The sequence below is a fragment of the Pseudomonas sp. BLCC-B112 genome (assembly GCF_028550695.1).
Taxonomy (GTDB): Bacteria; Pseudomonadota; Gammaproteobacteria; order Pseudomonadales; family Pseudomonadaceae; genus Aquipseudomonas; species Aquipseudomonas danubii.
The window spans coordinates 1-57671 of the sequence record NZ_JAQQGK010000016.1 but is presented as its reverse complement, the minus strand read 5'-3'; the positions used below and the strand labels follow the sequence as shown (position 1 = coordinate 57671).

Below are 57671 nucleotides of genomic sequence, written 5' to 3'. Positions count from 1 at the left end.
CACTCGGTGCGCCACCAGTTCCACCGCGCCAAGCGCCTGCTGTCCCGGGAAACCAGCCTGCTGGAAGACCGCCACCACCTGCGTATCCAGACCATGCTGGAACACAGCCAGGCGTTGAAGGTGATCTACGAAAAGCGCCTGGCCCTGCAGCAGATCTGGGTCAAGACCAGCGCCAACGGCCACGACATGCTGGCGGCGATCAAGGACTGGGTGCACGAGGCCGAGGCCAGCGGTATCCAGTCCCTGCGGGACTTCGCCAATCAGCTGAAAACCTACTCCCTGCGTCCTACCGCAGCCTGAGCCAAAGCCCCTCGCCACAAGCCGGCGAGGGGCGACTGCGACCGTCCGGCGGGAGCGCCAGGTATCGCCGCAACGGCTGGGAACTTAGCGTCCGATCCCCTATCTCACTGAACACTTCGCCACCCAGGCGGGCTTGGTTGTGGCCGCTGTCGAACTTGGCGCGGCACGCCCTTTGAGATCTGTGCCGATGGTCAATAAGAATTCACACACTCCATCTTCGCTTCCCCAGTGGCCCGAAGCCGCGCAAACCCTGATGGCCCTGATGCATGCACAGGGCGAAGTCGCCCGCCTGACCGAGCGCGAGCAGCTGTTCAGCGCCCTGCTGGTCAGCGTCAATGCAGTGCTCTGGGCCTTCGATTGGGACAACCGCCAGGTGCTGTACGTCAGCCCGGCCTATGAACGGATCTTCGGTCGCCCGGCAGGCCTGCTGCTGGCGGACTTCAACCAGTGGCGCGACAGCATTTACCCCGACGACCTGGAATACGCCGAGCGCAGCCTGGCCCAGGTCCTGGACAGGGGCGCGGTGGAAGATCGCGAGTACCGCATCATCGATGCCCAGGGGCAGGTGCGCTGGCTCAGCGACAAATGCTTCATCAACCGCAACACCGAACCCGGGCAACGGCTGATCGTGGTGGGCATTGCCGAAGACATCACCGAAAAGAAGCAGCTGGAAGCCGAGCTGCAACGCCTGGCCACCACCGACGTGCTGACCCAAAGCAGCAACCGCCGACACTTCTTCGAATGTGCCCATCGCGAGTTCGAACAGGCACGCCGGCAAGGTTTACCCCTGGTCTTTCTGTTGCTGGACATCGATGACTTCAAGGTGATCAACGACACCTACGGCCATCCCGAAGGCGACATCGTTCTGCAGCGCATTGCCGAGAGCGGACGGGCTGCACTGCGTCGGGGAGACCTGTTCGGGCGCATCGGCGGTGAAGAGTTCGCGGCGGTGTTTCCCGGCTGCAGCGCGGACATGGCCCATCAGGTCGCCGAACGCCTGCAGCGCGAGATTCAGCGGCAGACCTTCAGTTGCCAGGGCCAGACCTTCAACATCACCATCAGCCAGGGCCTGAGCAGCCGGCGCCGCGAAGATGAAAGCCTCGACAGCCTGTTCGCCCGGGCCGATGCGGCGATGTACCAAGCCAAGCGCCAGGGCAAGAACCGCATCGTCAGCGGATAACCACGCGCACCCCATCCGTGGGAGCTGGCTTGCCAGCGAACAGGCCCTAAAGGCCCACAGCGCGGTGGCGAATGTCTTCGCCGGCGAGCCGGCGGCTAAAGAGGATCAGCCCTTGCGCAGGCGGGAAAGCTCCGGCAAGCCGACTTTCAGCAGGCGCGCCGTCTTGCTGCGGGCCACCTCCTCCACCCCTTCATGTTCGGTCAGCCGCGCCAGTTGCGCCGCCAGGTTCATCACCAGGGCTTCGCGGGAATAGACCCCTCCGCCCAACTGGTAGATCGAGGCGATCAGTTCACGCAGCTCCAGGGGCATGCGCCAGCGAGTGCGCAGCGCCGAACCATAGGCGGCACCGAAACGCTCCAGGGCATCACCGATTTCTTCCTGCTCATCCAGTTCGCCACCGGCCTGCTTCCACTCTTGCAGACAACGCAGCAATGCCAGGTCGCCCAACCGGTGCAACAGGCCCGCGCAATAGCAACGCTCCTGATCCAGGTCCAGCAGGCGGGCCAGGGTCCGACCATATTCCGCCGTGTGCAACGACAGCTCCCAGTAGCGCTCGGCATAGTCAGCCAGGGCCGGATCGCTCAGGCGCGCGCTGCGCTTGAGGGCCAGGCCCAGAATCAGGTTCATGCTCTGCCCGGTACCCAGCCGGTGCAGGGCCTGGGACAGGGTCTGTACGCCTTCACCGTTGTGTTGCGCGGCACTGTTGGCGGCGCAGATCAGCACGGCAGTGATCTGGGGATCGGTGCGGATCTCCTCCTCCAGCAGCTTGAGGTCCAGCCCGTCGGGGTTGAGGCTGCGCTTGACCGCCAATTGCACATCGGTCAGCAGCGGCGCGCCATCGGCGATCTCGCGACGGCGTTCAAGAAAGGTCCACAGGGTCATGCCCGGGGCCAGGGTCGGCACCTCGCAGGCAACCTCCTGGCCAGCATCCAGCAGCAGCCCCTGCAGGCGCTGGGTCAGGCTTTCCATGTTCAAGGGTTTGGTCAGGTAGGCCGTGGGCGCCAGAGGCAAGGCCTCGCGCACGCTGGCACTGTCGCTGCGCACGCTGAGCAGAATGAAAGGCTGCAACGGGTTGCGCTTGCGCTGGCGCACGGAGCGCAGCAAGGCGAGACCGTCGATGCCCGGCAACTCCCAGTCGGCAATGATCAGGTCATAAGGTTTGGCGCTCAACAGTTCCAGGGCTTCCTGACCGTCGGCACACAGATCCAGACGCGCGTCACAGCGCACGTTGAGCAGCACTTGCTTGAGCAAATCGCGGGACCAGGGATCGGCCTCGGCAATCAGCACACGAGGTACAGCGGGTAAATCAACAGCGGTCATGCAGCACGCTCCCTAGGCAATCCTTTGCACCTTAGTCAATGCACGGGCTTCCATACAGCGCAAATCCCCTATGGACCGCCTGGGGATGAAAAAAACCCGCCGAAGCGGGTTTTTTTGTCGATCAGGTCACAGCAGCAACCACTCAGAGTTCAGCGAAACACTCTTCGATGATGGCCAGGCCTTTATCCAGTTGCTCGTCCGGCGAGGTCAGCGGAACCAGAACCCGCAACACGTTGCCGTAGGTGCCGCAGGACAGCAGGATCAGCCCCTTGTCGCGAGCCTTGGCCACGACCTGAGCCACAGCAGCGGCGTTCGGCTTGTGGCTGTCGCCGTTCTCGAACAGTTCCACTGCGATCATCGCGCCCAGGGCGCGCACTTCGCCGATCACCGGGTACTTGGCCTGGATGGCCTTGAGGCCGGTCACCAGACGCTCGCCCACCGCCTTGCAGCGATCGAGCAGGTGCTCTTCTTCGAACACTTCCATCACCGCCAGAGCGGCGGCACAGGCGATCGGGCTACCGGCGTAGGTGCCGCCCAGGCCGCCTGGAGCGATGGCGTCCATGTATTCGGCCTTGCCGCAGACACCGGCCAGCGGGAAGCCGCCAGCGATGGATTTGGCGAAGGTGGTCAGGTCGGCGGCAACGCCCATCTGTTCCATGGCGAAGAAGGTGCCGGTACGGCCAGCGCCGGTCTGCACTTCGTCGGCGATCAGCAGGATGCCGTGCTGGTCGCACAGGGCGCGCAGGCGCTTCATGAACTCTTTAGGCGCGACGTAGAAACCGCCTTCGCCCTGCACCGGTTCGATGATGATGGCAGCGATATCACGTGGCTCGGCGTCGTTCTTGAAGATGCGCTCGATGCTGGCGATGGAGTCGTCGATGCTCACGCCATGCAGTTCGTTGGGGTACAGCGCACGGAAGATACCGCCTGGCATCAGGCCCATGCCGGCCGAGTAAGGCACGACTTTACCGGTCAGGCCCAGGGTCATCATGGTGCGGCCATGGTAGGCGCCGGTGAAGGCGATCACGCCGGCACGGCCAGTGGCGGCACGGGCGATCTTCACGGCGTTTTCCACGGCTTCGGAACCGGTGGTCACCAGCAGGGTTTTCTTGGCGAAGTCACCCGGAACCTTGGCGTTGATTTTCTCGCACAGTTCCACGTAAGGCTCGTAGGCCAGAACCTGGAAGCACGTGTGGGTCAGCTTGTTCAGTTGCTCGGTCACTGCGGCGATGATTTTCGGGTGCACGTGACCGGTGTTCAGTACCGCGATACCGCCGGCGAAGTCGATGAACTCGCGGCCTTCAACGTCGGTGACGGTGGCGTTCTTCGCGCTGTCGGCGAAGATCGGGTGAATCTGGCCAACACCGCGTGGTACAGCGGCTTCACGGCGTTTCATCAAGGATGCGTTGGTCTTGCTCATAGTGTCCTCATTCACCGCTGCTACAGCGGTGTGATTCAAGGGTTGCGGGGCGGGGAAGCGCCTGCGACAGCATGCGATGATCGACTGCCGGAGCGGTCCCGGGCCACCTTGAAAACGTGCGTTTTTAAAGCGGCGCCAGGGGACAGCGCTCTCGTGCCCCCGGCGCTTGAAACCGGATCAGATACCCAGGCAGAGGTATTTGATTTCCAGGTAATCCTCGATTCCGTACTTGGAGCCTTCACGGCCCAGGCCCGAAGCCTTGATGCCGCCGAACGGCGCCACTTCGTTGGAGATCAGGCCGGTGTTGACCCCGACCATGCCGTATTCCAGGGCCTCGGCGACACGGAACACACGCCCCAGGTCGCGGGCATAGAAGTACGACGCCAGGCCGAACTCGGTGTCGTTGGACATGGCGATGACTTCGGCTTCGTCTTTGAAGCGGAACAGCGGCGCCAGCGGGCCGAAGGTTTCTTCCTTGGCCACGGCCGCGTCTTTCGGCACGTTGACCAGGATGGTCGGCTCGAAGAAGTTGCCTTCCATGGACTTGCCACCGGCCAGCAGGGTCGCGCCTTTTTTCAGGGCGTCGGCGATGTGTTCCTGGACCTTGGCCACGGCCTTTTCGTCGATCAGCGGGCCGGTGGTGGTGCCTTCTTCCAGACCGTTGCCGATCTTCAGCTTGGCCACCGCGACTTTCAGCTTCTCGGCGAAGGCGTCGTAGACCGAATCCTGGATGTACAGGCGGTTGGCGCAGACGCAGGTCTGACCGTTGTTGCGGTATTTGGAGATGATCGCGCCTTCGACGGCCTTATCCAGGTCGGCGTCGTCGAACACGATGAACGGCGCGTTGCCGCCCAGTTCCAGGGAGACTTTCTTGATGTCCTTGGCGCATTCGGCCATCAGCTGGCGACCGATTTCGGTGGAGCCGGTGAACGACAGCTTGCGCACGATCGGGTTGCTGGTCAGCTCGCCGCCGATGTCGCCGGCACTGCCGGTAACCACGCTGAGCACGCCTTTTGGAATCCCGGCGCGGTGCGCCAGTTCCACCAGGGCCAGGGCCGAGAACGGGGTTTGCGAAGCGGGCTTGATGACCATGGTGCAACCGGCGGCCAGGGCCGGGCCGGCTTTACGGGTGATCATCGCGGCCGGGAAGTTCCACGGGGTGATGGCTGCGGTCACGCCGATCGGCTGCTTGATCACGATCAGGCGCTTGTCCGGCTGGTGGCCAGGGATCACGTCACCGTAGATGCGCTTGGCTTCTTCGGCGAACCACTCGATGAAGGAGGCGGCGTAAGCGATTTCGCCCTTGGCTTCGGCCAGCGGCTTGCCCTGCTCCAGGGTCATCAGGCGACCCAGGTCGTCCTGGTTTTCGATCAGCAGTTCATACCAGCGGCGCAGCTTGGTGGCGCGCTCCTTGGCGGTCAGGGCACGCCAGGCCGGCAGGGCCTTGTCGGCGGCTTCGATGGCGCGGCGGGTTTCGGCGGCGCCCATCTTGGGTACGGTGCCGAGGATTTCACCGGTCGCGGGGTTGTTGACCTTGATCGTCTGGCCGTTGTCCGCGTCGACCCAAGCTCCATCGATGAAGGCTTGTTGGCGGAACAACTGGGCGTCTTTGAGCTGCATGTCGGCTTCCTTAACAGCACCGCGCATACGCGGGGCGAATTGTGATTGTAAAAAAGGCGCCCTGTCAGGCATGGACCGCGCTGGCGCGTCTGCAAGCCCTGGACAAAGCTGCCGTCAGGAAAATCGTTCACTGGGTAAAAGCACGAAAATGTCGCACACAAGGATAGACGTGCGCTTGGGCACCCAGGCAAGAGCGTTTGAAATCTCAAACGAATCCTAGGGTCAACAGGGGTAAAGGACAATAGGCTGTTCGAAAAAAAGAACGTAAACGTCCTTTAGGTTAAAAATTTCAGATCAACGTCACTCGCCACCGCCGAAAAGACAACGCCCCCGGGGCCTGCAGACCGCGGGGGCGTTGGCGTGACGCCAGGGAAAAGATCAGCTACTGAACGACTTGAGCACCGTCAACAGGCTGGTGAGGTTGTCGGCCACGCCGCCCTGGGCGACTTTCTCGGTGGCTGCGGCGCCGGCGGTGGTGTCGACGCTGTAGATCTGCATCACGCCCTGGTTGGTGGCCGCCTGGGCCAGGGTGTTTTGCTGCTGCTGGGCCGACACCGAGTTCTGGAACAGGATGGCCACGGACTGGCCCATGGACTGGTAGACGGTGCCCATCGCCATGGCCGGTGCTTCGGCAACGACCTTGACGTTGGTCTGGGTCACGGCATCGGTGATTTGCGGACTGACTGTGCTCATAAAAACTCCATTTTTTCAGCAGGAAAGTTCAACGGGAAATCAGGCGCTCAGCCACTCAGCTCTGGAAGGACTTGAGTACTGTCAGCAGGCTGGTGAGGTTGTCGGAGACCCCGCCCTGGGCAACCTTCTCGGTGGCGGCGGCGCCGGCGGTGGTGTCGACGCTGTAGATCTGCATCACGCCCTGGTTGGTGGCTGCCTGGGCCAGGGTGTTCTGCTGCTGCTGCGCCGAGACCGAGTTCTGGAACAGGATCGCAGTGGCCTGGGCCATGGATTGGTAGATGGTGCCCATCGCCATGGCCGGCGCTTCGGCGACGACTTTGACGTTGGTCTGGGTGACGGCATCGGTGATTTGTTCGTTTACAAGTGGCATGGCTCAACTTCCTTTGTTAGTACACGGAGCATTCCGTGTCTTTGAGTGAACGTGGCAGCCGTTTTGCTGTGAACCGCCAGGCCTGGGACCGTCGGCTTATTTCAGGGGGGGCCTATTGCCCGGCAGCAGCGAGCACCTGCTTGAGGGTGTCCTCGACCTTCTGCGACAACTCGGCCATGCGCGCCTCGACGGCGACTTTCACCTCCTGCTGCACCAGGGCGCTGATCATCGCCTTGAGGGCTGGATCGTCGGCAGGGGCCAGGGCGGGAGTGGGTGTGGCGGCCGCGGCCTTGTCCGAACTTGGTGCTGCTGCCGGTTCCGATACGGCAGTCGGCGCAGCAGTGGCGGCCGCGGCCTGACTCTCGGCCACCGCCTGCAGTTGACGCAGCACCAGTTCGCGCGCCTGGGGATCGGCCCTATCGACGCCGACACCCGACAACTGCTCGATGATCTTGCGCGTGCGCTGCTCATCGGCCTCTATCAACTCGACGGCCCGCTGCCGCGCCTGATCAATGCTCTGTTGCGCGGACTTGGACATGTCCAGCGGCTTGTCCTGGACAAACGCCTCCAGCACCTGGCGCTCGACCTGGGTCAATGGACGATTCAGATACTTCTCGGCAAAGAGAAGTATCGTCGCCATCGGGGTTTGCTCTTCATTCGCCATTGCATGCTCCTTGTTGATGAATGGCGTTGAAGGGCTGGGCACCGGGTCCGTCGAACTTCAACGCCTGGGGTGAACAGAGCGGCCGGCGAACGCCGGCGCCTCTGGCACGACGGCCCCGGGCGCCTTGCGCGCCCGAGGGTCGGGCTCAGGAAGACGACGATCGATTGGCCAGAGTGGCGCTGTACTTGGCGATGCTGGCGTCGATCTTGTCGATGGCCATGCCTGCCGCCTCCGCTTCCATCGCACCCGCCGCAGCCGCCACGGCAGCGGCCGCGCCGACCATCAGGTCGGTGGCCAGCACGCCCAGGGCATCCTCGGCGGCGCCCTTGACGTTCTCTTTGACGATGTTCTCGGTCATCTGCTTGAGCAGCACCGCCTGGGCCGCCAGGGCCAGCTTGCTGACCCCGTCGAAATACCCCGCCGCCGACTGCGCCACCAGGCCGGCGGCCTGGCTGATCATCATGTCCGGTGCGGCAGCGATCTGCGCCGGGGCATAGCTGAAAGTCTGGGCATTGGTGAACTGCACCGCCTGGACGATCTGGCTGTTGAGCGCATCAGTGCTGTCGGTGCTGGGGCTGCCGGCCTGCTTGAGCAAATGGGCGTTCATCGTCTCCATCACCGAAGGCCGCGCGGCGGCGGACGGCGGTGATGGCGCAGACTCGGCCGCCGCATCGGTGCCGGTCGACGTGGGCTCGCTGGGCGCCGCCTGAGGCTCGGCCGTTTCCGCACCCGGACTGGGGCCGGCCGCCGCGCTCGCGGTGTCATCGGCCGCGGCCGCGGGTGGGGTTTTCTTCTTGAACCATGCCATGACGATTCTCCCGGGCGATCAGCCCTATTCGCCGATCGCCATGATCAACGCCACGGCCTTGGACACCACCGCGTTAGAGATCTGGTTCAGCGCCTGCTGGCTGTTGACCGCGTTCTGCAACGACAGGCCCGCCGAGTGGCTGGCCACCTGATACAACGAGGCGATGGCCTGGGCCGGGGCTTCGGCCACCACCTTGACGTTGGTCTGGGTCACGGCATCGGTGATCTGCGAGTTGACCATTGGATCGGGCATACATCTCTCCTTAGATGGAATGGCCCACCGCAGAAGGCGGCGGCACCGGCTACAGCGTCGAAAACAGGCTCACTGAACAAGAACGTCCCGGCGCACCCGCTGTGAATCCTGCCACGCCCTCAACGCAGGGCCTCGCGCAACAATTGCACATGCTTGCGCGCCAGGGGCTGGTTCATTCCCAGCTCGGCGGCGATGTTCGGGTAGGGCAGATCGTCGACAAACTTCAGTTCAAACAAGCGGCGTTTTTTAAAGGGCAATTGCGCCACCCGCCGACTGAGCAGGGCCAGGGTTTCCAGCAGTTCCACCTGCTCCAGCACCGACATCTGCGGCGCCTCCAGCTGCTGCAGCGGGTCGTCCTCGAAATCGGCGAAATCCACGAACAGACGCTGTTCCCGCGCCCGCCGCCGACAGCTGTCGACAAACACATGATCGAGCACCAGGAACAGAAAACCCTGGGGATCGCGAATCCGCTCCGGCGAACGGCGAAAGAACAGCAGCGCCTTGATCGCCGTGGCCGCCAGCCACTCCTGGGCGCCATCGGCGTTACCCCGCGCCAATTGCCGGGCGCGGCGCTGCAACCCGGGCAGCACCGCCTTCCAGCTGGCCTCGAACAGATGATCCGCCAACGCTGTCGACAGGCCCTCTTGCATCAAACAGTTCATCTCCCGCACCTCCCTGTGCCCCGTGACTGCACGGATATGGCTGCAGGTTGCGCTGGGCCGAACGGCCGATGCAGCGGGAAAAACTGCCACTACGGCCCGGGTTTCCGGGGATTGCGCCGGGCGGTGGAAAAGGGATGCAAGCCGGCGTGGACGCTTCGAGTCGACATAGGTATGATGTCGCCCGCACTGCATCCGTAGCTCAGCTGGATAGAGTACTGCCCTCCGAAGGCAGGGGTCGTGGGTTCGAATCCCGCCGGGTGCACCAGCTTCAACGAGAAAGCCCCAGGTCTGATGGCCTGGGGCTTTTTTGTTTCTGTCATGTAGACCTCAACGGTATCCAACGCCGTATGCACCAGGCAGCCGCCAAATGTCTGAATATCAGCCTTTAGAGATTTGCCAAAGCTTGCCCTTTAGCTCAATAAGACCTTGCTTTTTAAGGGTTTTAAGGACTCTCCGATCAAGTCCGCAGATGTGCTGAAATACGCCTGACAACCTGATCCGAGCTGAGCATGAGCCAGATGAGCTTTTCCGACTTCGAATACGCCGGTAAGCGCAAGCAGACACGCCGTGAACACTTCCTCTCCGAGATGAATCAGGTCGTGCCCTGGAGTGGCTTGCTAGGGCTGATCGAGCCGTTCTACCGCCATCGTATTAACTCGGACAGGTACAGCTACCGCGCCAGCCTGCAGGAAATTCGCGATAACAATTACAACCTGAATATTCCGAGCTATTTGGATACCTTCGAGACCGAAGCAGAAATCGATCTGCTGACGGTACGCGCCGAGCGCCAGTTGCTCAAGGAGCAACTAGCTAAGCTGGAAGTACAGATGGACGGGTACTTAAAGGAGCTTGGTTATGGTGCCTGAAGGTTGGAAGCGCACAACTGTTGGTGAGCTATGCAACTTCATTAATGGTCATTGCTTAAAATCATCGGAGTGGTCTGATAAAGGCCTGCCCATCATTAGCATTCAAAATCCGAACGGCTCGACAGAGTTCACTTATTTTTCTGGGCAACCCAATCCTCGGTGCTTGGTCAATTCAGGTGACATCCTGTTTGCTTGGGCAGGCACTGAGGGTGTTTCATTCGGCGCAAAGCATTGGACTGGCCCGCAAGGCGTTCTCAATCAGCACATTTTCAAGGTCTCGCTAAAGACGGAGGTCAATGCAGCTTGGCTGTATGAAGAGCTTCGAACCGTTACAGAGAAATTTGAAAACCAAGCCCATGGCTTTAAGTCGACCTTGGTACATGTACAGAAAGCAGATGTAACTGAGCAGGTGGTCAATCTTCCCCCGTTACGTGAGCAGAAGACAATTGCCCAAATCCTCTCCACTTGGGATCAAGCGATCAATGCCACCCAACAACTGCTGGAAAATAATCAACTGCACTGCCGATCTCGAAATCCGAACCCTGCAAGCCAAAATTACCTGCCTGAAACAAGAGAAAAAAGTCCTGATACAACAACTGCTCACCGGCAAGCGCCGCGTAAAGATAGATAAGCCGGAGGTAGCCAAATGGCCAAAAAGCACGTCCCCTTTGTAATCGCCTATGACTTCGACGGTACTCTGTCCCCCGGCAATATGCAGGAATATGACTTTGTTCCAGCACTGGGCATCAAGCCTGCCGATTTTTGGCGCGAGGCCAAGGCGATGGCCCAGGAGCAGCAGGCGGACGATATCGCGCACTGGCCAGCCCTGGCGGTGAACTACACCACCAAGACCCAGTATCTGTTCCGCATCAACAAGGGCAGCCTGGATGTGCACGATAACTCGGTGATCAACGCATTCGTCGAGCCCGCCGAGCGGCCTGTACCGTTCAGCAATATGGTGTTTATCGGCGATGGCGAGACCGACATCCCCTCCATGCGCCTGGTCAAGAACCAGGGCGGTCATTCAATTGCCGTTTACGGCAAGGACAAACGCGGCGCCCGCAACAAGGCACTCAAGCTAGTCGAGGAAGGACGCACCAATCTAGCCACCACCGCCGACTACACCGATGGTTCAGCTATCGACCGCGCCATAAAGGCGATGATCGACAAGGTGATAGCAGACCGCACCATTGCGGAGGCGAATGGGTGATATGGCAAGTGGCGACCTGATTCTCTACAGCACAGAAGACGGCTTGGCGCAGCTCACCCTGCGCGAGATAGAGGGCCAAGTCTGGCTGACGCAACTGGAAATGGCCGAGTTGTACCAGACCAGCAAGCAGAATATCGGCAAGCATATCCAAGCCATCATCGCTGATGGGGAGCTGGCTGAAGGGGCAGTTGTAAACCAGAAGTTTACTACTGCCGCCGACGGCAAGGATTACCTGACCCACCTCTATGCCCTGCCGATGATTATCGCCGTGGGTTACCGGGTGCGCTCAACGCGTGGCACCCAGTTTCGTCAATGGGCCACCCGCACCCTGGGTGAGTACCTGCAGAAGGGCTTCGTGATGGACGACGCCCGATTGAAGGAGCCCCGCTGGGACTACTTCGATGAACTGCTCAAGCGCATCCGTGACATACGAGCCTCGGAGAAGCGCTTCTACCAAAAGGTGCGTGACCTCTTCACCTTGGCCGAAGATTACCGGGCCAATGAGCAGGACACCGCCCGCTTGTTTGCCGAAGTGCAGAACAAGCTGTTCTTCGCCGTTACTGGCTTCACCGCAGCCGAGCTGATCGTACGCCGCGCCGATGCTGGAGCACCGAATATGAATCTGCTCAGCTTCAAGGGCGACCGGGTGCGCAAGGCTGATGTTGTGGTGGCCAAGAACTACCTGAATGCCGAGGAGCTCGATCAGCTTAACCGTCTGGTTGGCATGTTCCTGGATTTCGCCGAACTTCGCGCCGAGCAACGTAAACACCTGCTGCTCGCGGACTGGCGGCAGTACATCGACAGCTTTATGGCCTTCAACGAGCAACCGCTGCTGCGTACCGCTGGCAGCATCAGCCACGAGCAGATGAAGCAGTTGGCACATGAGCGTTACGAGCAGTTCGACCAGCATCGCAGACAGACCGAAGCTTTAGCAGCCGATGCTCAAGAACTGGCAGAGCTGGAGCGTTTGGAAAAGCGCCTGAACAGTCAAAAAAAGAAACGCTGATTGCCCGCGAGTCGCCAAACGAGAGGGTGGCAGCTGTATGCAGGTTGGCGAACCGGTAAGTTAGTAAACCCGGCAGACCCGAAGATCTCCCGCACACAGCCGCCATAAATCGTCACTGCCCGTACAAAATTGCACTCGCAAAGAGACAACGACGCGACTGCGCCTAACTTGAAATGGATCGCCAAATCCGGTCGCTGATTTTGCAGCGACCGGCGGGACTATAAGAGGCTGCTACTGAGCAGATGCAAGGCGACTTGGTGACAGCGGTTTTCAACAACTTTTTTGCCAAACGCCATCAACCACAACCCTCTCCTATCCCGCCAAACACGGATGCTCCCAACAGATACAGTGAGCAATAACATCACCTCAATACCCACAGACGCTACTCGCCGGGTACGCCAAAACTGGCATTACCACGAACCGCCTCAACGGTTACTGGATCTACAGATCAAACTCTGCCAACCAACGTGCGCGTGAAGGCGCAGCTTGCTACATTCGCGGCCCCGGACAGGAGGTCTCCATGCTGTGCCATCCGTTGCTCAACCATCCCTTCGAGCCAGACATTCGTGATTGGGTCAGCTGTTTCATGGGCTATGACATGCCCCCAGCACTGGATGCCGAACTGAGCCGCTATAACCCCAACGATTCCCAGGACCGCGAATACCTGATCCGTCATTACGCATTGCGGCGCGACTACCCCCAGCAGAACTTCCGTCATCGGCAACGGCTGGTAGAGGTTCTGCAAGCCGCACTGGACGATCCGGACTATGACTTCGACAACATCTGGGAGCCTGCTGAAGATGACGACGAATACGCGCAATGGCCCAGCACTTGGCCGGCGGTGCTCGACGACAGCCGGGACTTCTTCCAGCGCCTGCTGGTCGCGGCCCGGGAGCTGTGGCACGAGGACCTGAGCCGCGCACGGTTGCCGTCTCTGCAGGAATGCAGGGCGATTGCGCAGCGGGATCGGGGCACCCGCGACTGGCTGTTCAACATCGACAACAGCGAAACCTGGAGAGCGGTCTTCAATGAGGCGGCCACGCCCTATGACTTCAATACCCCAGGCCCGGTGTTTCAAGGCGAGCAACTGAGCCTGCAGCTGTATGGCGATCTGGGACGGCTGTCCGTGCCTTCCACCTGGCCGGCGAGCCAGGCCCCAAACCACTGCCGCTTGCTGCTTCAGGTCCAGGGCATCAGCGAACTGGCGGTCAGCGGTACGCGCTTCGACGGGCGCATGCGTACCCAGCTCACCCGCCTCAACCCCGGTTATCACCTGCGCCTGGAAATCGGTTTTGACTGCGTGATCGAATGCGTGGCGCTGTCCGTGAACATCACCGACGTCGAAGGAATACGCGATGAAAAGCAACTTTGAAGTGGCCCTTGAGCGTCAGGAAATACCCCAGTTCTTTCGCGGCCAGGGCCAGTACCTGACCCGGGATGGCGATTGGGACGAGCACCTGTACTGCATCAACTGGCCGGGGATCTTCGCTTACCTGCGGGACCACGCCGATGGCGCACAGCAACTGAGCAGCGCCTTCGAGCTTTACGTCTACAGCGTTGGGGAAACCATCGAGGATTGCTTCGGCCTGCGGGAAAACCTGTTCGGCTATTACTCGACCCGGACCCGCTGGGCACCCGAGAGCGTCGATCTGTTGGCACAGCTGCCGGAGCCCTGCCGGCGGCGCATCGTGCAGCGTTTGAGCTGGTATCGCTGGCAGGTGGAAAATCACGCCCGGCTGCTGCCGGAACGGGCCCGGCGCATGACCGCGGACGGTGCCTGCGCCGAGTTCATCGACCTGCCCGCCTTGCCTTACAGCTGAACCCGGCGGCCGCCGGAATTATTCATCCTCGGCGGCTTCGGCGTCCTGCTGCGCTTGTTCGGCTTCGTCCTGCGCCTCGGGATCAGCGCCCTCTTCAGCCTCTTCCAGGCCAAAGTCCTTGCGACTCTCCTTGATGGCCTGACGGATATCCGCGCCCTTGATCGGGCAGTTCAACATTGCCGCTATACGGTCGATGCGGGGTGCCATGACCGGCCTCTCACTTTCTGGAAACTGCGCAGATAGTGCGCGCTTTCCCTGGCGACAGCCAACCCCCGCACCTTATTGACGACGCAAGGCTTGCAGGCGCGCGTCCAGATCCTCCTGTGGATACTGTTCATGCAACTGGAGCAGTAGCTCGGCCGCCGCACGGCTCTGGCCGTCTTCCCACAGGCGCAAGACCGCCTGAAGTTGCTCATCCAGCCGTTTGATCGTCCGGGGCTCGACCGGGGCCGACATGCGCTTGGCCATCTTGCTCGACTCGGCCCTTGGCTTGGCCAGCGCAGGAGGTGCTGCATCAGCGGACGCTTCCATCTCCGGCGCCGCGGCAACACTGCCGACAGGGGCCGCCGGTGCGATGGGCGAAGGGGCTGCGGGCTCAGGGACGCTCAAGGCCCCGGCCAGCTCGGCGGAACGTGGCGCCGCCTGGCGTGCCATGGGCGCAGCTGGGGCTGGAGCGGGCGCAGGGACAAAGGCCTGCTCTTGTGGATAGTGCTCCGGGGAAGGCCGCAGCAAGCCAATGACCAGGGCCACGCCAAACAGGCTGGCAAAGGCCAGTTGATAGCGCGGCCGCTGGCAGGCGCGCATCCAGCGCTGCCAAAGGCTAGGCTTGGGCGCAGGGGCTTCGCGGCGCGCAGTGGCCAGGATCAGGGCATCCAGATGGGCCGGCGGTTCCTGGGCGCTGTGTTGGCGGATGTGCGCCAGCATCTGCTCTTCAGGGGACGGGGTCTGTCGGGCGTCAGTCATGTGCGTACCTCCTCGGCCAGGAGCCGACGCAATTTTTTCAGCGCGTAGCGCAAACGGCTTTTCACCGTTTCCAGCGGCGCCTGGGTCAGGCTGGCGATCTCTGGCAGTTCCAGGTCGCCGTGGGCGCGCAGCAGGAACACTTCGCGCTGGTCTTCGGGCAAGTCTTGCAAGGCGGCTTCGATACGCTGCTGGTCGCGGCACAGACTCAGTTGCTGCTCAGGACCGGGAGCGTGGTCGGCTTCGCCGTGCAGTTGTTCGTCGTAGCTGTCGTGCAGCGGGTTGTGCTGACCGTGCTTGCGCCAGTGATCGATCAGCCGGTTGCGAGCAATCTGATACAGCCAGGTACGAAAGCTGGCCCGCCCCTGGGGCTGGCTGGTGCTGCGGATCAGGCTGAGCCAGGTGTCCTGGTAGACCTCTTGCGCCAGCTCGGCCTTTCCACACAGACCCAGGACAAAGCGATACAGGCCCTGGCGATGGCGCTGGTAGAGCAGCTCGAAGGCAGCAGGATCTCCGGCGCGATAACGCGCCAGCAGCGCTTCATCGCTGCTGGCATCGGTGGACACTTGGGGAGCAGACATAGGGCGGATGAACTCCTGTTCACTGCTCGTTATGGGTCTATTCAAGGCGGCTCTGCACTTGGCTCATGTCCACCGGCTGAGCCTCGGCCTGGGCAGCATTTCCCGTCTGGGTTTTCGGCGCCTGAGTTTGCAGACTTTGCGCCAGCTCCACCATTTGTACGAACTCGCCGCGCAGTCCGTAAGGATCTTCGCCCTTGGCGCCCCGGGCAAGCTTGGCGGTGTCGGTCAGGCTGAAGTTGCCGGTGTAGCGGCCGTCCTTGAGCTGCTGGGAGAACGCCGCCACCGCAGCGGCGAAGCGCAGGTCGGGGCTGGCCTCAGCCAGTTTAGCCGGCTGCTGCGCGCTGATCGGCCGTTCGATCAAGCGGCTACTGCCACCTTCCGGCGCCTTGTAGCGCACCCGTAGCATCGCCAGTTCACCATTCTTGCCACTCTGCTGCGGCGCCTTGGCCTGTGCATAACGCAGGGGCTCCAGCCAGCCCTTCTCGCCCACCGGGACGATTTCATACAACGCGGTCACCGTATGCCCAGCGCCGATTTCCCCTGCGTCCACTTTGTCGTTGCTGAAGTCTTCACGCTTGAGGGCACGGTTCTCATAACCCAGCAAACGGTATTCGCTGACTTGGGCCGGGTTGAATTCCACTTGCAGCTTCACGTCCTTGGCCACCACCGCCAGGGTGGAACTGAGCTGGTCCACCAGCACCTTGCGCGCTTCGCGCAGGTTATCGATGTAGGCGTAGTTGCCGTCACCGGCATCGGCCAGTTGCTCCATCAGGTGCTCGTTGTAGTTATCCACACCGAACCCCAGGGTGGTGAGGGAGACACCGCTCTTGCGCTTCTCGGCGGCCATGGCCTTGAGGCTGTCGAAATCGCTGATGCCGACGTTGAAGTCGCCGTCGGTGGCCAACAGGATGCGGTTGATGCCCTTGTGGATAAAACCCTGCTGGGCCATCTGGTAGGCCAGCTGGATGCCCGAGGCGCCCGCCGTGGAACCACCGGCGGTGAGCTGGTCGATAGCAGTGCGAATCTTCGCCTTGTCGCGTCCGGATGTAGGCTCCAGCACCACTCGCGATTCGCCGGCGTAGACCACCAGCGACACCCGGTCCTGATCCCGCAGTTGATCCACCAGCAGCTTGAGGGTGCTTTTCACCAGGGGCAGGCCTTCGCGGCGGTCCATGGAGCCGGAGACGTCCACCAAAAACACCAGATTGGCCGGGGCCAACTCTGCCACCGCGCGATCCGATGCCTTGATGCCGATGCGCAGCAAACGGGTGTGGGGGTTCCACGGCGAGGGCGCCAGCTCGGTGGTCACGCCGAAGGGCGAGCCATCGCTGGGCAGGGCGTAATCGTAGGGGAAATAGTTGACCAGCTCCTCCAGGCGCACCGCGCCTTCCGGCGGCAGGCTGCCCTGGTTGAGCAAGCGGCGGACATTGGCATAAGCACCGGTATCGACGTCGGCGCTGAAGGTAGAGACCGGTGCTTGGGCAACGCTGTGGATCGGGTTGTCCGGCAACTTCTGGTACTGCTCACGGGCCTCGTCGCGGTAACCGGCCATGATCGAATCACGGGCGGCGATGGGCGCCGGCATCGGTGCCGACAACCTCATGGGATGCGCCACGCGCTTGGTCATGGCGGCATCGGCGTGTTGCGCCTCGTACTGCGCTTCAGGCGCAGCCGGCAATGCTCCCTGGGTTGACGACCCGGCGGCGGATTCGGGCTTGGACGACACACCACAGCCGGCAACCGCCAGCAACAGACCGGCGGCGAAACCCTGGGCGACCGGACGAAGGAAATGCACGGGAAGGGACATGGGGGCTGACCTCGGGAAGAAATGATCCATTCCCCCCTTCAGACGAAGCCCCTGAGCCATTCGGGTTAAGCCCCGGAAAAAAATTCACTCAGCGAGCGTAGCGGCGCACCACACTGCTATTGCGCAACACGTGGCCGTTGATCTTCTCCAGCAACTGAGCCCGGGTCAGCCCGGCAGGCAGGGCATCCGGCGCCAGATCCAGGGCGTAGATCTGGATGATGTAGTGGTGCGCGCTGTCACCCACCGGCGGGCATGGGCCCATGTAGGAAGTACCGTTGCGGCTGTTGAGGCCGCCCACACCTTCCAGAGTCGGCTTGGTGCCAGCTCCGGCGGGAATCTGCCGAGTGCTGGACTTGATGCCGTAATGCACCCAGTGATCCACACCCTGGCCCTTGGCGCCGTCCGGGTCGTGCATGACGATGGCGTAGCTCAAGGTGCCGGTGGGGCCTGCGGTCCAGTTCAGGGCCGGGGAGTTGTTGTGCCCGCCACAGCCCTTGGCATCACTGGCATTGCCGGTGGTGAACAGCCGGTCATCCGAGACCCCAGGGATATTCAGGGTAAAACGCTCCTGGGCCTGCACGGGAAACTGCAGGCACAGCAGCACGGCACCAGCGGCCAGCCAAGTATTGCGGGAGGCAAAGCGAGACATACGAAAGCACCTTTTGCAGATGAGATCAGGGGGCCAGAGGACTATAGCCTGCACAAAAGAGCGCGCTCCTTCGTGCAGGGCGCGGGGAGATTGAGCTTGAGGACAGGGGTAGTTGTAAATGAATATTTCAGAGTCCAACCGCGATCGCGAGCACAGTTCACGGCCGGCCAGACACTGCGCCCGACATGACGCGGCAGGCCCTCAGCCTCGATGGGCCTGCATGTACTGACGCAGCAATTGGTTGATCCGCGTCTGATAACCCGCGCCCTGGCCCTTGAACCACTCCAGCACATCGGCGTCCAGGCGAATGGTCACGGCCTTCTTGCCCGGCAGGTGCACCTCGGCGCGGCGAAAGAAATCGTCATCCAGCTCGGGAATATCTGAAGTATCGATGCTCTGGTCATCGGCTTTCGCCAGGCGCTCCCAATCGGTTTTCGATCCGTCAGTTTTCGATCCGTTGGACATAATATTTAGCCTCCCGTTTAGTGGCTTTTCGCGCCGAGATAATGCGCACCGCATGACCCCGCCGCTCGGTATGGACCACCACGCCCACCAGGGTCCTGATCCAACCGAGGCTGACCCAGCGTTCTTCGCCGTAGTCCAGGCGCTCATCGCGCAAGGACAGCACCGGACGCTGGAACATCAGCACGGCATCGTTGAAATCGATGCCGTGCTTGAGCAGGTTGGCGTGGTTCTTGGCCTCGTCCCATTCAAAGTACATGAGCAATTCCGTATTTACAAATGTACATACAGACTAGCCGAGCGTTCGCCAAAAGCGCCCTGGGTAAACACCTGGAAATACAGTCGTAAGCAGGATGGATGTGTACGGAAAAAGCCCTACAGCGTTCTCGGAAAAGACACCGCCACACTTGCCTTGCACCGCTGGAAGCCGGCGGCTTATAGTCCGGCCGTCGCCCAGATGGCGACTCGGGTTTGGCGACCCGACATATAGAGAATGCAAACAACCTGCTTGCAGGTTTTTTTGCGCCCGCATGATTGCTCTATGGCGGTTGTGCGTGGGAGACCTTCGGGTCTGTCGGTTTTCTCTATTGCCGGCTCGCCAACCTGCGCACAACTGCCACCTATTGTTTGGCGACGGTAAGTGGACAGCCGCTCAACTAACGGAATAGAGAGAACTGATCATGAACCGCTACATGCCGATCACCGGCCACGACTGCCTGATTCCTTCCCTGCTGATCGACACCCAGGCGCCCATCGACGTGCTGCACGACGCCGCAGCCTTTCGCATCCGCGCCGCGACCCAACTGCTGGAGAACTTCGCCGCCGAGAGCCTGCGCAGTGAACCGGTGGTTTTGCAGGAACTGACCCTGGTGTGCAGCATCCTGCTGCGCGATGGCTGTGATCTGCTGGATGTGACATCACGGCGCCTGCAACCGCAGGCCGAACTCTAAACACCCCCGGGCGGCTTCCCGGCCGCCCGCTTTTCATAAGGAAATGCCATGCATAAACCCGCAACAGAACTCCCCCAGCGCCAGATCCGGGCGCTCTACGACGCCGACACCATTCGCGTCTACCAGGCCTACTCCGACAGCATCGCCGACGCCGCCCTGGCCCATGGCACCTTCGTCTCCCCGCCCTTCAAGATGGAGCGCATGACCTGGATAAAGCCGTCTTTCCTGTGGATGATGTACCGCGCTGGCTGGGGCTACAAAGACGCCGGACAGACCCGCATCCTGGCCATCGACATCAGCCGCGAAGGCTTTGAATGGGCCCTGGCCAACGGCTGCCTGAGCCATGCAGACGAGTCCATGAGCAAAGAAGAGTGGTTGAAGTTGAAAGATCAGTCACCGGTGCGCATTCAATGGGACCCAGAGCGTGACCTGTACCTGCGGCCCCAGGAACACCGCGCGATCCAGATCGGCCTGAGCAAGGAGGCCGTGCAGTTGTATGTGAACCAGTGGATAAAACGCATCACTGATGTCACCCCCCTGGCTCACGAGATTCATCGGCTTATTCAGCTAGGTGATTTGGACGGCGCCCACAGTCTGATTCCGCAAGAACAGGAATATCCCACTCCCCGCGAGTACAGATGAGTCGCCCTTGGCGCCAGCTCAACCATCAGCGACGCCTGCCCTACCTCCTCAGGACTGAGGCGCAAACACTGCATGACGACCCCTCTCCGGACAGCAAAACGCCCGGGCTGTTGAACAGCGCCGGGCGTTGGGCTTCGCGGTCGGAGGGCGCCAGAGACGCCCCCACTTAGGGCTTACTGCAGGGTGCCAGCACCGCCCATTTTGCTCATGACAAAACCCACGAACTGCTCGACGGTCATCTTCTGGCCGTTGAAATTCACTTCGTTATTGGCGTAGTGCAGCGACGACACCACCGCATTGCCTTCCAGCTTGGCCAACTGAGTGGCCAGGGCCATGGCGCTGAGCATTTCCGCGGTGGCGGCGCTTTGCTCGGCGATTTGCTTGGCGTCGGTCTGGCCTTCGGCCTGGGCCTGCAAGGCGGCGACGTCGGCCAGCATCGGCTTGGACAGCGACAGCTTGGCGTCCAGCTGGCTGATCAGTTGCTTGCCCAGCTCAGCCGGCGGCAGTTCCAGGCTCTGCGGCTTGGCCAGGTCCAGGCTCAGGCTGAAGCGGCTTTCACCACCAGCGGTCTTGAATGCCAGGCTTTCCAGGGCGATCTGTGGTTTGGCTTCCAGGACCTTGTTTACCGCGGCACGCACCTTGACCTGCTGGGCGTCGCTCATTTGCAGTTCCGGTGCCGGCTCACCCTCGGCAGTCGCCTCGTTGGCCGCCTGCTGATACGGCTGCAGCACGGTCTGGTAGATCTGGAGCAGATCGAGCATGCCCTGGCTGTCGAGGTTCTTCATGCTCCAGAGCATCTCGGCCGAACCCACGGTCTTGCCGTCGAAGGCGATTTCGCCCACTCGGTAATCCGCGCGGCCCGCTACTGTGCTGCCGGTTTCTTCGCTGGAGGTCTTCTGTTCGAAGTTCTTCAGGGTCAGCACCGACTGCTTGTCACCGAAGGTGGCCTTGGTGCTGGTGAGCTCCAGGGTGTTCTGCCCCAGGTAGTAGTCGAAGCTGCTCTTTTGCAGGTTGCTGGCCAGGGTCAGGCCGTTGATTTCCAGTTTGAGCGGTGCTTTTTCTGGCGAGCTGAGGAACAGGCTCAGGCTGTCCATGTAGCCGTCGACCTTGGCTTTCTGGCGGTTTTCGCTGACGCTGAAGGTGGCGTTCAGGCCGGAGAACTTGAGGTTGTTCAGCTCATCCAGGGCCAGCTCCATCGGAGCGAAATCCACAGTGCCCTCGGCGGACAGGTCATAGCCAACATTGACCACGCCCTTGAACGGTGCAGCGCCCTTGGTGGCGGCAAACCACTTGTCGGTCTGGGCATTATTTTCCAGTTGGTAATGACTGGACGCCATGACGGGCAGCCACTTGAGACGGATCAGGCGCGAGAAAGGCAGCGGGCCGTGTTCGATGTGGTCGGCGATCATCAGTTCCAGCCCACCGTTGAACACCTCGCCCTCGGTCTTGAGGCGGTAGCGGGCGTCGCTGCTGAACACGCCACGCTCCAGGGACACCAGTTCCAGGGTAGCGGTGGCGTCGTAACCGATCAGCGCCGCTTGCAGCTCCTTGTTGCTTTCAACCACCTGCTGCTGCAGAACCCCTTCCAGCTTGGTGCCGGTGTACCAGGCGCCGCCGGCACTGATGACACCTACCGCGACGACGATTCCTAACAGTACGCCTGCTGATTTATTCATGTCTGACCCGATCAATATCCGTTGTTTGAAGGTGTGCTCGTCTTCCCTGAACCCATGACGGGTTGCGGCTCGACTCCGCGCAAAACCGGCGCAGATTACCACTGGCGGCTAGCGCGAGCCCAATCTTTGAATGTGAAAAACCGTGGAACGCGGGGGGAGCGGGCCCTGTAGCGGTTGCCGCAGGGCCGGGGGAAGGGATTTCAGGAATATTCGACTTCCAGGGCATCGAGTTGATGGTCGAAGCTCTTGAGACGGGCGCTCCAGGTGTAGACCAGTACTTCGAAATCCCGATCGATCACCGGGCTGTTGCCACGGGATTCGCCACGGGGATCACAGAAATCCAGCTGGTATCGCTCCCGGGCCATGGCGGTGGCGACATCCGACAGTTCCCGGGCATTGCTCAGCCAGTGATGGCCGTCATCGGCCTGTTTGTCGAGCAGCATGCACTGCTTTTTCAGAGCTTCCAGGCTCTTTTCCAGCGGGGTGCCGGTGAGTTCGCCCATGACTTCGGCGAAGGTCCGCCCCGGCTGCCAGTAGCTGCCCCAGAAGTAACGGTCGAACACGGTCTCAACCCGGCGCAGAGCCACCTTGGTGTCCCAGATCATCACCAGGGTCTTGCTCTGTTCGAGCTGTCTTTTCTTGATTTTCTGACTTTGCCACGAGGCCCAGGCCACCACACCGATGGCCAACACCGCGATCAGCGCGCTGGCGCTGTCGAGGAACACCATGGCCTTGTCGATCTGGTGGGCCAGCATGATGCCGTAGAAGTAGGTGGCAGACAGCAGCACCAGTGCACAGAGCGCACACCAGAAGCCCGGAGCATAAGGGTTTTTCATTATTGGAATCCCCATGACCATCACATGCTTTGATCGGCTGGAAAGTCCATTGCACGCAGGACGTTTCCAACAGATCAAAGCATAGCAACGGCCTCAGGGTTTCGCGGGTTGCGAGCCTTGCGTTCGTCCGCTTTCCCAACCGCCGCCCAGGGCCAGGAACAGATCGATCTGGCTCATCGCCACCTGGGTATTGGCCGCCGCCAGCTGCGCGCGCATATCGGTGTAGGTACGGGTGGCTTGCAGGTCGGCGAGGAAGGAAGCGCGCCCGGCCTGGAAGAAACGGTGAGTCTGGTCCGCCGCCAGTTGCGCCGACTGCTCGGCATCCGCCAGGGCCTCGCGGCGTTGCAACTGGGCGCTGTACTGGGCCAGGCCGGTCTGGGTTTCACGAATGGCGTTGAGCACGACTCCGTCGAAATGGGCCAGGGCGCCCTGGCTCGCCGCTTCGGCCTCATGAATGCGCTCACGGGCGCCGTTGGCTGGCACCGTCCAGCTGATCAGCGGACCAAAGCCCCAGCGGTTGGTGGAGGGCTTGCCGAGGTTGTCGAGGATGCCCACGGTGCCGACCGTCGCGCCAATGCTGATGTCCGGGTACAGGGCCCCGGTGGCCACGCCGATGCGCGCGGTGGCGGCGGCCAGTTGGCGCTCGGCCTGCCGTACATCGGGACGACGCTTGAGCAGCGCCGCGCCATCGCCCACCGGCAACAGCTGGGCGATGTGCGGTAACTCGGCGCACGTGCCGGTGCCGGTGGGCAGTTGATCCAGCGGTTTGGCCAGCAGCATCGACAGGCGAAACAGCCCCGACTGGCGCGCGGCTTCATAGCGCGGCAACTCGGCGCGCAAGGATTTGAACTGGGTCTGGGAGCGGGTGACCTGGGTTTCGTCGCCGCGCCCGGCATCGCGCAGGCGCTGGGTCAGTTCGGTGCTCTGGGCTTGCAGGCGCAGGGAGTGTTCGGCGATTTCCCGCTCTTCGTTGGCCGCGCAGACCTGGGTGTAGGCCCGCACCACGTCCGCCACCAGGGTGATGCGCGCGGTATCGGCCGCCGCCTGGGTGGCATCGGCATTGGCCTGGGCCGCTTCGATGCCGCGTTGCAGGGTGCCAAACAGGTCGAACTGGTAAGAGGTGCTAATGGACAGGTTGCCGACGTTGGCCACCGGTACTTTTTCCGGCAGCAGGAAGGCTTCGCCAGACTCCTGCAGGCGCTCGACCCCGGCCTTGACCCCACCGCTCCAGCCACCGGCGGCCTGGGCCTCATCCACCTGAGCCCGGGCCCGGGCCAGGTTGGCCGCGGCCACTCGCAAGTCGGTGTTGGAGGCCAGGGCCTGCTGCACCAACTGGTCCAGACGCGGGTCCTGGTAAAGGCGCCACCAGTCGGCGGGCACCGGCGCCGACACCACATTGGCGCCCTGGGCGGTCAATTGGCCCTGCAGGTCCTGGCGTTGCAGCGCCGCGTCCTTGGGCAGACGGTAATCCGGCCCGACCATCTGACAGGCCGAGAGCAACAGGCCGAGTCCGGCCAGGGCCAAACGTGCGCCGCTGTTCATTGGCCGGGCTCCCGCTTGGCCTGGTCGTCGAGGATCGACACCGTGGCGGTACGCCCTGCAATCATGCGGAAGTCCGCCGGTACGTCATCAAAGGCAATGCGCACCGGAATCCGCTGGGCCAACCGCACCCAGCTGAAGGCCGGGTTGACGTTGGGCAACAGGTTGGAACCGCTGCTGCGGTCACGGTCCTCGATCCCGGCGACGATGCTTTCCACATGCCCGCGCAGCCGCGCGCGGTCGCCGATCACACGGATGTCCACGGACTGACCGACATGGATGCCGTCGAGCTTGGTCTCTTCGAAATAGCCATCGATATGAAAGGAATTGCTGTCCACCACCGACAGCACCGGGCGCCCGGCGGTAACGAATTCCTGAGTCCGCGGTGCGCGGTCGTTGACGTAGCCGTCCACCGGGCTGCGTACCACCGAACGGTCGAGGTTGAGCTGGGCGCTGTCCACCGCCACCTGGGCCTCGGCCAGGGCCGACTGGGCACGGGCTTCACGGGACTGGCTCTCTTCCAGTTGCTCGCGCGGCACCAGATTGCCCAGGCCACGGTTGCGCTTGGCCTCGCGCTGGGCCTGGGCCAGGGTTTCCTGGCGGTCGGCCAGGGCCGCCTTGGCTTGGCGCAGGGCCAGCTTGAAGCGGTCCTGGTCGATGCTGAACAGCACCTGGCCGCGCTTGACCAGTTGGTTGTCGCGCACCTGCACCTGCTGGATCAGCCCGGACACGTCCGGGGCGATCTGCACGATATCGGCGCGAATGTGCCCGTCCCGGGTCCAGGGCGCGAACATGTAGTACATCACCATGCGCCAGACCACCACGACCGCGAAGGTCACCACCAGTAACGTCAGGACCACACGGCCAATGGTCAATAAAGGTTTTTTCATGTCATCAGGTATCGACTGAGAGAGTCCACCGCGCCCAGCAGCAGCGCGTAGAGACCCACGTTGAACAGCGCCCGGTGCCAGACCAGGCGATAAAAGTGCAAGCGCGTCAGCACCCCGTGCACCAACAGGTACAAGCCATAGGTGATGCCCATCAGCACCAGCAGCGTGGGCAGGAACACCCCGCTGATATCCAGATCACCGATCACAAGGGCGCTCCATCAATGCCATGGGGAAGGGGTTGTTCAAGCTCGCCGGTGGCGACGAATTCCACCCCCGGCAGCAGCGCCAGGCGCAGGCCACTGAGGGCGTGCAGCAGATGCAGGCGGGTTTCGTCGTCGCCTTGCAGGCCCTGGCTGTTGAGCGCTCGCCGAGTGCGATCCAGGGTCATCAGCAACGCACTGGGTGCGGGCAGGCGCTCACCGGCCTTGAGGCAGGCCTTGAAGTATTCGCCGACCTCGGCCACCACCCGGCGCAGCAGGGTCTGGGCCTGTCCTTGTACCCGTGGCGCGTAGGCCTGCAGGTCCAGGACATTGAGCGCCACGCGCAACTCCCGCAGGGCGGCACCGGTGTCCTGGCCGGTCATGGCCAGGCGCGGCAGGTGCTGCATCAGCCGGTCGAGCATCTGCGCGCCCATGTGCCGGTGCTCGGCCAGGGTTGCCGGCTCGGAGAGGCTGACGATGTCGCGCCAGCTGAAACGGGTCAGGCGCTTGGCCGCCAGCTCCGAACCGAACGGCCGGGCGATCAGGGTCCAGACAAAGGCAAACAGCAGGCCCATGGGCCCGGCCAGGTTGGCGTTGGCAAAACTCAGGAAGTCCGCGTCGTAGGCGCCCTGGATGCTGATGAAGGACGAGGTGTTGACGATGGTCAGGAGCATGCCCAGGTAGAACCGCGGTTGTACCGTCAGGGTGCCGACGCAGATGAAGGGCACGGCAAAGGCCAGCACCAGCATGGGGAAGTCATGCAGGTTGGGCAGGATCAGGAACAGGTAGAGGCTGGCGAACAGCACCGACATCGCGGTCCAGAAAAAGAACCGGTAGATCTGCGGGGCCGGGTCGTCCATGGAGGCGAAGAAGCTGCAGGCCACCGCCGCGAGGATCACCGCGCTGCCGCCGTCGGTCCAGCCCAGGAGTATCCACAGCACCGAGGCGACGATGATTGCGAGCACCGTCGAGCCCGCCGAGTACAGCATCAGCCCGCGGTCGAGAAAGGGCGTCAGCCGGCCCAGGCGCCAATGCCGGTAGACCGCGCGCCAGGTGTCCTGGCTTTCGCTCTGGATGGCGTGCTGCAGGCTACGGCAGTCCTGCCACAAGTCGATCCACTCGCCGAGGCGGTACAGGGCGTTGGACAGCAGCAACTGGTGCCGGTCATCCAGGGCTTCTGCGCTCGGCTGCAGGGCTTCAAGCTCATCGCGCAGGGCTTGCCAGCGTTCCACCGAAGCGTCCCGGGCGGTGCCTTGCAGCCATTCATCGGCCTTGGCCAGCAAGGGGGCGAACTGCGCCACCCGCTCCGGGGTGCGCCGCTCCAGGGCGTACAAGGCGTCATCCAGAGCATCCACCACCGGCAGCAGGTTGATCATCCGCCCGCGCAGTTCCTTGGTGTTGCGCACCGTCTGCGGCCGGGCGCCTTCGTGGGGCAACTGGCCGATCATCAACTCCAGGGTGTTGAAGGTGCCCACCATCGACGTGCGCAAAGCGCTGACTTCTTCAGGCTGGACGTTGCGGGCCAGGAAGCGTTGGCTGTAGAGCGCGGCATCGGCGAACCACTTGCTGGTGGAATCGACGAACACCGGGGCCAGCCGCCGAGGCCAGAACAGGCTGCCGATGACCGCAGCGCAAATGATGCCGAGGAAGATTTCCTCGGTCCGTGCCTCGGCCACATCCCACACCGCCAGGGGGTTGTCCACCACCGGCAGGGCAATCAGCGGCAAGGTGTAGCCAGCCAGCATCAGGGCGTAGTTGTTGGCAGTGCGCAAATGCATGGACAGGAACAGCAAGATCCCGGTCCACAGGGCAATGATCAGCACCAGCAGATAGGGACTCTGCACGAACATCGGCACCAGCAGCACCGCAGCCGCCGCGCCAAGAAAGGTACCGACCGCCCGATACAGCGCCTTGGAACTGGTGGGGCCGACAAAGGGGCTGGAGACGATGTACACCGTGGCCATGGCCCAATAGGGACGCGGCATCTGCATCAGCATGGCGATGTACAGCGCGATCATTGAGGCGGCGAAGGTGCGTACACCGTAGAACCAGTCCCGCGCGGGGGGCATACCGGTGAAAAAGCCTTTCAAGATGGCAGCACCGGTACATGGCTGGCGGACTCGAAGGCGCGAATCACCCGCAGTGCCGCTTCCAGGTCGCTGCTACTGATGCCTTCGAGGACTTCATGGCGCAGGCGCACCAACTCGCTCTCCACGGCGTGCACCAGCTCGCGGCCGCTGTCGGTCAGGCTCAGGCATTTGGCCCGGCGATCATTGGGGTCTTCACTGCGGCACACGTAGCCGGCGCTGCACAGTTGATCCAGCAAACGCACCAGGGATGGGCTTTCCATCCCCGCGGCCTGGGCCACCGTGACCTGACGCACGCCCTCGCCCAGGCGCCCGATCATCAACAGGGGCACCGCACAGGCTTCGGAGATGCCAAAGTTGACCAGGGTGGTCTGGCAGATACGCCGCCAATGCCGGGACGCGACCACCATGCCACTGCTGATGTTCATGTGGAGTGATTCAAGGGAGTTGGGCACAAGACTGTTCGCACACTGTTAGTTTGCTAACTATCAATATGGCATCGCCGAATAAATTCAGTCAAGTTTTGTAACAATTACCTGATGATGGAGAAACACCGCTTGCCAGCAAACCTCAGCGTTTTCTGGCCTGCTCGCACACAGCGCCACGCTCGCGCTTGCCTACCGCAACCACGCAAACCACGACGCATTCTTCGATCACTTGATATACCAACCGGTAGCCCGAAGCCTTGAGTTTGATTTTGTAGCAATCGGCAAGCCCGTGCAGGGCATCAGCGGGGATTCGCGGCACCTCAAGCCGTTCGGCGAGCTTTTTCTTGAATTGCTCTCGAAGCGTATGCCCCAACTTGCTCCATTCCTTGTGTGCCGAAGGCAGAAACTCAAGCCTATAAGTCATCCAGACTGACCGGAACGGGCGTCTCATGGCTGCGCGCGCGAACGATTTCGGCCAACTCCAGATCATCCAGGCGTTCCATCAACGCTTCGAAAACCTCGGCCGGAACCATGTAGCCCATGACACGGTTGTGATTCAGCACCGCCACTGGCCCGCCCTGGGCACCACTCAAGACGGCAGAAGGGTTTTTCTTCAACTCAGATACGCTGACGGCTTTGTCAGCCAGAATACTTTGCATAATCATGACCTCAATTCAGGTCGTGATTCTGGTCTAAATAGTCCACATCAACAACTGCAGCTCATCAGCCCCCTCGCCCCTTCCTCAACAACACATCCAACTGATCCACCACCTCCGCCCAATCGGCATCGTCGAGCAGTTCCGTGCGCAGGAAATCCGCCTGGCTCTTGCTCCAGAAGAACGCGTCCGCCAGGTGCAACTCCGGTTTCAGCGGGGAATGGGTAGCGATGAATCGATCGATGCTCACCGGGTCATCGGCCAGCCCCAGTTGCTTGAACAGCGCCGGCAGATTGTGGGTCGGTGATTCCATGGTCTGACTCCTGATCAGTGAGACACTTCGCAAACCTGGGCGTGGGGCACCATTTTCAGATACTCAGCCATGCTCATGTGCACCAGGTTGTGGTGATTGCCGGCCTCCAGATAGATGTCTTTCTGCCGGGTCAGGCAGGGGTCGATGACGACATCCAGGCCGTAGGATTCGCCAAGGGCCGGCACCGCGCCGCGCTCGCAGTCGTTGAACAGATGGGCCAGGGTGCTTTCCCGGGTGATCTGCCATTCACCGCTGCCGCGGACCTTGCTCAAATCCAGATGACGGCTGGCGGGCAATACCGCCATCAGGTAGTGACCGTGGTGATCGTCGAGAATCACCGACTTGGCCAGCCGCTGCGCGGGAACCCCCGCCACGTGTGCGGTCTCCAGGCTGCTGGCCGAGTGAGGGTGAGTTATCAGGTCAAATTCGCAATGCGCCAGCTCCAGGCTGCGTTGCACGGTTCTTGCCATACGCATGATGCACCTCGGTGCCCCGAAACCGGTTCGAGGCGGCAGGTTGACGTTCCCTCAAATGAGTCTAGGTCGGGCCAGGGTTGCCGCACCGCGCAACTTCCGAACGGCATTCAACACACTCAGCGCGAGCTGCATAGCGCTGCCACAGAGGCGCACATGACAAACAGTTGGGCCCGGGTGCTGCCTGCGGCGAACTCGCTGACTGTGTGCCAGCCGGCCGGCAAGGGCGCGAACTCCTCGGGTTGATCGTCGGTACCCACCAGCCAGATCCGACCGCTGCCCACCGGCAACGAGCCCAGTTGATCCAGGTAGACCTCATCCGGTTGGTCGATCAGGGTGCCGAAACCATAGGCGTTCGGCCTGCCGGAGGCGCCCCCTGGCAACGGCGGCGTGTACAGCAACGGCTGAGCATCGGTGCGGTTGTAGTAGACGTAGCTCAAGTACCAGAGCATGTCGCTGATGACGATGCGGTCGCCCGGGGCGTAGTGGGTGTTGACGTAATCCACCATCACGCTGATCTGGTCGTTGACGTCGACATCGGTGTTGTTTCGCAGCCCCTGGGCTTCGATCCCCACGAAGACCAGCAACAGGGCCAGAGCCAGCAGTCGCGCGGTGCGCAGCCAGCGGTCGATGACCATTGCCACGATCAACGGCAGGCCCAGGGCATAGGCCGTCAGGTAGCGTTCGATGAACACCGGGGAAATGAACGACACCGCAAACACCAGCAACAGCGGCACCAGGGTAAAACTCGTCAGCAGCCCACCCAGCCGGGTCCGCGAGTCGTCACGCCACGCGGGCACCAGGCAGACCAGCAGCATCAGCAGTGGCAACCCCACGAACAGCGGCCAGGGCAGGCTATCGCCTTCGTCCTGGAGCAAAAGCTGCCAGACCATGGCCGGCAGGGACGACCAGGTCACCGCAGGTTCCCAGCCCACATCGCCACCGGCCTTCAACTCGTCCAGGTGCCGCAGCAGCTCCAGCAGCTCGGGAACCCAGGGCAGGTACAACAGCACCACCAGGGCATTGGCCAGCCACCAGACCGGCCGACCAAGCAACCGCCGACCGTCCTCGCCCCGGGCGCCCGATAGCGCCAGGTACAGCCAATGGGCCAGAACACAGAGCACCGTGAAGTAATGGGTGTAGAACGCCAGCGCCAACAACAGGCTGTAGATCAGCAGGTAGCGCCAGCGCCGAGGCTGGCGTACCCAGTACGCCAGGGCCAGGGTCGCCCCCAGCAGCAACATGCCCAGCAGGGCATACATGCGCACTTCCTGGCTGTAGCGCACGGCGGTGGGCAGCAACGCCAGGAGCACCCCGGCGAGAATCGCCGCTCGTCGGCCTGCCAGCAGCGCCACCAGCCAGACACCCAACCCCACCGTGACAATCCCCGGCACGGCGCTGAACATTCGCACCGACAAAATGCCGTCGCCAAACAGTGCGATCCAGCCATGCAGCAGCATGAAATACAGCGGCGGGTGGACATCGCGAGCGGCATGCCGCCAGATCTCCATCAGGGAATACTGGCTGAGCAGCAGACTGGAACCCTCGTCGCCCCAGATGGCGGACGCCGTCAGGTCATAGAAGCGGATGCCGGCGGCCAGCAGAAAGATCGGCAGCAACCCGTATTCCAGCACCCGCCGGGCCAGCCGCTGCAGCCCAGCGCCCTGCTGCATCATCGTCTGCGGCGACAAACGCCCGACCAGATCCGGCGCTTTGCGAAATTCCATTCACAGCTCCCCTCACCCGCATGACGTGGCTGCAATGACCGGCACAGCATCTTCTTTTGCCTGGAAAACCGCAAAACCCATACAGGCCCTACAGCCGTTGCAAAACATCGGAATCTTCGCTGGCTGCATAGGTGTGCCTCCTGGCCTTCTGTATGATTCGCCCATCTTCAAGGTGCTCCCTCGCGGCTTTGCGAATTAAGGACAATTCATGCGTATCGGTCTTCTTCCATCATTGACCCTGGCCCTGGGCACCTTGTTTGCCGCCCTGGCCCAGGCCAGCTCGGACGACATCTGCTCACCGACCTGGAAGCTCTACGCCAACCAGTTGGACAGTTGCAGCAACCTGCCCTTTCTCAGCCCGGGCAACGACAGCCGGGTCAACCTGCGGCTGCTGCTGGCCGACCAGGGCAGCCTGCCCCTGACGCCCCGGCCCCTGATTCAGGATGAACTAGGCATGGGCTACGGTCCCGTGCCCTTCATGCACTATCGCCTGCACCCGGCGCAGCCCGAGCTCGACCCCGCCACTGGCAACCCACCCAAACCCGGCCCCTCGCCCGCCACCGAGCAGCTCGACAGCCTGCTGCAGGCCGTGGGCCTGCGTCGCGCCAACCAGAAAACCGCCGGCGACGGCTTTCTCTCCGGAGAAGGCAGCCGCTGCCGCAGCAACTCGGACGCCAGTGCCCTGGCGTTTGTCGAGCAGCTCAACCAGGCGCAGCTGAGCCCGGAAGAACGCCAGGCCCTGGCCGAGGCCCGGGTGCAACTGCTGGCCAGCTGCGACTGGAACGCCAGCGAAATGAGCAAGCTGCTGCCGGGCAACCTGAACTCGCCAGCGGCCAAGGCGTTCGCCCGCTACCTGCAGGCCGCCGCCGACTTCTACAGCGGCCGCTTCAGCGAAGCCGGCAACGGTTTTGCCGCGCTCAAGGACAATCCCCAGCCCTGGCTGGCCGAAACCGCGGCCTACATGAGCCCGCGCACCCTGCTCAACCTGGCCCAGCAGAACGCCTTCGATGAATGGAGCATGGTCAATCTGGAGCATGTGGACAAAGCCGTCCTGCAACAGGCCAGCGCCGGTTTCGAGGCCTACCTGAAGACTTATCCACAGGGCCGTTACGCCGTATCCGCCAAAGGCCTGATCCGCCGTGTGCACTGGCTGAAGGGTGACACCCAGGCCCTGGCCGATGACTACGCCGAGCAACTGACCCAGGCACCCGGCACCCCGCGCAACATGCCTCTGGACGACTTGGTGGAAGAAGTCGACTACAAACTGCTGAGCCTGCCCGAAGACAACTTCAAGGCCCCTCTGCTGCTGGCGGTCAAGGACCTGATGCGCATGCGCGACGCGCCATCGGCGCCTCTGACCCGGGACGCCCTGCAACAGCAGAAGGCCCTGTTCGCCAGCCAGCCGGCGCTGTTCGACTACCTCCAGGCCGCTTTCAGCCTGTATGTCGAACAGCAACCGGCGGCGGCGCTCAAGCAACTGCCCAGCCAACTGCCGACGCAACTGGACTACCTGAGCTTCAGCCAGCAGACCCTGCGCGGCCTGGCCCTGCAGGCCCAACAGGACTGGAAAGGCGCCGAGGCGCTGTGGCTGCAACTGCTGCCCCTGGCCCAGCAACCGCTGCAACGCGAACAGCTGGAACTGGCCCTGGCCTACACCTACGAGCGCAGCGGGCAACTGGCCAAGGTGTTCGCCGCCGACTCGCCGATCAAGACCGCCCAGGTGCGCGCCATTCTCCTGCGCCAGGTGGCCTCGCCCAAACTGCTGCGCCAGCAGGCCCAACAGGCCGACTTACCAGCGGAGCGCAACGCCGCGCGCTTTATCCTGCTGTACAAGGACCTGACCCGCGGCCAGTACGCGGCCTTCGGCAAAGACTACGAGCAACTGCCGCCCAGCCTGCCCGACGATAGCCTTGGCGCCAGCCTGGGCTACATCTACCTCGATACGCCGCCACTGCGCGACTTCCGCTGGAATGGTCCCCAGCCTGAAGAGCAACAGCCGGACTACCGTTGCCCGAGCCTGGTGGAGACTGCCGCGCTCCTTGAGCGTGACCCGAAAGCGCCGGCCGGGCTGCTCTGCCTCGGCGAGTTCATGCGCCTGAACAACTTCGATCAGATGCCCCTGGACACGCCACCGAACGCCCAGTCCCTGGGTGGCACCCAGGACACCTTCCCCGGCAAGCCGTTCTCGCGACTCGACGGCTATCAAGTGGTAATCAACAACCCCAAGGCCAGCCGTGACGAACGCGCCTACGCCCTGTACCGAGCCATCTACTGCTACGCCTCCTCCGGCAACAACCGTTGTGGCGGTGCCGGCGTCGAACCGGCCGTGCGCAAGGCCTGGTTCCGCCAGCTCAAGGGCAAGTTGGGGGACACCCAATGGGGCCAGTCGCTGCGTTACTACTGGTGAATCCAAAACGCCTGGCCGGCTGCCTGCTGTCAGTGTGCCTGTACTGGGCAGCACCGGCAGGCGCCACCGTAGACGCGGCGCAATACGACGCCTTCTGGCTGTGGAGCGGAGTCAAGACCCAGCCAGTGCTGGCCCAGGCCAAGACCCTGTACATCCTCCAGGGCCAGATCAGCCGTTCGCGGCGCCATCCGGCCAGCGGCGTCCAGCTCATCGCCCAGGGCCTGCCGGTGTCGCAGCTGCCCCAGGAACAGGTCTGGGTGGTCTACCGCGCCCACACCCTGGCCTGGCCGGAGTCGCTGTATCGCCAGTTGCTTGGCCAGGTGCAGCGCTGGCAAGCCACGGGCACGCCGGTGATGGGCATCCAGATCGACTTCGACAGCAGCACCCGCGACCTCGAACGCTATGCGAGCTTCCTGCGCGACCTGCGCCAGCGCCTGCCGGCGCACTACCGCCTGAGCATCACCGGCCTGATGGACTGGGGCAGCAACGCCGACCCGCAAGCCATCAGCCAGCTCAAGGGCGTGGTGGACGAAGTGGTGGTGCAGACCTACCAGGGCCGCCGCAGCATCCCCAACTACGCCAGCTACCTGCCGCGCCTGGACCGCATGGGCCTGCCCTACAAGGTTGGCCTGATCCAGGGCGGTGACTGGCAGGAGCCCCAGGCGCTGCGCGATAGCCCCTGGTTCAGGGGCTATGTGGTGTTTTTACAGAATCCTTGAGAGCAAGGCGGTCTGGCGGACACCTTTGCTGGCAAGCCTGCGCCGGCAAAAGCCAAAAGCGCACAACGCTCCAGCTCATCAGCCTGATGGACCCTTACCAGTCATAGGTCAAACTCGAGACCATGGTCCGCCCCTCACCGTAGTAGCAGTCCCAGATGCTGGTGCACTTGGCGACGTAGGTCTTGTCGGTGAGGTTCTTCACGTTCAGTGCCAGCTTCACGCCCTTCCATTGCAGTGGTGATTTTTCCAGGTCGTAGCTCAGGCTGGCGTCGTACACGGTGTAGGACGGGATCTGGAAGGCGCCGTCGTAATCGGTGCCATAGCTGCCCTTGACGTAGCGGGTGCCGACGCCTGCGCCCAGGCCCGCCAGCGGCGTGTCGCCAAGGATCGTGTAGTTGAGCCACAGCGAGGCGGTCAGCGGCGGCATGCCGGCCGGGTGACGCCCTTCGCGCCCGTCGTTGTCCTTGGTGTACTTGACGTCGTTGCGTGACGCCGAGGCAATCACGTCCAGCGATTCGCTGAGGCTGGCCTTGGCTTCCAGCTCGATGCCACGGGAACGCACCGCGCCACTCTGGATGCTGAACCCGGGGTTGGCCAGGTCGGAGGTCAGGATGTTCTCCTGATCCAGCTGGTAGGCCGACACCTGGACGAAACTCTCCTGGCCCGGCGGCTGGTATTTCATCCCCACTTCGTACTGCTTGCCGCTGGACGGCTCGAAAGCGCTGCCCCCGACGCTGGTGCCACTCAAGGGCAGGAAGGATTCCGAATAGCTGACAAAGGGCGCCAGGCCATTGTCGAACAGGTACACCAGCCCGCCGCGCCCGGTGAAGGACTGGCTCTTGGCGTTGGTATGACCACCGTTGAGCGGCGTCTTGTTATCGGTTTCCGCCCAGTCGTTGCGACCGCCCAGCACCAGCACCCACTTCTCGTACTTGATCTGGTCCTGCACATACAGGCCGGTCTGGATGATGGTGTTGTCCCACTGGTAAGGGTTGCCGAAATTCAGCGACTGGCCGTAAGTGGGGGTGAACATGTCGAGGATCGGCGGGTTGTAGTCGTACTTGCCGTGAAACTTGGAGTTGGAGTGGTAGTAGTCCAGTCCCATCACCAAGGTATGGCTGAAAGGCCCGGTGTCGAACTCGGCCTGGGCGATGCTATCCACGCCATAAACCTTGTTGTGCTGCTTCCAGTCCACCCCGTAGCGGGTCATGTAGCGCTGGTCGTTGAGGCCGGTCTTGGGATTGCTGACGAACTTGTAGCCGTGCAGCGGCGCGCGGTAGCGGTCATCGACGTCGGCGTAGCGGGCGTTCTGCTTCAGGGTCCAGACATCGTTCAGGCGATGGGAGAACTCGTAGCCGAGGACGAACTGGTCGCGGTCGTAGGCATTGACCCCGGGCTCGCCGAGGAACAGGTCGCGGTCGATCTTGCCATTGGGGTTGGCGAACACCGTGCCCACGCTGGGCAGGCCCTGGGCCTCGGGTACGTCATTGTCCTTCTGGTACTGGGCGAACAGCGTCAGCTGGGTGTCGTCATCGGGCCGCCAGGTCAGGCTCGGGGCGATGAACTGGCGCTGACGCTGGACGTAATCGACGGCGTCCTGGCTGTCGCTGGCCAGCCCGGTCAGGCGATAGAGGAACTGCCCCTGCTCATCCAGCGGGCCGCCCAGGTCCAGGGCGACGCTCTTGTGGTCATAGCTGCCGGCTTCCAGCACCAGCTGATGCAAGGGGGTTTCGGTGGGCCGCTTGCTGACCATGTTGACGATGCCGCCCGGCTGGTTTTGCCCGTAGAGCACCGAAGCCGGGCCCTTGAGCACTTCGATGCGCTCCAGGGCATAGGGCTCGATCTGCAGGGCACCACCGGTACTGCCGCCGCCGTAGGGCAAGTGCAGGCCATCGAGGTACATCGGCGTCGGGGAAAAACCACGGGAGGTGGGTTCGTCGAAAATCTTCACCCGGTCGGAAAAGCCACCGCCGGTCATGCCCGGGGTATAGAGCAGCGCTTCGGTCACGCTTTGGGCGCCGCGGGCCTTGATCTCCTTGGCGCCGATCACGTTGATGGTCTGCGGAATCTCCACCAGCGCCGAGTCGGTCTTGCTCCCGGTGGCGCTGCGTTTGGCGACGATCCCCGGCACCGCGCCCCAGGCATCCTCGGTCATCTGCGTGGCGCCGATCCGGGTCGGCGCCAGCTGCAGCGCGCCGTTCTCGGCCAAAGGTTGCAGGCCCCAACTGGCCCCGGTCTGCACCGCCTGCAAACCACTGCCAGCGAGCAACGTCTGCAGGCCCTGTGCGACCTCGTAGCGCCCATGCAGGCCGGCACTGTGCTTACCGGCCGTCATGCTCGCATCCACCGACAGGAGAATCCCCGCGGCACTGGCGAAACGATTCAGGACCTGATCGAGATTGCCGGCGGCAATCTGGTAGTCCCGCGCCTGGCTCTGGCTGCCGCTGTCGGCCTGGGCCAGGCTCGGCAACACCGGGGCCATGGCCAGCAGCGCGACAAAGGCGCGGCGGCGGGCAGCGGTGCCCAGGGTCAAAATGGATGCTGTGGTCTGGTAAGGCATTCCTGAACTCCCCATGAGAATGCGTCTTGATCGGCTTTCATGGGGTATCCCGGACAGCTCAGCAGAATCGACAATCGCGCAGAAGAATTATTTGCAATCAGTCCCGCGGCTTGAGGGTCACCCAGTAGCGGGTCACCGCGTGCGCCCGCACCGGCAGCGAACGTTCCAGGGCCGCGAGTACCGCATCGCTGTCCGCCAGGGGGAAGACCCCGGTGAGCAACAGGCCGGCCACCTGCTCGTCACAACGCAACAGCCCCGGGCGATAACGCGCCAGCTCGGTGACGAACTGCCCCAGGGGCTGGCGTTCGGCAATCAGCCGGCCCTGGCTCCAGCTGCTGGCATTGACCTCGGCCACTTGCCGCGCCGAAACCCGCCCGGCGCTGAACCACAGGCGCTCGCCGGCCTTGAGTTGCAGGGCCGGGGCATGCCGGGGACTGACCCGCAGCGCACCTTCGTAGAGATCGACCCGGGTGCCGCCGTCCAGCTCGCGCACGGCAAAGCGCGTGCCCAGGGCCTGGATGTCTCCGGCGGCGGTTTCGACGATCAGCGGCCGCGAGGCATCATGCCCGCTGGTGAGCAGGAGCTCGCCCTGGATCAGACGGATGCGCCGCTCACTGGCACTGAACAGCAGGTCGACGGCGCTGGCGCTGTTGAGGTCCAGGCGACTGCCGTCGCTCAGGGTCAGGTGGCGAATTTCTCCGGTGGCCGTACGCTGCCCGGCAAAGGCCGCCCGCCAAGGCTGGCTGTCCTGGACCAGGTAACCGCTGCCCCCGGCCACCAACAGCAAGCCCAACAGTTTCAGCGCCGCACGTCGTTGCGGGTCCGGGGCCTGCGCCAGCAGCACATGGGCACTGTGCTCCGGCACCCCGCCCAGGGTTTGTTGCAGTTGCTGCAAGCGCTGCCAGGCCCGCTGGTGTTCGGAGTCAGCCTGTTGCCAGGCCACGAACGCCTCGCGCTGCTGCGCATCGAGCTCACCACCCCAATGCAGCATCAGCCATTCACTGGCCTGCTCGACGATGGCGGGAGCAATGGGTGCCTGATGCGCCTTCATTCTTCGTAAAGCACCTGATAGCAGGCCTGGATCGCACGGATCATGTACTTCTGCACCGAACTGACAGAAACCTCCAGGCGCTCGGCAATCTGGGCATAACCCAGCCCTTCGAACTGCGACATGACAAAGGCCTGGCGCACCTTGTCCGGCATGCGATCGAGCATGGCGTCGATCTGCATCAAGGTTTCGAGGATCAGTGCGCGGCTTTCCAGGGAGGGCGTCTGGGGTTCCGGCAGGTGGGCGATGCTTTCCAGGTAGGCGCGCTCGATGCGCAACCGGCGCCACTGGTCGATCACCAGATTGCGCGCGATCTGCGCCAGGTAACTGCGGCTTTCCTGGTGCCCGGGAAAGCGCCCCGACAGCAACAGGCGCAGGAAAGTGTCCTGCGCCACATCCGCCGCATGCTCGCGATCGCCCAGGCGCTTGCGCAACCAGCTCTGCAGCCAACCGTGATGATCTCGATACAGACGATGGAGCTGGGCGTTACCGTCAGTGGTTGCTTCCATGAATGAAACTGCACACATGATTGAGAGCAATTATCATTACACTTTTTTCTCAATCCAGGCAAAAAGGCTTTCAGTGCCCCTGACTGGCGGCGTGCAGCGGATACACCGACTCCCAGCCTCCCCCCAGCGCCTTGTACAAACCGACCATGGACAGGGACACCCCCGCTGAGCTTTCCACCAGTTGCTCCTGGGTGGCCAGCAAGGCGCCCTGCACGGTCAGGACGTTGACGAAATCCACCACTCCTTCGACGTATTGCTGCTGCGCGGTACGCAAGGCGATCTGATTTTGCCGCACCGCTTCGGCCAGGCTGTCGCGGCGCAGCTGGCTGGCGTTGTAGCGGGTCAACTGGTCGTCGATTTCGTGCCAGGCCCGCAGCACGGTCTGCTGATAGGCTAGGGCCGCTTCCTGCTGCTGGGCCTCGCGCAACTGGAGCATGCCGCGCAAACGACCCCCGTCGAACAGCGGCAGGCTGAACTGCGGGCCGATGCCGAACTGGCGGGAGCTCCAGGAACCAAAATCTGCCAATTGCAGGGCCTGGGAACCGAAGTTGCCGGACAAGGTAATGCGCGGATAGAAATCCCCCTTGGCCACGCCGATACTGGCCGTAGCAGCATGCAGCCGTGCCTCGGCCTGGCGGATATCGGGGCGGCGTTCGGCCAGCTGCGACGGCAGGCCGATGGCCACTTGGCTCGGGGGTTGGGGCACCGGCGCGTCACTGGCCAACACCTGGTGCAGGGCCTGGGGCGGCTCGCCCAGCAGCAGGCTCAGGGCGTTGATCAACTGCGCCTGACGCTGCTGCAACTCCGGCAGCCGGGCCTCGATGGTCGCGACCTGGGCCGCCGCTTCGGCCACATCCAGGTCAGTGGCCACGCCATCGGCCAGGCGCAGTTGCGAGAGTTTCAGACTGCGCCGGGCAACCTCGAGGTTCTGCTCGGTAACGGCTCGGGTGCTCTGCACGCCACGCAGTTGGATGTAGTCCTGAGCGACCTCCGCCAGCACCGACAGCAGCACCCCGCGCCGGTCGTTCTCCGCCACTTCCAGGGTCGCGTCGGCGGCCTCGGTCTCGCGCCGGACCCGGCCCCACAGATCCAGCTCCCAGGCGGCGGAAAAACCCGCTTCCCAGAGATTGAAGGCTGACTTGCCGTTGTTCCCCGAGGGGTCGCTCAAGCCTTCGCCACTGTTGCGCTTGCGCCCGTAGCCGCCATTGGCCGCCGTGCTCGGGTAGCGCTCGGCGGTGATCACCTGGCGCGCCGCCCGGCTCTGCTGCAAGCGACTGCTGGCCAGTTGCAGGTCGAGGTTGTCGCTCAGGGCGCGGCGACTCAGGGCCGACAGTTGTGGATCGTTGAACACCTCCCACCAGCGCTCCTGCATGGCACTGTCCACCGCCTGGCTGGCGGCGGCCTGCGCAGGGGCCGACCAGGCCTGGACCTGAGTCGCCTGGGGCCGCTGGAAATCCGGGCCGACGCTGCAGGCCCCCAACGCCAGCAAGCTCAGCACCAGCAATGCAGGGCGCCACGAAAGGTGCCTTGGCAACGAACTCTCTTGGATCTGCCGCTCGATACTCATCGCTGGGTCACCTCGCGGGCACGGGTGGTGGAGCTGTGGGTGTCCACGCTGGCTTCCACCGACATGCCGACCCGCAGGCGCTCGGCCATGGGCTGGTTGGGGTCCAGGAGAATCTTCACCGGAATGCGCTGCACCACCTTGGTGAAGTTGCCGGTGGCGTTGTCCGGCTTGACTGCGGCGAAGGTCACGCCGGTGGCCGGGGCCAGACTCTCGACGCGGCCATGCAGGGTTTCGCCGCCCAGGCTGTCGACCCGAACTTCGACCGCCTGCCCGGCGTGCATGGCGGTGAGCTGGGTTTCCTGGAAGTTGGCCAGCACATAGGCCTGCTGCAAGGGCACCACGGCGAGGATCTTGCTGCCGGGAGTGACATAGGCGCCAACCCGTACCGCGCGCTCGCCGACCATGCCGTCCACCGGGGCGACGATGCGCGTGTAGGACAGCTCGTAGCTGGCCATTTCCAGGGCTGCCTGGGCCCGCTTCAGGCCGCCTTCGGCCGCATCACGCTGGGCAGTGAGGATCTCCACCTGCTTGCGCTCCGCCGCCAGGGCCGCAGTGGCCGTGGCCAGCCGGGCGCTGGCCTGGTCGATGCGGGTCTTGGCCTGCTGGGCGTTCTGCACGGTGCCGGCGCCGACCCCGGCCAGGTGGTTGTAGCGATTGAGTTCGTGCTCGGCAAAGGCCATTTCGGCCCGGGCCGCTCCCAGGGCCGCCTGGGCCTGGGCAATCACCGAGCTCTGCCGGTCCAGGGTGGCCCGGGCGTTCTGCAACTGGGCCTGGGCCACCAGGGTCTCGGCATCCGCCGCCTGGGCCGCGGCCCGCAGGTCACGGTCATCGATCAGCGCCAGCAGTTGCCCGGCCTTGACCTGCTGGTTGTCCTCCACCAGCACTTCCTTGATGAACCCGGCCACCCGCGGCGCCACCAGGGTGTAGTCGGCGGCGATGAAGGCGTCGTTGGTGCTCTGCTCGCTGGAGCGGCCGAACAGGCCCGGCATCACCAGGTAGGCCAGCACGCCAAGGGCCGCTACCGTCGCCACGGCGACGGCGATTTTGTCTTTGCTCTGGATCGTCATAAAAACCTTCTCGTTCAAGTGGGCGCCCGTGGTGGATAGATCCGCGTCGGCAGCCAGAAAATCAGCAGGATCAGCGCAGCGGCCACCCCTGCCATGCAGAAATACAGATCGGCGGAGGTCAGCACCAAGGCTTGCTGGTGCAGGCGCTGAGCCAGCCCGGGCACCCGGTCGTCCACCAGGGGCGAATTGCCCAGGCGGTCCACCAACATCGTCGAGTGGAAATGCAAACGGTGGGTGGTGAGCACATCCAGCACCCCGGTGGCGACCACCGCCGCCAGGCCTTTCACGGTGTTGAACCAGGCCGAAGCAAAGGGCCCCTCCACCGGCGTGATGCTGCCGGTGGACAGCATCAACAACGGCAGCACCGCCATCGGCTGGCCGAAGATCTGCAGCAGTTGCAGCCCATAGAAATCGTCACGAATCCAGGCCGAGGTCAGGTGCGTGCCCCCCAGGCAAGACAGCACCAGCATGCCCAGGCCGATCCCCAGCACCCAGCGGCAGTCGACCCAGCGCAGGTTGCACAGGGCCGCCACCAGGGGCAGGGCCAGCAGTTGCGGCAAGGCCATCACCAGCATCACCGGTGCGGTCTGCAACGGTCGATAGCCCTGGACCTGAGCCAGGTACGCCGACGGGATAATGATCACTGCGGTCAATACCACCAGCACCCCGGCCAGGGTCAGCAGGGCGAAGGACAGGTTGCGGATGCCGAGCATCTGCAGCTTGAAGAAGGGAATCGGCTGCGACCATTCGTTGATCATGAACAGCACCAGCAACACCAGCCCGCCGACCAGCAGCACACTGATCAGCGGCGACTCGAACCAGTCCAGGCGATTGCCCTGAAGGATGCCGATCACCAGCATGCAGATCGCCGGGAAGCCCAACAGCAGCCCACGCCAGTTGAACTGCTTGCAACGCTCCAGACGCAACGGGTCCTGAGGCAGGCCGTAAGCCACCGCCGCCATGGCCAGCAGACAGGGCGCCACCACCTGCCAGAAGGCCCAGCGCCAGCCCACGTACTCGGTCCACAGTGCCGCCAGGGGCGTGCCCAGGCTCGGGCCGAAGGTGGCGGTCAGGGCATAGCCGGCCAAGCCGTAGAGCTTGACGTTGGCCGGCAGGAAGCGCAGGGCCACGGTCATCAGCATCGGCGGCAGCGCGCCTCCGGCCAGGCCTTGCAGAGTGCGCAGCAGCAACAGGCTCTGGTAGTTGGGGGCGAAGGGGCACAGCACCGCCAGCAGGGTGAACAGCGCAATGGCGCAGAGGGTGAAACGCCGCAGGGAAAAGGTCACCGAACACCAGGGCGCGAAAGCCATGGCCGCCACCGAGGTGGCGGAGTAGCACGCCACCAGCCAGGTGCCTTCGTCGAATCCGATGAACAACGCGCCGCGGATATCCGCCAGGGCGATCTTGGTCACCATGTCGTTGAGACCGGAAACCAGCACCACCAGCAGCACACCCACCAGGCCGATGATGATTCGCGGTCCGAAGACCGGTGGGGCAATGGCTGCCGGCTTGCTGGCGGCTTCAACCGAAGCGGGCGCAGCGACAGCGAGAGAACTCATGGAAATACTGCTCCAGACAAGAAAACCAGAGCAGTTTATGAACAGCCAGTACTGACGAAAACTGACTTATCGACACTTTATAAGTGCACCAAACGCAACAATTAACCCTATTGACCGTAGGAGCTGGCTTGCCAGCGAAGGGGCCATCAAGACCGCTTTCGCCGGCAAGCCGGCGCCTACGAAGAGGTCGGCTGGGCTTCTTGCCAGGTGGCCTGGCAGGAGCTGCGCAGGGTTTCGCGGAACCACTTGTGCGCCGGGTCCTTGTCGTAGCGCGGGTGCCAGGCCTGGGTCAGGACCAGGGTCGGCAGGGAAATCGGCAGGACAAAGGAGCGCAGACGCAGGCCCAGGCGCGATACGCTGAGCAATGTTTCCTGGGGCACCGGCAGGATCAGGTCCGAATCCGGCAGCATGAACATGGCGGCGTGAAAGCCCGGGGCAATCAGCGGCACTCGACGCTCCAGGCCCAGCTCCGCCAGCGCCGTATCGATCGGCCCACGGGCAATGCCTCGACGCGACATGCTGATATGGGGAAACGCGGCAAAACGCTCGGCGGTGATGTCTTCGTCCAACAATGGATGGCCTTCACGCACCAGGCCGACAAAGGCCGTGGTGAACAGGTTCTGCACCTTCACTTCCGGGGTCAGGGGCCGGGTGTTGCTGATCCGCAGGTCAATGCGCCCCTCCCGCAGGGCCTCGTCATCGCCATCGCCTTCCGGCACAAAGCGCAGCTCGCACAAAGGCGCCTGACGCTCCAGGGTGTCGATGAGGCGACCGCCATAGACGCCGACGAAAAAGTCGTTGGCGCGCACATTGAAGCGCCGCCGCAACGACAACAGGTCGACCTGGTCCGCCGAGCGAAACAGCAGCGCCGCCTGCTCCACCAGATCACGCACCTGGCTGCGCAGCTCCAGGGCCTTGGGGGTGGGCACCAGGCCACGCCCGGCACGCACCAGCACCGGGTCGCCCAGGGCTTCGCGAATCCGCGTCAGGGTCCGGCTCATCGCCGCAGGGCTGAGGTTCATGCGTCGTGCGGCGCCGACTACGCTGCCCTCGTCCAGCAGGGCATCGAGGGCGACCAGAAGGTTCATATCCGGGAGTTGCATGCTAAGCACTCATGGCGGAGCAGGATTGATTCGAACGCAATGCTAGCAGGCTTGCCATCCGGAGAGATGAGAAAGATCAACCCTTGCCCGTGATGCGGGGCACAGCAACGCCAGCCCCCAGGCCGGCGAAGACGACCTTGAGGACATATTCGCAGCCAGCGTCAGGCAATGAGGGTGATCAGCGCTCTTGCAGGGCTTCAGCGCGGGCGCGGATGATCGGCTTGAGCAGGTAGCTGAGGACGCTTTTCTTGCCGGTGATGATGTCCACCGAGGCGACCATCCCGGGGATGATCAGCAGCGGTTTTTCATCGGTGCCCAGGTGGCTGCGGTCGGTGCGCAGCTTGATCATGTAATAGGTGGTTTTCTTGTCTTCGTCGGTGATGGTGTCGGCACCGATCTGCTCCAGGCGGGCCTTGAGGCCGCCGTAGATGGTGTAGTCATAGGCGCTGAACTTGACGATCGCTTCCTGCCCCGGGTGCAGGAACGCGATGTCCTGGGGACGGATCTTGGCTTCCACCAACAGGGTGTCGTCCAGGGGCACGATCTCCACCATGTCGCTGCCCGGCTGGATCACGCCACCGATGGTGTTGACCATCAGTTGCTTGACGATACCGCGCACCGGCGAGGTGACCAGGGTCCGGCTGACCCGGTCTTCCAGGGCCTTGCCGGTGGCGCTGGCCTTGTTCAGTTCGGTGCGCGCCTCGTTGAGCTGGGTCAGGGCCTCGCTGCGGAACTTGCCGCGGGTTTCATCGATCTTGCGCTGCACTTCCTTGATCGCCGATTCGGCACGGGGAATCGCCAGGGTGGTGGCGTCCAACTGGCCGCGGGTTTCCACTTCGGCACGCTTGAGCCGCAGCACTTCCACCGGTGATACCGCGCCCTGGGCCACCAAAGGCTCGGACATGGCAATTTCCTGGCGTTGCAAGCCCAGCTGCTGACGGTACTGAGCCTGCTTGGAGGTGAACTCGCGCAGCTCCTGTTGCTTCTGGATCAGCTGTTCCTGGAGGCCGCCGATTTCGTCATGCAGTTGCTGGCGACGACTTTCATAGAGGGACTTTTCGCTGGCGGCCTGGCCGGGGACTTCCTTGAGCACGTCCTCGGGGAAATTCAGCGCCCGGTCATCGACCTCGGCGCTCAGGCGCTCGACCCGCAGCAACATGGACAGGCGCACAGTCTCGGTCTCGCCGACGTTGGACTGGAAGCGCGTGTCATCCAGGCGGATCAGCGGCGCTCCGGCCTCCACCACCTGGCCTTCCTTGACGTACAGCTCGGAGACAATGCCGCCTTCCAGGTTCTGGATCTTCTGCACCTTGGACGACGGAATGGCCTTGCCCTCGCCTTTGGTCACTTCGTCGATGACCGCGAAGTTGGCCCACAGCACCAGGAACAGGAAGAACGCGATGATGCCCCAGATGGTCAGGCGAATGACCCGAGGCGCATCTTCGATCAGGGCCTTGTTGACCTCAGGCAGCGGCTGCCCCTGAAGAGAATCGGTGCCTTTGAAATAGCGGCGGATCGAGTCCTTGAATCCCGACTTAAGCAACACTGATCTGCCCCTTCTTCAACGCTTCCATCACCACCGCTTTCGGGCCATCGGCCAGGATCTGTCCACGGTCCACCACCAACAACCGATCCACCAGCGACAACAGCGACGCCCGGTGAGTAACCAGGACCACGGTCTTGTTCTGCACCACTGACTCCAGGCGCTGCTTCAGGCGTTCTTCACCGGTGTTGTCCATGGCGCTGGTGGGCTCGTCGAGCAACAGGATCTGCGGGTTGAGCAACAGGGCACGGGCCAGGGCGACGTTCTGACGCTGGCCACCGGACAGGTTCTGTCCACGCTCGCCCACCTGCAATTCATAGCCTTGCGGGTGCAGCCGGGCAAATTCGTGAACCCCCGCCAGTTCGGCGGCTTGCAGCACCAACTCGTCTTCAACGTAGCGGGCACCGGAGGTCAGGTTGTCCCGCAGGGTGCCGGCCAGCAGCTGGATGTCCTGAGGCACGTAGCCAATGTTATGGCGCAACTCGCTGACATCGATCTGGCGGATGTCCACGCCGTCCACCAGCAAGGCACCGGAATCGGGCTGGTAAAGCCCTACCAGCAGCTTGGCCAGGGAGCTTTTGCCCGAGCCGCTGCGGCCGATGATGCCGACCTTCTCGCCTGGCTTGATCACCAGATTGATGTTCTTCAGCGCCGGGTTCTGCTGCCCCGGGTAGGTGAAATTCAACAGCCGGCATTCGATGGCGCCCTGCAGCACGCTGCGGCTCAGGGGACGCTCGTCGAAATTGCGCTCCTGAGGCAGTTCCATCATCTGGTCCACTGAGGTCATGGTGACGCGGGCCTGCTGGTAGCGGGTCAGCAAGCCGGACAGCGAGGCCAGCGGGCTCAGGGCCCGGCCGCTGAGCATGTAGCAAGCGATCAGCCCGCCCATGCTGAGGTTGCCGTCGATGATCTGGTACACGCCGAAGATGATCATGATCACCCCGGCCAGTTGCTGGATCAGCAAGGTGATGTTCATCGCCAGGCTGGAGAGCATCTTCACCCGCAGTTCCAGGCGGCTGAGGGTGCCAATGGTCTGCTCCCATTGATACTGACGCTCGCTTTCGGCGTTGTTGACCTTGACCGCGTCCAGCCCGGCCAGGGTTTCGATCAGGCTCGACTGACGCTCGGCACCCAGGGCCATGGTTTTCTCCATGGTCGCCACCAGGGGCTTCTGCAAGGCGTAGCCGATACCCAGGGCGATGGGGAACGCCAGCACCGGGATCCACACCAGGTGCCCGCCCAAGATGGCGATCACCAGGAAAATCAGCAGGGTGAACGGCAGGTCAATGAGGCTGGTGAGGGTCAGGGACGCGAGAAAATCCCGCAGACTCTGAAACTCATGGATGTTCTGGGCGAAGCTACCGACCCGAGCCGGGCGGTACTTCATGGCCATGCCGACGATGCGCTCGAACAGCGTGGCGGAAATGATCAGGTCGGTTTTTTTCCCCGCCAGGTCCAGGCACAGGCTGCGCAGACTCTTGAGGATCAGGTCGAAAATGTAGGCGCCCATGATGCCAATGGACAGCACCCACAGGGTCGAGGTGGTCTGGTTGGGGACTACCCGGTCGTAGACATTCATCACGAACAGCGGCGCGGCCATGGCGATGATGTTGATCAGCAGGCTCGCGGCGATGGCGTCGGCATACAACCAGCGCGAACGCTTGAGGGTGTCGCGGAACCAGGAGCGGGCCCGGGGAATCAGCGATCCGTGATTGACGTCGAACTTGTGCTGGGGCTGGGCAAAGAACACCTGGCCGCTGTAGTCGTCGGCCAGTAGCTGGCGATTGACGCAGACTTCACCGCCGTCGCTTTCGCTGAGCAGCAGCCGTGCCTGGTCCTCACCCTGCCAGCCCAGAAGCACGGCGCTGCGGCCGTCCTTGAGCAATAGCAGGGCGGGCATCGCGATGGTCGGAATCTGCTCGAGCTTGCGACGCAAAACGCGCCCCTGCAGCCCGGCCCGGGCCGCCGCACGGGGCAGCAGCTCGGCGCTCAAGCGCTGTGACGGCAATGGCAGACCCGTGGTCAGCATGGCCGCACTGGCGGGCTTCTGATGCAGGAAGCAAAGGGTCAGCAGCCCATCCAGCAAGGGGTCGTCATGCATGCCGCGCGGATCATGACTGAGTTGCACACGACTGACTTCTGGTTCCACGCTGGACACTCTTGGCTGGCAATAGGATGAAAGTAGCTCAATTCATCCCAGGCAGCTGGACCTTGGGCTTCGCATCGTTCTGCACGACCGAAGCCATAGGTGCGACCACTCCCTGGCTCTTGAGCAACTCGCCCATGGTCGCCTTGATTCGATACTGAGTAAATAACTGAATGTTCTGGATCTCGGCCAAACGCCGGGAGGCGGTGAACAGTTCGTTTTCACTGTCGAGCAAGTCCAACAGGGTACGTTCGCCCAGACTGAACTGCTTCTGGTAGGCGGTGCGCACCGCCATGCTGCGATCAACATATTGCTGGGCGATCGGCACCTGGGCGTTGGCATTGTTCAAGGCGTTCCAGGCCAGGCCCAGTTCTTCGTTCAGTACCCGCAGGGCGTTGTTGCGGATATCCAGCGCCTGGTTGGACTGGTAGGCCTTGGACTCCAGATCGGCCTTGTTGCTGCCGCCGGCGAACAGGTTGAAGCGCATGCGCAACATGGCCTGCCATTCATTGTTGTGGCCGTTCTGACCGTCGAGGTCGTTGTCGGCGGTGCGTCCCAGCTCAGCATCGAAGCGTGGGTAGAACGCCGATTTGGCGGCGTCGTACTGCTTCTCGGCAGCGACAATGTCGGACTCGGCGGAGCGCAGGATCGGGCTGTTTTCCAGCATCTGACGGCGGGCCTCATCGAGGTTGGCCGGCAGCATCGCCATAAAACTGGCAGGGCGTTCCAGTTGATCCGGCATCTGCCCTACCGCACTCAGGTAGTTGGTCTGGGCGTCGGCCAGGTTGGTCTGCTCGGTGATCAGGTTGTTGCGGGCCTGGGCCATGCGCGCTTCGGCCTGGTCAAGGTCGGCGCCACTGCCCACGCCACGCTGGGTGCGCAGTTTGATCTGGTCGTAGATGCGTTCGTGATTACGCAAATTGTCTTCTGCCAGTTGCACGAATTGACGACGGGTCAACACATCCAGGTACACCTGGGCCACGGTCAGCGCGGTGCGCTCGGAAGTACCCAGCAGGGAATAAGCCCGAGAGTTGACGGTGGCTTGTTGACGCCCCACTTCGCTGGACGTGGCAAAACCATCAAAAACCATCTGTTGGAGACGTAAACTTGACTCGCTACGGTTCAGGGTTTCCCAGTGATTGTTGCCAGTGCCCGCACGAGTGCTAGGGTTATCTGTGCCTTCACGGCCGTAGCCAGCAAGCATATCGACGCGTGGCAAGTAGCCACCCTTGGCGGCTTTAAGTTGATAGTCGGCGGCTAGACGGCTGTTTACCCCGGCTTGAATTTCCGGGTGCACATCCAGTGCTTTCTGCATGGCTTCGGGGAGTGTTTGTGCCTGCACGAAGCTGGCAGCTAAGGCGAATGGCAGGGCCTTGAACAGGTGAAAACGCATGGTAAGAATTTCCCTCGGACAGCATGTCCAGAAACACGTCATAACGTGGCGTCACATCGAATGATTGCAACCACAACGACCGTCCGTCGGAAAGTTCAAACTAAGAACTGATTCACACACTTCAAGTCAGGTTACTGCACGAATATCAATGTGACATTAATTCGGCGATTGTTTAGGATGGCACCCAGAAGGTCAATAGTTTGGCATAAAGTTAATCCCGAAAAAATCTAGCCAAAATATTGACGGCTATACTGTCAAATACCCGTTCCCAATTACACAGCAATGTACCTCCAGACTGAGTTGCGGCCCGCGCCCAAGCCGGTACATGGATGTCAACTGAGCGGTACACCGGAGAGTCCCCAATGAGCAGTGTTGTTGCCATCGTCAAAAGCATTGTCGGTCAAGTTTTCGTAGTTTCCCCGGAAGGAATCCGGCGCGTACTCATCGAAGGCGACCGCCTGTTCGTGGGTGACCAGGTGGATACCGGCCCGGCAGGGGCCGTTACCCTGGAGTTGACCGACGGGCGTACCCTCGACCTTGGCCGCGACACTCAATGGAGCGGTGCCGCACCGGACTCCAGCACCGACCTGGCCCAGGCCAGCGCGCAAGCCGCGCCATCGGTGGCTGAACTGCAGCAGGCCATTGCCGCCGGTGTCGACCCGACCACCGACCTGGAAGCCACCGCTGCCGGCCCGTCCGCAGCAGGTACGGGCGGTGCCGCCGGGGGCGGCCATAGCTTCGTCCAGCTTGAGGAAACCGCTGGCCGGGTGGACCCGACCATCGGCTTCCCGACGGCCGGCCTGGGGCTGGCCACTTCGGCCCAGGACAACACTATTGGCGGGCTGACCAACAACAATGGCCTGGCCAATGGCAACGGCAGTGGCAGTGATTCGCTGCGTCCGGCGACCCTGACCCTGGGCGCCACCCCGACCATCACCGAAGCCGGTGGTGTGCTGGTGTATACCGCCACTCTGACCCAGGCACCGCTGACCGACCTGACCGTCACCCTGTCCAATGGTGCGGTCATCGTGATCAGTGCGGGCCAAACCACTGGCAGCGTGCAGGTCCCTCTGGCGCCCCAAGACAACGTCTACATCGACCCCGGCCAGATCAGCGTGAGCGTGACCGGCACCGCTGGCGGCGGTGGCCTGCTGGTGACCGTCAATCCAACCCCGGCGGTGACCCAGATCACCGACACTATCGACACCACCACCGTCACCCTGACAGCCGATGCCAACGTCACCGAAGGCGGACAGATCACCTACACCGCCACCCTGACCAACCCGGCGCAAACGCCGGTGACCATTACCCTGTCCAACGGTTCGGTCATCACCATCGAAGCGGGCAAGTCCAGCGGTTCGATCGACGTCGCGGCCCCGGTCAACGATGTCTACAAGAACGGCAGCACCATCGAGGTCGGCATCACCAAGGCCGAGGGCGGCAACTTCGAGAGCCTGGTGCCCAGCACCGACAAGGCCGTGACCACAGTCACTGACACCATTGACGATACCGGCCTGAGCCTGTCGGCCACCGGCACCGTGGCCGAAGGCGGCTCCATCGTCTACACCGCGACACTGACCAATCCTGCTGGGACTCCGGTCACCGTGACTCTGAGCAACGGTGCAGTGATCACCATCGCCGCTGGCGCCACCACTGGCACCGCCACCGTGGCCGCACCGGCTGATGACGTCTATAAGGACGCGGGCAAGGTCGAAGTCACCATCACCAAGACCGATGGCGGCAACTTCGAAAACCTGGTCACCAATCCAGCGCCTGCCGTGACTGATGTCACCGACACCATCGACACTTCCACCGTCAGCCTGACCGCCACTCCGAGCGTCGCCGAAGGTGGAACTGTGGTTTACACCGCGTCGGTTACGGCTCCGGTTACCGGCTCGCCGGTCGTGGTCACCCTGTCCAACGGCCAGACCATCACTATTCCAGTCGGTGAATCCTCCGGCACCGTGAACTTCACCGCGCCAAACGATGCACTGGCTGGCGGTAGCTCTCTGAGCACCACCATCACCAAAGCTGACGGTGGTAACTACGAGAAGCTGGAGATCAACGACAAGCCAGCTGAAACCTCGGTTACCGATACTCCGGATACCACCACCCTTAGCGTGACTGCTACCGATACCGTGGCCGAAGGCGGTTCGATTGTTTACACCGCGACCCTGACCAACGCTGCCGGTACTCCGGTCACCGTGACCCTGAGCAATGGCGCGGTAATCACCATTGCTGCCGGTGCCACTTCCGGCACCGCCACCGTCGCGGCACCAGCCGATGACGTCTACAAAGATGCCGGCAAAGTCGAAGTCACCATAACCAAAGCCGATGGCGGCAACTTCGAAAACCTGGTCACCAACCCAGCGCCGGCTGTGACTGATGTCACCGACACCATCGACACTTCCACCGTCAGCCTGACCGCCACTCCGAGCGTTGCCGAAGGTGGAACCGTGGTTTACACCGCCTCGGTCACCGCTCCGGTTACCGGCTCCCCGGTTGTGGTGACCTTGTCCAACGGACAGACCATCACTATCCCGGTTGGCGAATCCTCTGGCACCGTGAACTTCACCGCGCCAAACGATGCACTGGCAGGCGGCAGCTCCCTGAGCACCACCATTACCAAGGCTGACGGTGGTAACTACGAGAAGCTGGAGATCAACGATAAACCCGCTGAAACCTCGGTTACCGATACGCCAGATACCACTACCCTGAGCCTGACGGCCACCGATTCTGTGGCCGAAGGTGGCTCGATCGTTTACACCGCAACACTGACCAACGCCGCTGGCACTCCGGTCACGGTCACACTCTCCAACGGTGCCGTCATCACCATCGCGGCAGGCGCCACTTCGGGGACTGCCACCGTTGCCGCTCCTGCAGACGATGTTTACAAGGATGCCGGCAAAGTCGAAGCCACCATCACCAAAGCTGACGGCGGCAACTTCGAGAACCTGGTCACCAACCCAGCTCCGGCTGTGACTGATGTCACCGACACCATCGACACTTCCACCGTCAGCCTGACTGCCACTCCGAGCGTCGCCGAAGGCGGCACAGTGGTGTACACCGCGTCGGTTACGGCTCCGGTTACCGGCTCGCCGGTTGTGGTGACTCTGTCCAACGGTCAGACCATCACTATTCCAGTGGGCGAGTCTTCCGCCACGGTGAACTTCACCGCGCCGAACGATGCCCTGGCTGGCGGTAGCTCTCTGAGCACCACCATCACCAAAGCGGACGGTGGTAACTACGAGAAGCTGGAGGTCAGCGATAAGCCAGCTGAAACTACAGTCACTGATACCCCGGACACCACGACGCTGAGCCTCTCGGCCACCGACTCCGTGGCTGAAGGCGGCTCCATTGTCTATACCGCGACACTGAGTAATGCGGCTGGTACGCCGGTCACCGTAACCTTGAGCAATGGCGCGGTGATAACCATTGCTGCCGGTGCCACTTCCGGCACCGCCACCGTCGCAGCGCCGGCCGATGACGTCTACAAAGACGCCGGCAAAGTCGAAGCCACCATCACCAAAGCGGACGGTGGCAACTTCGAGAACCTGGTTACCAACCCAGCGCCAGCCGTCACTGACGTCACCGATACCATCGACACTTCCACCGTCAGCCTGACCGCCACCCCGAGCGTTGCCGAAGGTGGAACCGTGGTGTACACCGCATCAGTTTCGGCACCGGTAACCGGCTCTCCGGTTATGGTGACCCTGTCCAACGGTCAGACCATCACCATCCCGGTCGGTGAATCCTCCGGCACCGTGAACTTCACCGCGCCTAACGATGCACTGGCAGGTGGCAGTTCCCTGAGCACCACCATTACCAAGGCTGACGGTGGTAACTACGAGAAGCTGGAGATCAATGACAAGCCAGCTGAAACCTCGGTTACTGATACGCCAGACACCACCACACTGAGCCTGAGTGCTACTGACTCCGTGGCCGAAGGCGGGTCCATCGTTTACACCGCTACGCTGACCAACGCCGCTGGTACTCCGGTCACTGTGACCCTGAGCAATGGCGCGGTAATAACCATTGCTGCCGGTGCCACTTCCGGCACCGCCACCGTCGCAGCCCCAGCCGACGACGTTTACAAAGACGCCGGCAAAGTCGAAGCCACCATCACCAAAGCCGACGGTGGCAACTTCGAGAACCTGGTCACCAACCCAGCTCCGGCTGTGACTGATGTCACCGATACCATCGACACCAGCACCGTTTCGCTGACCGCTACGCCAAGCGTCGCTGAAGGCGGCACTGTGGTGTACACCGCGTCGGTCACAGCGCCAGTGACTGGCTCGCCAGTAGTAGTGACCCTGTCCAACGGTCAGACCATCACCATCCCGGTCGGTGAAAGCCAAGGTTCGGTGAACTTCACTGCACCGAACGATGCCCTGGCTGGCGGCAGCTCTCTGAGCACCACCATCACCAAAGCTGACGGCGGCAACTACGAGAAGCTGGAGATCAGCGATAAACCCGCTGAAACCTCGGTTACCGATACTCCGGATACCACCACCCTTAGTGTGACCGCTACCGATACCGTGGCTGAGGGCGGCTCGATCGTTTACACCGCAACACTGACCAACGCCGCTGGCACTCCGGTCACGGTCACACTCTCCAACGGTGCCGTCATCACCATCGCCGCTGGCGCTACTTCGGGGACTGCAACCGTTGCCGCTCCTGCGGATGATGTTTACAAGGATGCCGGTAAGGTCGAAGTCACTATCACCAAGGCAGACGGTGGCAACTTCGAAAACCTGGTCACTAATCCAGCGCCTGCGGTCACCGATGTAACTGACACTATCGATACCAGCACCGTTTCGCTGACCGCTACGCCAAGCGTCGCTGAAGGCGGCACTGTGGTGTACACCGCGTCGGTCACCGCGCCAGTGACTGGCTCGCCAGTAGTAGTGACCCTGTCCAACGGTCAGACCATCACCATCCCGGTTGGCGAAAGCCAAGGTTCGGTGAACTTCACTGCACCGAACGATGCCCTGGCTGGCGGCAGCTCCTTGAGCACCACCATCACCAAGGCTGACGGCGGTAACTACGAAAAACTGGAAGTCAGCGACAAGCCGGCTGAGACCAGCATTACCGATACCCCGGATACAACGACGTTGAGCCTCACCGCCACCGGCTCCGTGGCCGAAGGCGGGTCCATCGTTTACACCGCGACCCTGACCAACGCGGCTGGCACGCCAGTCACTGTGACCCTGAGCAATGGCGCGGTGATCACCATCGCCGCAGGCGCCACCACTGGCACCGCCACCGTCGCAGCCCCAGCCGATGACGTCTACAAAGACGCAGGTAAGGTTGAAGCCACCATCACCAAAGCTGACGGTGGCAACTTCGAGAACCTGGTCACCAACCCAGCTCCGGCCGTCACCGACGTCACTGACACTATCGATACGTCGACTGTCAGCCTGACCGCGACCCCGAGCGTCGCCGAAGGTGGAACCGTGGTTTACACCGCGTCGGTTTCGGCTCCGGTTACAGGCTCACCAGTCGTCGTCACCCTGTCCAACGGTCAGACCATCACTATCCCAGTTGGCGAAAGCCAAGGCTCGGTGAACTTCACCGCACCCAACGACGCTCTGGCGGGCGGCAGCTCCTTGAGCACCACCATCACCAAAGCGGACGGTGGTAACTACGAGAAGCTGGAGGTCAGCGATAAGCCGGCTGAAACTTCAGTCACTGATACCCCGGACACCACGACGTTGAGCCTCACCGCCACCGGCTCCGTGGCCGAAGGCGGGTCCATCGTTTACACCGCGACCCTGACCAACGCCGCTGGCACACCAGTCACCGTGACCCTGAGCAACGGCGCGGTGATCACCATTGCCGCAGGCGCCACTTCAGGCACCGCCACAGTCGCCGCTCCGGCTGACGACGTGTACAAAGACGCCGGCAAAGTCGAAGCAACCATCACCAAAGCTGACGGTGGCAACTTCGAAAACCTGGTCACCAACCCAGCTCCAGCGGTGACTGATGTCACCGATACCATCGACACCAGTACCGTTTCACTGACTGCTACGCCAAGCGTCGCTGAAGGCGGCACCGTGGTGTATACCGCATCGGTCACCGCTCCGGTTACCGGCTCTCCGGTTGTGGTGACTCTGTCCAACGGACAGACCATCACTATTCCGGTTGGCGAATCGTCCGGCACCGTGAACTTCACTGCACCGAATGACGCCCTGGCTGGCGGTAGCTCTCTGAGTACCACCATCACCAAAGCGGACGGTGGCAACTACGAAAAGCTGGACATCAACGACAAACCCGCTGAGACCAGTGTTACCGATACGCCGGACACCACGACGCTGAGCCTGTCGGCCACCGACTCCGTGGCCGAGGGCGGCTCCATTGTCTACACCGCTACCCTGACCAATGCTGCAGGCACTCCGGTCACCGTGACCCTGTCCAACGGTGCAGTCATCACCATCGCCGCTGGCGCTACCTCGGGTACAGCCACCGTCGCCGCACCGGCTGACGACGTGTACAAGGATGCGGGCAAGGTCGAAGTCACCATCACCAAAGCTGACGGCGGCAACTTCGAGAACCTGGAAACCAACCCAGCGCCAGCCGTCACCGATGTCACCGACACCATCGATACCTCGACGGTGAACCTGACGGCGACTTCAAGCGTGGCCGAAGGCGGTACCGTGGTGTACACCGCGTCTGTGTCGGCGCCGGTGACCGGCTCGCCAGTTGTAGTGACCCTGTCCAACGGACAGACCATTACCATCCCGGTGGGCGAATCGTCCGGCACCGTGAACTTCACCGCACCCAACGACGCACTGGCAGGCGGCAGCTCCCTGAGCACCACCATTACCAAGGCTGACGGCGGCAACTACGAGAAGCTGGAGATCAGCGATAAACCTGCTGAAACCTCGGTTACCGATACGCCAGATACCACTACCCTGAGCCTGACGGCCACCGATTCTGTGGCCGAAGGTGGCTCGATTGTTTACACCGCCACGCTGACCAATGCTGCTGGCACACCAGTCACCGTGACCCTGTCCAACGGTGCAGTCATCACCATTGCCGCAGGCGCCACCACTGGCACCGCCACCGTCGCGGCCCCGGCCGATGACGTGTACAAAGACGCTGGCAAGGTTGAAGTCACCATCACCAAAGCCGACGGCGGCAACTTCGAGAACCTGGTTACCAACCCAGCGCCAGCGGTCACCGATGTAACTGACACTGTCGATACCAGCACCGTTTCGTTAACCGCTACACCAAGTGTCGCTGAAGGCGGCACCGTGGTTTACACCGCTTCGGTTACGGCTCCGGTTACCGGCTCGCCGGTTGTGGTGACTCTGTCCAACGGACAGACCATCACTATTCCGGTTGGCGAATCGTCCGGCACCGTGAACTTCACCGCGCCTAACGATGCACTGGCAGGCGGCAGTTCCCTGAGCACCACCATCACCAAAGCTGACGGTGGTAACTACGAGAAGCTGGAGATCAATGACAAGCCAGCTGAAACCTCGGTCACCGACACACCGGACACCACCACCCTTAGCGTGACTGCCACCGATACCGTGGCAGAAGGCGGTTCGATTGTTTACACCGCGACCCTGACCAACGCTGCCGGCACTCCGGTCACCGTGACCCTGAGCAACGGCGCGGTGATCACCATTGCCGCAGGCGCCACAACTGGCACCGCCACCGTGGCGGCACCGGCCGATGACGTCTACAAGGATGCCGGTAAAGTCGAAGTCACCATCACCAAAGCCGATGGCGGCAACTTCGAAAACCTGGTCACCAATCCAGCTCCGGCCGTGACTGATGTCACTGACACTATCGATACCAGCACCGTTTCGTTAACAGCGACCCCAAGCGTCGCCGAAGGCGGCATCGTCGTTTACACCGCGTCTGTGTCTGCGCCAGTGACCGGTTCGCCAGTTGTGGTGACCTTGTCCAACGGTCAAACCATCACCATTCCAGTCGGTGAATCCTCCGGCACCGTGAACTTCACCGCGCCGAATGACGCCCTGGCTGGCGGTAGCTCTCTGAGCACCACCATCACCAAAGCCGACGGTGGTAACTACGAGAAGCTGGAGATCAACGACAAGCCAGCTGAAACCTCGGTTACCGATACCCCGGACACCACTACTCTGAGCCTGAGTGCTACTGACTCGGTAACAGAAGGCGGATCCATCGTTTACACCGCGACCCTGACCAACGCTGCAGGGACTCCGGTCACTGTGACCCTGAGCAACGGCGCGGTGATCACCATTGCTGCCGGTGCCACTTCCGGCACCACCACCGTCGCAGCGCCGGCCGATGACGTGTACAAAGACGCCGGCAAAGTCGAAGCCACCATCACCAAAGCGGACGGCGGTAACTTCGAGAACCTGGTCACCAATCCAGCGCCTGCGGTCACCGATGTAACTGACACTATCGATACCAGCACCGTTTCCCTGACGGCGACTCCGAGCGTCGCCGAGGGCGGCATCGTCGTTTACACCGCGTCTGTGTCTGCGCCAGTGACCGGTTCGCCAGTTGTGGTGACCTTGTCCAACGGTCAAACCATCACCATCCCAGTTGGCGAAAGCCAAGGTTCGGTGAACTTCACCGCGCCGAATGACGCCCTGGCTGGCGGTAGCTCTCTGAGCACCACCATCACCAAAGCGGACGGTGGTAACTACGAGAAGCTGGAGGTCAGCGACAAACCGGCTGAAACCTCGGTTACTGATACACCAGACACCACGACTCTGAGCCTGAGTGCCACCGACTCCGTGGCCGAAGGCGGGTCCATCGTTTACACCGCGACCCTGACCAACGCTGCTGGTACTCCGGTCACTGTGACCCTGAGCAATGGCGCGGTGATCACCATTGCCGCTGGCGCCACTTCCGGCACCGCCACTGTTGCGGCGCCTGCCGACGACGTCTACAAGGATGCCGGCAAAGTCGAAGCCACCATCACCAAAGCCGACGGCGGTAACTTCGAGAACCTGGTCACCAACCCAGCACCTGCCGTGAC

General features: G+C 62.6%; 51 protein-coding genes and 1 tRNA gene (1 of these 52 running past the window's edge). 14 read left to right on the top strand and 38 right to left on the bottom strand.

The features are described 5' to 3' along the window. Positions 1 to 300, top strand: partial view of a delta-9 fatty acid desaturase DesA gene (desA, locus tag PQT43_RS29500; protein ID WP_102862582.1) — the 3' portion only. Its footprint begins 885 nt before the window's first position; the window shows 300 of its 1185 coding nt (coding positions 886–1185); its start codon lies off the left edge, out of view; it ends in the stop codon at positions 298 to 300. A 187-nt stretch (positions 301 to 487) separates the two neighbouring features. After that, positions 488 to 1480, top strand: a complete 993-nt coding sequence (locus PQT43_RS29495; RefSeq protein WP_102882698.1) for a GGDEF domain-containing protein — start codon at positions 488 to 490, stop codon at positions 1478 to 1480. 105 nt (positions 1481 to 1585) lie between these two features. Here PQT43_RS29495 and PQT43_RS29490 read toward each other — a convergent pair whose 3' ends face one another. The 9 genes from PQT43_RS29490 to PQT43_RS29450 all read right to left on the bottom strand — a co-directional run bounded on the left by PQT43_RS29490 (position 1586) and on the right by PQT43_RS29450 (position 9289). Next, complete coding sequence (locus PQT43_RS29490) at positions 1586 to 2800, bottom strand: response regulator (RefSeq protein WP_110595271.1); 1215 nt, start codon at positions 2798 to 2800, stop codon at positions 1586 to 1588. A gap of 142 nt (positions 2801 to 2942) precedes the next feature. Beyond that, positions 2943 to 4220 carry a 4-aminobutyrate--2-oxoglutarate transaminase gene (gene gabT / locus PQT43_RS29485; RefSeq protein WP_102862579.1) on the bottom strand — a complete coding sequence of 426 codons (1278 nt, stop codon included), beginning with the start codon at positions 4218 to 4220 and terminating at the stop codon, positions 2943 to 2945. 177 nt (positions 4221 to 4397) lie between these two features. Further along, entirely contained in the window at positions 4398 to 5840 is a 1443-nt protein-coding gene (gene gabD / locus PQT43_RS29480; RefSeq protein ID WP_102882696.1) for an NADP-dependent succinate-semialdehyde dehydrogenase, read from the bottom strand. Between the two features lie 378 nt (positions 5841 to 6218). Beyond that, positions 6219 to 6533 (bottom strand): RebB family R body protein, encoded by a 315-nt coding sequence (locus tag PQT43_RS29475; RefSeq protein WP_102862578.1) that lies wholly within the window; start codon positions 6531 to 6533, stop codon positions 6219 to 6221. Between the two features lie 55 nt (positions 6534 to 6588). Continuing rightward, positions 6589 to 6903, bottom strand: a complete 315-nt coding sequence (locus PQT43_RS29470) for a RebB family R body protein (protein ID WP_011058563.1) — start codon at positions 6901 to 6903, stop codon at positions 6589 to 6591. A gap of 112 nt (positions 6904 to 7015) precedes the next feature. Continuing rightward, on the bottom strand, positions 7016 to 7543 hold the full coding sequence (locus PQT43_RS29465) for a hypothetical protein (protein WP_272755402.1): 528 nt from the start codon (positions 7541 to 7543) through the stop codon (positions 7016 to 7018). 169 nt (positions 7544 to 7712) lie between these two features. Further along, the gene (locus PQT43_RS29460) at positions 7713 to 8375 is read right to left on the bottom strand and encodes a hypothetical protein (RefSeq protein WP_102882694.1); all 663 of its coding nucleotides are present in this window, start codon (positions 8373 to 8375) and stop codon (positions 7713 to 7715) included. 24 nt (positions 8376 to 8399) lie between these two features. Next, positions 8400 to 8627: a RebB family R body protein gene (locus tag PQT43_RS29455; RefSeq protein WP_011058560.1), complete on the bottom strand. Its 228-nt coding sequence runs from the start codon at positions 8625 to 8627 to the stop codon at positions 8400 to 8402. Positions 8628 to 8746: 119 nt separating this feature from the next. Further along, positions 8747 to 9289, bottom strand: coding sequence for an RNA polymerase sigma factor (locus PQT43_RS29450; protein ID WP_181430787.1), 543 nt, complete (start codon positions 9287 to 9289; stop codon positions 8747 to 8749). A 188-nt stretch (positions 9290 to 9477) separates the two neighbouring features. On the opposite strand from PQT43_RS29450, the gene PQT43_RS29445 reads away from it, so the two are divergent. The 7 genes from PQT43_RS29445 (at position 9478) to PQT43_RS29415 (ending at position 14191) form a co-directional block, all read left to right on the top strand. Then, positions 9478 to 9554: transfer RNA gene (locus tag PQT43_RS29445), tRNA-Arg, on the top strand. Positions 9555 to 9798: 244 nt separating this feature from the next. Next, a complete protein-coding gene (locus tag PQT43_RS29440) occupies positions 9799 to 10155 on the top strand; it encodes an N-6 DNA methylase (RefSeq protein ID WP_272755401.1) in 357 nt (118 codons plus the stop codon). Continuing rightward, positions 10145 to 10786, top strand: coding sequence for a restriction endonuclease subunit S (locus tag PQT43_RS29435; RefSeq protein WP_272755400.1), 642 nt, complete (start codon positions 10145 to 10147; stop codon positions 10784 to 10786). Before PQT43_RS29440 ends, PQT43_RS29435 begins: the two co-directional genes overlap by 11 nt. 15 nt (positions 10787 to 10801) lie before the next feature. Continuing rightward, the gene (locus tag PQT43_RS29430; protein ID WP_272755398.1) at positions 10802 to 11365 is read left to right on the top strand and encodes a hypothetical protein; all 564 of its coding nucleotides are present in this window, start codon (positions 10802 to 10804) and stop codon (positions 11363 to 11365) included. 43 nt (positions 11366 to 11408) lie between these two features. After that, positions 11409 to 12371: a virulence RhuM family protein gene (locus PQT43_RS29425; RefSeq protein ID WP_442962481.1), complete on the top strand. Its 963-nt coding sequence runs from the start codon at positions 11409 to 11411 to the stop codon at positions 12369 to 12371. 520 nt (positions 12372 to 12891) lie between these two features. Further along, a complete protein-coding gene (locus PQT43_RS29420; RefSeq protein ID WP_253085831.1) occupies positions 12892 to 13743 on the top strand; it encodes a hypothetical protein in 852 nt (283 codons plus the stop codon). Further along, positions 13727 to 14191: a hypothetical protein gene (locus tag PQT43_RS29415; RefSeq protein WP_110595266.1), complete on the top strand. Its 465-nt coding sequence runs from the start codon at positions 13727 to 13729 to the stop codon at positions 14189 to 14191. Before PQT43_RS29420 ends, PQT43_RS29415 begins: the two co-directional genes overlap by 17 nt. A gap of 18 nt (positions 14192 to 14209) precedes the next feature. On the opposite strand, the gene PQT43_RS29410 is transcribed toward PQT43_RS29415, so the two are convergent. The 7 genes from PQT43_RS29410 to PQT43_RS29380 form a co-directional block, all read right to left on the bottom strand. Continuing rightward, a complete protein-coding gene (locus PQT43_RS29410) occupies positions 14210 to 14398 on the bottom strand; it encodes a hypothetical protein (RefSeq protein ID WP_102862572.1) in 189 nt (62 codons plus the stop codon). Between the two features lie 72 nt (positions 14399 to 14470). Continuing rightward, positions 14471 to 15154: a hypothetical protein gene (locus PQT43_RS29405; protein ID WP_102882688.1), complete on the bottom strand. Its 684-nt coding sequence runs from the start codon at positions 15152 to 15154 to the stop codon at positions 14471 to 14473. Beyond that, positions 15151 to 15732, bottom strand: coding sequence for an RNA polymerase sigma factor (locus tag PQT43_RS29400; protein WP_123391866.1), 582 nt, complete (start codon positions 15730 to 15732; stop codon positions 15151 to 15153). The genes PQT43_RS29405 and PQT43_RS29400 overlap by 4 nt, the downstream gene beginning before the upstream one ends. A gap of 37 nt (positions 15733 to 15769) precedes the next feature. Continuing rightward, the gene (locus PQT43_RS29395; protein ID WP_272755396.1) at positions 15770 to 17539 is read right to left on the bottom strand and encodes a vWA domain-containing protein; all 1770 of its coding nucleotides are present in this window, start codon (positions 17537 to 17539) and stop codon (positions 15770 to 15772) included. 88 nt (positions 17540 to 17627) lie between these two features. Then, positions 17628 to 18188: a YbhB/YbcL family Raf kinase inhibitor-like protein gene (locus PQT43_RS29390; RefSeq protein ID WP_102882685.1), complete on the bottom strand. Its 561-nt coding sequence runs from the start codon at positions 18186 to 18188 to the stop codon at positions 17628 to 17630. A gap of 201 nt (positions 18189 to 18389) precedes the next feature. After that, a complete protein-coding gene (locus PQT43_RS29385; protein ID WP_110595261.1) occupies positions 18390 to 18653 on the bottom strand; it encodes a BrnA antitoxin family protein in 264 nt (87 codons plus the stop codon). Continuing rightward, a complete protein-coding gene (locus tag PQT43_RS29380) occupies positions 18631 to 18909 on the bottom strand; it encodes a BrnT family toxin (RefSeq protein ID WP_102882683.1) in 279 nt (92 codons plus the stop codon). Before PQT43_RS29380 ends, PQT43_RS29385 begins: the two co-directional genes overlap by 23 nt. 421 nt (positions 18910 to 19330) lie before the next feature. On the opposite strand from PQT43_RS29380, the gene PQT43_RS29375 reads away from it, so the two are divergent. Together PQT43_RS29375 and PQT43_RS29370 are read left to right on the top strand one after the other, a co-directional pair. Further along, the gene (locus PQT43_RS29375) at positions 19331 to 19600 is read left to right on the top strand and encodes a hypothetical protein (RefSeq protein ID WP_110651252.1); all 270 of its coding nucleotides are present in this window, start codon (positions 19331 to 19333) and stop codon (positions 19598 to 19600) included. A 48-nt stretch (positions 19601 to 19648) separates the two neighbouring features. Further along, a complete protein-coding gene (locus PQT43_RS29370) occupies positions 19649 to 20242 on the top strand; it encodes a DUF4291 domain-containing protein (RefSeq protein WP_253167009.1) in 594 nt (197 codons plus the stop codon). A gap of 173 nt (positions 20243 to 20415) precedes the next feature. Here the strand turns inward: PQT43_RS29370 and PQT43_RS29365 are convergent, their stop codons facing one another. From PQT43_RS29365 to PQT43_RS29310, 12 genes are all read right to left on the bottom strand, one after another. Continuing rightward, positions 20416 to 21918 carry a YdgA family protein gene (locus PQT43_RS29365; protein ID WP_110651256.1) on the bottom strand — a complete coding sequence of 501 codons (1503 nt, stop codon included), beginning with the start codon at positions 21916 to 21918 and terminating at the stop codon, positions 20416 to 20418. A gap of 200 nt (positions 21919 to 22118) precedes the next feature. Continuing rightward, positions 22119 to 22754 (bottom strand): NADH:ubiquinone oxidoreductase subunit N, encoded by a 636-nt coding sequence (locus tag PQT43_RS29360; RefSeq protein WP_102882680.1) that lies wholly within the window; start codon positions 22752 to 22754, stop codon positions 22119 to 22121. A gap of 93 nt (positions 22755 to 22847) precedes the next feature. Next, positions 22848 to 24296 (bottom strand): efflux transporter outer membrane subunit, encoded by a 1449-nt coding sequence (locus tag PQT43_RS29355; RefSeq protein WP_272755394.1) that lies wholly within the window; start codon positions 24294 to 24296, stop codon positions 22848 to 22850. Further along, positions 24293 to 25183, bottom strand: a complete 891-nt coding sequence (locus tag PQT43_RS29350; protein WP_267269188.1) for an efflux RND transporter periplasmic adaptor subunit — start codon at positions 25181 to 25183, stop codon at positions 24293 to 24295. Before PQT43_RS29350 ends, PQT43_RS29355 begins: the two co-directional genes overlap by 4 nt. Then, entirely contained in the window at positions 25180 to 25389 is a 210-nt protein-coding gene (locus tag PQT43_RS29345) for a DUF1656 domain-containing protein (protein ID WP_011058538.1), read from the bottom strand. The genes PQT43_RS29350 and PQT43_RS29345 overlap by 4 nt, the downstream gene beginning before the upstream one ends. Next, complete coding sequence (locus tag PQT43_RS29340) at positions 25386 to 27473, bottom strand: FUSC family protein (protein ID WP_110595254.1); 2088 nt, start codon at positions 27471 to 27473, stop codon at positions 25386 to 25388. Before PQT43_RS29340 ends, PQT43_RS29345 begins: the two co-directional genes overlap by 4 nt. Next, positions 27470 to 27898 carry a MarR family winged helix-turn-helix transcriptional regulator gene (locus PQT43_RS29335; RefSeq protein ID WP_110595253.1) on the bottom strand — a complete coding sequence of 143 codons (429 nt, stop codon included), beginning with the start codon at positions 27896 to 27898 and terminating at the stop codon, positions 27470 to 27472. Before PQT43_RS29335 ends, PQT43_RS29340 begins: the two co-directional genes overlap by 4 nt. A 142-nt stretch (positions 27899 to 28040) precedes the next feature. Continuing rightward, the gene (locus tag PQT43_RS29330) at positions 28041 to 28322 is read right to left on the bottom strand and encodes a type II toxin-antitoxin system RelE family toxin (RefSeq protein ID WP_272755391.1); all 282 of its coding nucleotides are present in this window, start codon (positions 28320 to 28322) and stop codon (positions 28041 to 28043) included. Beyond that, the gene (locus PQT43_RS29325) at positions 28312 to 28557 is read right to left on the bottom strand and encodes a type II toxin-antitoxin system Phd/YefM family antitoxin (protein ID WP_060841856.1); all 246 of its coding nucleotides are present in this window, start codon (positions 28555 to 28557) and stop codon (positions 28312 to 28314) included. The genes PQT43_RS29330 and PQT43_RS29325 overlap by 11 nt, the downstream gene beginning before the upstream one ends. A gap of 64 nt (positions 28558 to 28621) precedes the next feature. Continuing rightward, positions 28622 to 28867, bottom strand: a complete 246-nt coding sequence (locus PQT43_RS29320) for a DUF2789 domain-containing protein (protein ID WP_102862558.1) — start codon at positions 28865 to 28867, stop codon at positions 28622 to 28624. Positions 28868 to 28881: 14 nt separating this feature from the next. Then, on the bottom strand, positions 28882 to 29343 hold the full coding sequence (locus PQT43_RS29315) for an aminoacyl-tRNA deacylase (RefSeq protein ID WP_272755389.1): 462 nt from the start codon (positions 29341 to 29343) through the stop codon (positions 28882 to 28884). Positions 29344 to 29459: 116 nt separating this feature from the next. Next, positions 29460 to 31067, bottom strand: coding sequence for a glycosyltransferase family 39 protein (locus PQT43_RS29310; RefSeq protein WP_442962480.1), 1608 nt, complete (start codon positions 31065 to 31067; stop codon positions 29460 to 29462). Between the two features lie 208 nt (positions 31068 to 31275). Here PQT43_RS29310 and PQT43_RS29305 point away from each other — a divergent pair, with 208 nt between their 5' ends. Together PQT43_RS29305 and PQT43_RS29300 are read left to right on the top strand one after the other, a co-directional pair. After that, on the top strand, positions 31276 to 33474 hold the full coding sequence (locus PQT43_RS29305; protein WP_272755387.1) for an outer membrane assembly lipoprotein YfiO: 2199 nt from the start codon (positions 31276 to 31278) through the stop codon (positions 33472 to 33474). Beyond that, positions 33444 to 34193, top strand: a complete 750-nt coding sequence (locus tag PQT43_RS29300) for a DUF3142 domain-containing protein (RefSeq protein ID WP_253085822.1) — start codon at positions 33444 to 33446, stop codon at positions 34191 to 34193. Before PQT43_RS29305 ends, PQT43_RS29300 begins: the two co-directional genes overlap by 31 nt. Positions 34194 to 34287: 94 nt before the next feature. On the opposite strand, the gene PQT43_RS29295 is transcribed toward PQT43_RS29300, so the two are convergent. From PQT43_RS29295 to PQT43_RS29250, 10 genes are all read right to left on the bottom strand, one after another. After that, positions 34288 to 36753: a TonB-dependent siderophore receptor gene (locus PQT43_RS29295; protein WP_267269185.1), complete on the bottom strand. Its 2466-nt coding sequence runs from the start codon at positions 36751 to 36753 to the stop codon at positions 34288 to 34290. 97 nt (positions 36754 to 36850) lie between these two features. After that, the gene (locus tag PQT43_RS29290) at positions 36851 to 37804 is read right to left on the bottom strand and encodes a FecR domain-containing protein (RefSeq protein WP_110597170.1); all 954 of its coding nucleotides are present in this window, start codon (positions 37802 to 37804) and stop codon (positions 36851 to 36853) included. Then, entirely contained in the window at positions 37801 to 38310 is a 510-nt protein-coding gene (locus PQT43_RS29285; RefSeq protein WP_102882666.1) for a sigma-70 family RNA polymerase sigma factor, read from the bottom strand. The genes PQT43_RS29290 and PQT43_RS29285 overlap by 4 nt, the downstream gene beginning before the upstream one ends. 70 nt (positions 38311 to 38380) lie before the next feature. Further along, a complete protein-coding gene (locus tag PQT43_RS29280; protein ID WP_258381524.1) occupies positions 38381 to 39877 on the bottom strand; it encodes an efflux transporter outer membrane subunit in 1497 nt (498 codons plus the stop codon). Beyond that, entirely contained in the window at positions 39874 to 40944 is a 1071-nt protein-coding gene (locus PQT43_RS29275; RefSeq protein ID WP_267269183.1) for an HlyD family secretion protein, read from the bottom strand. Before PQT43_RS29275 ends, PQT43_RS29280 begins: the two co-directional genes overlap by 4 nt. Positions 40945 to 40958: 14 nt before the next feature. After that, positions 40959 to 42503, bottom strand: coding sequence for an MFS transporter (locus PQT43_RS29270; RefSeq protein ID WP_267269182.1), 1545 nt, complete (start codon positions 42501 to 42503; stop codon positions 40959 to 40961). A gap of 176 nt (positions 42504 to 42679) precedes the next feature. Further along, positions 42680 to 43606 (bottom strand): LysR family transcriptional regulator, encoded by a 927-nt coding sequence (locus PQT43_RS29265; protein ID WP_102862548.1) that lies wholly within the window; start codon positions 43604 to 43606, stop codon positions 42680 to 42682. Positions 43607 to 43784: 178 nt separating this feature from the next. Beyond that, on the bottom strand, positions 43785 to 45152 hold the full coding sequence (locus PQT43_RS29260; RefSeq protein ID WP_253085816.1) for an HlyD family type I secretion periplasmic adaptor subunit: 1368 nt from the start codon (positions 45150 to 45152) through the stop codon (positions 43785 to 43787). Further along, positions 45142 to 47298: a type I secretion system permease/ATPase gene (locus PQT43_RS29255; protein ID WP_102882663.1), complete on the bottom strand. Its 2157-nt coding sequence runs from the start codon at positions 47296 to 47298 to the stop codon at positions 45142 to 45144. Before PQT43_RS29255 ends, PQT43_RS29260 begins: the two co-directional genes overlap by 11 nt. Positions 47299 to 47335: 37 nt before the next feature. After that, positions 47336 to 48688, bottom strand: coding sequence for a TolC family outer membrane protein (locus tag PQT43_RS29250; protein WP_253085815.1), 1353 nt, complete (start codon positions 48686 to 48688; stop codon positions 47336 to 47338). Between the two features lie 362 nt (positions 48689 to 49050). On the opposite strand from PQT43_RS29250, the gene PQT43_RS29245 reads away from it, so the two are divergent. After that, positions 49051 to 57671, top strand: an 8621-nt coding sequence (locus PQT43_RS29245) for a retention module-containing protein (protein WP_272755383.1), incomplete at its 3' end; no start/stop codon positions are given.

Excerpts from the sequence above, each read along its gene's own strand:
- PQT43_RS29355 (WP_272755394.1), bottom strand. The coding sequence starts at position 24,296 with ATGAACAGCGGCGCACGTTTGGCCCTGGCCGGACTCGGCCTGTTGCTC.
- PQT43_RS29380 (WP_102882683.1), bottom strand. The coding sequence starts at position 18,909 with ATGTACTTTGAATGGGACGAGGCCAAGAACCACGCCAACCTGCTCAAG.
- PQT43_RS29455 (WP_011058560.1), bottom strand. The coding sequence starts at position 8,627 with ATGCCCGATCCAATGGTCAACTCGCAGATCACCGATGCCGTGACCCAG.
- PQT43_RS29375 (WP_110651252.1), top strand. The coding sequence starts at position 19,331 with ATGAACCGCTACATGCCGATCACCGGCCACGACTGCCTGATTCCTTCC.
- PQT43_RS29400 (WP_123391866.1), bottom strand. The coding sequence starts at position 15,732 with ATGTCTGCTCCCCAAGTGTCCACCGATGCCAGCAGCGATGAAGCGCTG.
- PQT43_RS29495 (WP_102882698.1), top strand. The coding sequence starts at position 488 with ATGGTCAATAAGAATTCACACACTCCATCTTCGCTTCCCCAGTGGCCC.
- PQT43_RS29430 (WP_272755398.1), top strand. The coding sequence starts at position 10,802 with ATGGCCAAAAAGCACGTCCCCTTTGTAATCGCCTATGACTTCGACGGT.
- PQT43_RS29415 (WP_110595266.1), top strand. The coding sequence starts at position 13,727 with ATGAAAAGCAACTTTGAAGTGGCCCTTGAGCGTCAGGAAATACCCCAG.
- PQT43_RS29315 (WP_272755389.1), bottom strand. The coding sequence starts at position 29,343 with ATGCGTATGGCAAGAACCGTGCAACGCAGCCTGGAGCTGGCGCATTGC.
- PQT43_RS29280 (WP_258381524.1), bottom strand. The coding sequence starts at position 39,877 with ATGAGTATCGAGCGGCAGATCCAAGAGAGTTCGTTGCCAAGGCACCTT.
- PQT43_RS29250 (WP_253085815.1), bottom strand. The coding sequence starts at position 48,688 with ATGCGTTTTCACCTGTTCAAGGCCCTGCCATTCGCCTTAGCTGCCAGC.
- PQT43_RS29270 (WP_267269182.1), bottom strand. The coding sequence starts at position 42,503 with ATGAGTTCTCTCGCTGTCGCTGCGCCCGCTTCGGTTGAAGCCGCCAGC.
- PQT43_RS29450 (WP_181430787.1), bottom strand. The coding sequence starts at position 9,289 with ATGAACTGTTTGATGCAAGAGGGCCTGTCGACAGCGTTGGCGGATCAT.
- PQT43_RS29300 (WP_253085822.1), top strand. The coding sequence starts at position 33,444 with ATGGGGCCAGTCGCTGCGTTACTACTGGTGAATCCAAAACGCCTGGCC.
- PQT43_RS29290 (WP_110597170.1), bottom strand. The coding sequence starts at position 37,804 with ATGAAGGCGCATCAGGCACCCATTGCTCCCGCCATCGTCGAGCAGGCC.
- PQT43_RS29360 (WP_102882680.1), bottom strand. The coding sequence starts at position 22,754 with ATGAAAAACCCTTATGCTCCGGGCTTCTGGTGTGCGCTCTGTGCACTG.
- PQT43_RS29310 (WP_442962480.1), bottom strand. The coding sequence starts at position 31,067 with ATGGAATTTCGCAAAGCGCCGGATCTGGTCGGGCGTTTGTCGCCGCAG.
- PQT43_RS29365 (WP_110651256.1), bottom strand. The coding sequence starts at position 21,918 with ATGAATAAATCAGCAGGCGTACTGTTAGGAATCGTCGTCGCGGTAGGT.
- PQT43_RS29465 (WP_272755402.1), bottom strand. The coding sequence starts at position 7,543 with ATGGCGACGATACTTCTCTTTGCCGAGAAGTATCTGAATCGTCCATTG.
- PQT43_RS29460 (WP_102882694.1), bottom strand. The coding sequence starts at position 8,375 with ATGGCATGGTTCAAGAAGAAAACCCCACCCGCGGCCGCGGCCGATGAC.
- PQT43_RS29390 (WP_102882685.1), bottom strand. The coding sequence starts at position 18,188 with ATGTCTCGCTTTGCCTCCCGCAATACTTGGCTGGCCGCTGGTGCCGTG.
- PQT43_RS29385 (WP_110595261.1), bottom strand. The coding sequence starts at position 18,653 with ATGTCCAACGGATCGAAAACTGACGGATCGAAAACCGATTGGGAGCGC.
- PQT43_RS29435 (WP_272755400.1), top strand. The coding sequence starts at position 10,145 with ATGGTGCCTGAAGGTTGGAAGCGCACAACTGTTGGTGAGCTATGCAAC.
- PQT43_RS29440 (WP_272755401.1), top strand. The coding sequence starts at position 9,799 with ATGAGCCAGATGAGCTTTTCCGACTTCGAATACGCCGGTAAGCGCAAG.
- PQT43_RS29470 (WP_011058563.1), bottom strand. The coding sequence starts at position 6,903 with ATGCCACTTGTAAACGAACAAATCACCGATGCCGTCACCCAGACCAAC.
- gabT (WP_102862579.1), bottom strand. The coding sequence starts at position 4,220 with ATGAGCAAGACCAACGCATCCTTGATGAAACGCCGTGAAGCCGCTGTA.
- PQT43_RS29325 (WP_060841856.1), bottom strand. The coding sequence starts at position 28,557 with ATGCAAAGTATTCTGGCTGACAAAGCCGTCAGCGTATCTGAGTTGAAG.
- PQT43_RS29265 (WP_102862548.1), bottom strand. The coding sequence starts at position 43,606 with ATGCAACTCCCGGATATGAACCTTCTGGTCGCCCTCGATGCCCTGCTG.
- PQT43_RS29370 (WP_253167009.1), top strand. The coding sequence starts at position 19,649 with ATGCATAAACCCGCAACAGAACTCCCCCAGCGCCAGATCCGGGCGCTC.
- PQT43_RS29490 (WP_110595271.1), bottom strand. The coding sequence starts at position 2,800 with ATGACCGCTGTTGATTTACCCGCTGTACCTCGTGTGCTGATTGCCGAG.
- PQT43_RS29395 (WP_272755396.1), bottom strand. The coding sequence starts at position 17,539 with ATGTCCCTTCCCGTGCATTTCCTTCGTCCGGTCGCCCAGGGTTTCGCC.
- PQT43_RS29305 (WP_272755387.1), top strand. The coding sequence starts at position 31,276 with ATGCGTATCGGTCTTCTTCCATCATTGACCCTGGCCCTGGGCACCTTG.
- PQT43_RS29410 (WP_102862572.1), bottom strand. The coding sequence starts at position 14,398 with ATGGCACCCCGCATCGACCGTATAGCGGCAATGTTGAACTGCCCGATC.
- PQT43_RS29475 (WP_102862578.1), bottom strand. The coding sequence starts at position 6,533 with ATGAGCACAGTCAGTCCGCAAATCACCGATGCCGTGACCCAGACCAAC.
- PQT43_RS29420 (WP_253085831.1), top strand. The coding sequence starts at position 12,892 with ATGCTGTGCCATCCGTTGCTCAACCATCCCTTCGAGCCAGACATTCGT.
- PQT43_RS29335 (WP_110595253.1), bottom strand. The coding sequence starts at position 27,898 with ATGAACATCAGCAGTGGCATGGTGGTCGCGTCCCGGCATTGGCGGCGT.
- PQT43_RS29330 (WP_272755391.1), bottom strand. The coding sequence starts at position 28,322 with ATGACTTATAGGCTTGAGTTTCTGCCTTCGGCACACAAGGAATGGAGC.
- PQT43_RS29275 (WP_267269183.1), bottom strand. The coding sequence starts at position 40,944 with ATGACGATCCAGAGCAAAGACAAAATCGCCGTCGCCGTGGCGACGGTA.
- gabD (WP_102882696.1), bottom strand. The coding sequence starts at position 5,840 with ATGCAGCTCAAAGACGCCCAGTTGTTCCGCCAACAAGCCTTCATCGAT.
- PQT43_RS29320 (WP_102862558.1), bottom strand. The coding sequence starts at position 28,867 with ATGGAATCACCGACCCACAATCTGCCGGCGCTGTTCAAGCAACTGGGG.
- PQT43_RS29285 (WP_102882666.1), bottom strand. The coding sequence starts at position 38,310 with ATGGAAGCAACCACTGACGGTAACGCCCAGCTCCATCGTCTGTATCGA.
- PQT43_RS29350 (WP_267269188.1), bottom strand. The coding sequence starts at position 25,183 with ATGAAAAAACCTTTATTGACCATTGGCCGTGTGGTCCTGACGTTACTG.
- PQT43_RS29405 (WP_102882688.1), bottom strand. The coding sequence starts at position 15,154 with ATGACTGACGCCCGACAGACCCCGTCCCCTGAAGAGCAGATGCTGGCG.
- PQT43_RS29295 (WP_267269185.1), bottom strand. The coding sequence starts at position 36,753 with ATGCCTTACCAGACCACAGCATCCATTTTGACCCTGGGCACCGCTGCC.